Raw genomic sequence first — 55,866 nt, forward strand, 5'->3', positions numbered from 1 at the left:
ACCTTCGGCGAGGAGACGCTGCGCCTGGACAGCAAGGCGTTCGCCACATTGATGGCGCACCTGCGCGCGAAGGACAGGCAGCAGATCGTGCTGATGGTGCAGGTGGAGAACGAAGTGGGCGTGCTCGGTGAGCGTCGCGATCGTTCGGAGCCGGCCAACCGCGCATTCAACGCCGACGTGCCCGCGAGCCTGGTACAGGCCCTGCAGGCCCGCCGCCATGCGATGACGCCCGAGCTGGCCGCCCACTTCAATCCACAAGGACGCAGCTGGAAAGACGTCTTCGGTGACGCCGCGGACGAGATCTTCATGGCATGGCGCTATGCCACCTGCATCGACGCGGTGGCGGCGGCGGGCAAAGAGCAGTACGCCTTGCCGATGTATCTCAACGCGCAATTGCCCGCGCCGCAGGAGCGCGCCGGCGAATATCCCAGTGGTGGCCCGCATCCCGGTTTCCAGCAGGTCTACCAGGCCGTTGCCGGCCACATCGATTTCTATTCGCCGGATATCTACTGGCCGGAGTTTGCGTACTGGGTGCAGCGTTACCAGGCGCTGGACAATCCGGTGTTCGTGCCCGAGGCGCGGCTGGAGGCGGGGCCGTACAACGCGCTGTACCTGTACGGCGAAGCGCGTGGCTTCGGCTTCAGCCCGTTCGATGTCGACAGCCTGCCGGCGCCCGGCGACGGCGCCGCGTCTTCGCCGCTGCTGATGCAGGTCTACGGCGCATTGCGCGACCTGGGCGACATGCTGCCCACGGCGCAGGCCGACGGTCGCACGCGCGGCCTGGTGCTGCATGCGGGCAGTCCGCGACCGACGCAGACGGTAGCGCTGGGTGGTTATCTGTTCGAGGGCACGCTGTCGCGCTCCTGGCCGGCGAGGACGCTGGAGACCCAGGACGGCGCGATGCTGGTGCTGCAATCGTCGCCGGACGAGTTCTACATCGTCGGCACCGGGCTTACCGTCAACCTTCGCCGCGATCCCGACATGGATGCACGCATGGCGGGCATCGACAGCATCGAAGAGCTGTCCCGCCATGGCGACACGTGGCAGACGGTGCGCCGGTTGAACGGTGACCAGAGCAACCAGGGGCGCCAGCTGATGATGGATCCGCACAATGCGCACGTGTATCGCGTGCGCGTACACGCGATCGAGCGCTGAGGCCCGGGTGTCCCATCCGGCCTGGATGGGACGCCGCGCAGGTACAGATCAGCCGAGCTTGTAGGCCTTCTTGGGCAGGCGGTAGGCGAGATCGACGGCCACCTCGACCGCTTCGTCTTCGTCCATGCGGTGCTCGGCCACCAGCCTGGCGAGGATCGCGCAGTCGATGCGGCGGGCCACGTCGTGCCGCGCCGGAATCGACAGGAAGGCGCGCGTGTCGTCGTTGAAGCCGACGGTGTTGTAGAAACCACCGCTGGCCAGGGTCTGCTCGCGGAAGCGCCACATGCCTTCCGGCGCATCGTGAAACCACCAGGCCGGGCCGAGCAGCAGCGACGGATAGTGGCCGGCCAGCGGCGCCAGCTCGCGGCTGTAGGTGCTCTCGTCCAGCGTGAACAGGATGAGCCGGAAGTTCGGCTCGTTGCCGAAGCGGTCGAGCAGCGGCTTCAGCGCGTGGACGTACTCGGTGCGCAGCGGGATATCCGCGCCCTTGTCGCGCCCGTAACGCTCGAACAGGCCGAGGTTGTGGTTGCGGAAGCAGCCGGGATGCAGCTGCATCACCAGGCCGTCTTCCACGCTCATCGCCGCCATCTCGGTGAGCATCTGCGCGCGGAACAGCTCGGCCTCCGCAGCGGATGCCTTGCCGCGCACCACCGTATCGAACAGGCGGGCGGCCTCGGCGGGCGGGAGGTTGGCCGTGGCCGCGCTGGGATGCCCATGGTCGGTGGAGGCGGCGCCCATGCCCGCGAAATATGCGCGGCGCTGGCGGTGCGCACGCAGGTAGCCACGCCAGTCGTACACGTCTTCGCCGGTGAGTTCGCCGAACTGCTGCAAGGCGGAGGGAAACTGCTCGTGCTCGGGGTCGATCACGGCGTCGGGCCGATATGCCGTGATCACGCGGCCCCGCCAGCCGCTGTCGCGGATGGCCGCATGGTGCTCCAGCGGATCCAGCGGCGATTCGGTGGTGGCGATCAGCTCGATGCGGAAGCGTTCGAACAAGGCGCGCGGCAGGAAGCCGGGCTGGCGCAGCGCGTCGTTGATATGGTCGAAGTACAGGTCGGCCGATGCCGCATCCAGCCGCACGCGGAGGCCGAACACCTCATGGAACACATGGTTCAGCCACATCGACGAAGGCGTGCCGCGGAACAGCTGAAAGCGTTCCGCGAACACGCGCCACGCCTGGCGCGGGTCAACCTCGGCACGCGAGCCGTCGGCACGTGGAATGCCCAGCGCATCCAGCGGCACGCCCTGGCTGTAGAGCATGCGAAACACGTAATGGTCCGGCACCAGCAGCAGTTCCGTCGCGTTGGCGAACGGCGCGTTGAGCGCGAACCACGCGGGATCGGTATGGCCGTGCGGGCTGACGATCGGCAGCGTCGCCACCTGCGCATACAGGCGCCGCGCGATCGCGCGCTGCAAGGGATCGGAGGAGAACAGGCGATCTTCGTGCAGCGCCAGTGGTTGGGGTCCGGTGGTCATGGCAGGGCTTCGATGGCGTGAAGGAAACGGCGCGGTTCAGCGGGCGGGAACGACGGGCGAGCGGTGCACATACTCGCGCAACCAGGTCAGCGCGGGACGCTCGCCGCCGTTCTTGTCGATCAAATAGGCACCCTGCCGGTCGCGCCAGAGACCGGGGCGAAAGCCCCACAGCGTGATGCCGCGTACGTCGGGATGTTCCCAGAACACCGGAAACACCCGCTGGTAGTCCTTGAGCTGCTGCGCATCGCTGCGCCCGTCGATGTCCAGCTCGGTGATGTAGATCGGCAGCCCGGTGGCTGCCAGGCGGTCGAGGTTGGCGCGATGCATCGTCATGGGTACGTCCGGCGTCGTCTCGAAGGCATGCTCCTGCAGGCCGATGCCGTCGAGCAGGTGTTCCTTCTGCAACAGCGCGATGATCGCCAGATACTGGCCGGTGCTCTTCGCGCTGCGCGTGATGCTGTAGTCGTTGATCAGCAGCCTGGCATGGGGAAAGCGCTGGCGGGCCATCCGGAAGGCAGTGAGTATCCAGTCCCATCCCGTGCCGCCATTGCCGCCGAGCGCGCGGGCATAGTTGCCGCTGTCCTTGCGCCTGCCGGAGGGCGGATGGTGCAGCGCCTCGTTCACCACTTCGACGAAATCGGCGTCGGGGTAACGCTCGGCGAGCGCGTCGAACCAATGGTCGACCGCCCTGCGCTGCTCGTCAGGCGGCAGCGTGCGCACCCATGCGGGCTGCTGCTGGCCCCACACCAGCACGTGCAGGTGGAACGGGAAGCCGTGGTCCTTGGCGAAGCGATAGGCTTCGTCCAGCGCCGACCAGTTCATCGTGCCGCGCACGGCTTCCACGCTGGCCCATTTGCCGGCGTTCTCGGGCGTCACCTTGTTCCAGTAGCCGGCGAAGCCTTCGGTTTGCAACGCACTGTAGGCGCTGCCGAGGAATTTCTGCTGCCCCGCGGCCAGCGGCGTGCCCTCCGCCCGCGATGCAAGCACCGCCAGCGCCAACGTCAACCATCCTGCAAGCCCTGCTTTCACGGCGTCACTCCCCCTGAAGTTTCGTTTGGACGTCCAGATGTACCGGCTCAAGCGTAGGGGCCAGACCATGCACGATGGCCAGCGCGACCAGGTAGGCGCCGCCGGCCAGCATGAATACCGGCACGTAGCTGCCGGTCAGTTGCAGCAGCAGTCCGATGACGGTGGAGATGAGCATGCCGCCCACCGCACCGGCAAACCCGCCGATGCCGACGACCGAGGCCACGGCGCGGCGAGGAAACAGGTCCGAGGCGAGCGTGTAGACATTGGCCGACCAGCCCTGGTGCCCCGCCGTGGCGAGGCCGACCAGGGCGACGGCAAGCCATACATTGTCCGCCTTCGCCGCGAACACGATCGGCACCACCAGCAACGCGCACAGCAGCATGGCGCCCTTGCGCGCACGGTTGATGCTCCAGCCACGCCTGATCAGCCGCCCGGCCAGCCAGCCGCCCGCGATGCTGCCCACGTCGGCGAGCAGGAACACCGTGATCAGGGGCGGCCCCAGTTCCAGCAGGCTCAGTCCGTACTGGGCGTGCAGGAACTTGGGCAGCCAGAACAGGAAGAACCACCAGATGGGATCGGTGATGAACTTCGCGGCCGCCACCACCCATGCCTGCCGGTGCCGCAACAATTGGGACCACGACAGGCGCGCGGCGGAAACCCCCGGCTCACCGCCGATGTGGGCGCGTTCTGCCGCTGAAAGCCCCGGCTGCTGGTCGGGCGTGCGATAGGTGAGCAGCCACGCCACCAGCCAGGTGGCGCTCAGTGCGCCCGTGCACAGGAAGGCTGCCTGCCAGCCCCAGCGGGCCGCCACCAGCGGCGCCATGATCGGCGCCACGATCGCACCGATGTTCGAGCCCGAATTGAAAATGCCGGCAGCCAGGGCGCGCTCGCGTTGGGGAAACCATTCCGCCACGGCCTTGATCGCCGCGGGAAAATTCCCCGATTCGCCCAAGCCCAGCGCGAAGCGCGCCGCCGCGAAACTCAGCACGCCGGTGGCCAGCGCATGGCTCATGGCGGCCAGGCTCCAGATGCCGATCGCCAGCGCATAGCCGATGCGCGTGCCGAAGCGATCGATCACCGCGCCCGCGCACAGCAGGCCCAAGGCATAGGCTGCCTGGAACGCGGTGATGATGCTGCTGTACTCGAGCTCGCTCCAGCCGATCTTTTCCTGCAGGAACGGTGCGAGCACGCCCAGCACCTGGCGATCGATGTAGCTGATCGTGGTCGCCGCCAGCAGCATGGCGCAAACGCGCCAGCGGTAACGGCTGACCGGCGCCGCGACCGCATCGCCGTGCGTGGACACTGCACCGACAGGTGGCACGTGCGCGTGTTCGGAGCCGGTGCTGCATGGACTGCCTTGCATCGTGATGTCTCCCCTCGTCACCGTGACTGCGGATGGGTCGCACGGTGATAGCGCTACCATTATTGGCGTGGCAAATCGCGAAAGTCACGAGCGTCCGCAGCATCTCTCCGTTCAGCAAGAAAACCGCCTAAAACAGGCTTTTTTATCGTGTCTCGCGCAGCGCACGCGTTGATTGCTGCCCTGCAGCGTGCACCACCAAATTGTTAGCGCTACCTTTTCGGCGCATTCGCGGGGGAGGACGCAAGACCGCGTAGCTGTTTCAAGCAAAAGCCGATCACCCGCAGGTGCCCGCCATGGCGCCTCGGGGAGGATTACGCGACCAGAATCGAGAGGGGAGTATGGTGCAGACCCAATTCGCAAAAACGCTGTTGTCGAGCGCTCTGAGTCTTGCCTTGTTTGGCGCGGTGGGGGCCGCACAGGCACAGGAGCAAGCCCAGGCACAGCCCGCGGCAACACCGGCACAGTCCAACGCGCAGAGCAGCGACCAGACGCAAGGCAACGCCAGCCAGGCCGGCCCGGCCAAGACGCTGGGCGCCGTGAACGTCAGCGGCAGCTACCGCAGCAGCATCCAGTTCTCCACCGACGCCAAGCGTGACGCCACCAACGTCACCGACTCGGTGTTCGCCGAAGACATCGGCAAGTTTCCCGATACCAATATCGCCGAGTCGCTCACCCGCGTGCCGGGCGTGCAGCTGACCCGCGACGTGGACGGCGAGGGCGTGAACATCCAGATCCGCGGCCTCGGCACCGACTTCACCAAGATCATGCTCAATGGCGACCAGCTCGCCGTGGCTTCCGCGGGCGGCTTGAATTCGCAGAACCAGAATCGCGAAGTCGACCTCGACCTGCTGCCGACCGAGTTCTTCACGCAGCTCACCGTCAACAAGACACCGACGCCGGGCATGACCGAAGGCGGCATCGCCGGCGTGGTGGACATGCGCACCACGCGTCCGTTCGACAACCCGGGCACGCATCTCACCTATTCGGCGCAGGGTTCGTACAACTCGATCGGCAGCGACATCAAGCCGCGCGGCTCGCTGATCGGCAGCTGGACCAATGCCTCCAACACCTTCGGCGCGGTGGTTGGCATCACTGGTGCGCGCAACGACTACGATGTGCGCGGCTTCGAAACCATCGGCTGGACGACGCCGCAGCTCAACGCCGCGCAGTGCGGCACGGCCTCGGGCGGCTGCAGCCCGGCCGGTGGCAGCTGGATCATCCCCAAGACGGTGCCCGCGGGCGCGGGCCTGGGCCTTGCCGCCGGGCAGACCATCGACAACGCATGGCTGCTCGCGCACAACCCGGGGTTGACCACCTCGCAGATCGCCAACGCGCTGATCCCACGCCTGGGTCGCGATGCCTATGTGGACGGCACCAACGACCACCAGTCGGCGATGGCCTCGCTGGAGTGGCGTCCGAGCGACGCGGCGCACTTCTACCTCGACACGCTGTTCTCGCAGAAAGAGCGCCACTTCGATCGCCTGGACATGAACCTGATCGGTCGCAGTGGTCAGATGATCCCGACCAACATGCAGGTCGACCAGAACAACGTGGTCACCCAGGCCGACTTTGCCAACGCGCAGTACTTCCTCGAATCGCGTCCGTACGACCAGCACACCAAGTTCTACAACATCAACCCCGGTGGCGAGTTCCTGTTCGGCTCCAACCAGAACATGAAGCTGGACTTCCAGGGCTATGTGCAGCGCAGCTGGTATCGCCAGTACGCGCCGTCGATCGACGTGCAGTCGCCGCTGGGCCAGAACATCACGGTCAACTACGCCAATACCGGCGGCAACTACCCGACCATCTCGCCCAGCGCGAACCTCAACGATCCCAACCTGGGCTGGGGCTACTACCGGGTCAACATCCAGAACGAAACGCGCACCACCGAGAACAAGGGCACGCGCGAGGATTTCCAGTGGGGTGACGACAGCAACAACCTGCGCGTCGGCGTCGCGTACGACGACATCTCGCGCGAGATCAAGGCTTACGACAACAGCTCCGCCTGGGCCAATGTGGTGCAGGCCACCGTGCCGGCCAATGGCTGGCCGCAGTACGTGAAGCCCGGTCCGGACGGTTTCATCGCGGTGGACTATGCCGCGCTGATGGCCGCCACCAACTACGACTACCTCAACGCCACGGCGCCGCTGACCACCGCGGCGGCCAGCGGCGCCAATGCCGGCAACATCGAGGAAAAGACCTGGGCGTGGTACCTGGAAGGCAACGGCAAGTTCGACCTGGGCGGCCACGAGCTGCGCGTGAACGGCGGCGTGCGCCATGCCTCCACCGACCAGACCATCGCGGGCCCGTCGACCATCGGCACGCAGCTCGAATACATCACGCTGAAGAACTCCTACGACTACTACCTGCCGTCGTTGAACCTGGCATTCAACGCCGCCGATGACGTCGTGTTGCGCCTGGCCGCGTCGCGTTCGTTGACGCGTCCCGACCCCAGCGCGATGGTGCCCAACACCAACTTCAGCGACCCCTCGGCGGAAACCGCCACGCAGGGCAATCCGAAGCTGGCGCCGTACCTTTCCACCAACCTGGACCTCGGTGGCGAGTGGTACACCGGCCACGAGGGCTATGTTGCGCTGGACCTGTTCGGCAAGCGCATCAAGGGCTTCACGGTCAGCGGCACCAACCTGATCCCGTTCTCGCAGCTGGGTATTCCCTACAGTGCGCTCACCGCGACGCAGCAGCAGGCGATCGACCTGCGCGGCGGCCCGTCGGCGGCGCAGGTGCAGGTACAGCAGCAGGTGAATGCCGACGGCACGCTGCTCATCAAGGGCGCGGAGGCGAACTGGGTGCAGCCGCTGGACTTCATCGTGAAGGGCCTGGGCGTGCAGGCCAACTACACCGTGACCTCGCAGAAGAGCGTGGGCAGCGGCGTGGCGGCGCAGGCCATCGGCATCTCGCCCCACACCTATAACCTGACCGGTTACTGGGAGGGCTACAACACGATGGTCCGCCTGTCCTATACGTGGAACTCGGCGCAGATCAGCTCCACCGCCAACCAGAACGGCCTGCCGTTCGCGCAGATCAAGACGGATGCGCGTGGCCAGCTCGACCTGTCGGCCAGCTACCAGTTCGTGGACGTCATGTCGAAGCCGATGATCACCTTGAACGTGATCAACATGACCAAGCAGAACTTCCGGCAGACGCTCACCTACGACAACGCGGCGTATACCTATTACACCCCGGGCTATACGATCATGCTGGGCGTGCGCGGAACGTTCTGACCGGTTTCGCGTGTGCAGTATCCGCGGCCCGGCCGGCGCTCACCGGCCGGGCCGCGACGTGTGGCGGGCCGGCCTTCGGGCGGCTCGTCACGTTGGTCTCGGCCTGCAGCGGTATCCAATGGCGCGCATGAACAACACCTCGCAGACCCTGCCGGTCATCGAAAAAATCGGCTACAGCCTTGGCGATCTCGCGGCGAACCTGATCTTCCAGACGCTGGTGACCTTCCTGGCGTTCTTCTACACCGACGTGTTCCGCATCCCCGCGGGCACGGCGGCGACCCTCATCTTCGTCGTCGGCCTGCTTGGCGCGTTCGTGTTCACGCCGGTCATGGGCCTGGTGGCCGACCGCACGCGCACGCGTTGGGGCAAGTTCCGTCCCTGGGTGCTGTGGACGGCCATTCCGTTCGGCGCCTTGTCCCTGCTCGCCTTCAGCACGCCTTCGCTGGGCGAGGAGGGCAAGGTCGTGTACGCGATGGCGACGTACACGGCGCTGGTCTTCATCTATGTCGCCAACAACCTGCCCTATTCGGCCCTGAGCGGCGTGCTCACCGGCAGCATGGCCGAGCGCAACAGCCTGTCGGCCTATCGCTTCGTGGCGGTGATGGTGGCGCAGTTCATCATCCAGGTGCTGCTGCTGCCGCTGGTGTTGATCCTGGGCGATGGCGACAAGGCGCGCGGCTTCCACAACACGATGACCATCTTCGCCATCGTGGGCACGGTGTTCTTCCTCATCACCTTCTTCACCACCCGCGAACGCATCGTACCGGTGAACACGCAGTCATCGAGCGTGCGCGACGATCTCGCCGACCTGCTGCGCAACCGCCCCTGGCAGATCATGCTGGCGGTGACGGTGCTGCTGTTCATCAACCTCGCGTTGAAGGGCGGCATGTACATCTACTACTTCAAGTATTACCTCGACGAGGCGCAGCTCTCGGCCTTCCTCGATCGCGTGGGCTTCAACGGATTCATTGTGGCGCTCAACAGTGGCCTCACCCATGTGGGGCTGACCGAATTCCGCTGGCCGAAGGACGCGCCCACCTCGGCCTTCAGCCTGTTCAACGCGCTGGGGATCATCTTCATGATCGTCGGCATCGGTTTTTCCAAGCGCCTTGCCGACCGGTTCGGCAAGCGCGACGTGTTCGGCGGCGCCTTGCTCGCCTCCACGGTGTTCCTGCTGGCGTTCTACGTGTACACGCCGGCCTCGATCGGGCTGGTGGTGGGTTCGTACATCCTGCACGGCTTCTTCTACGGCATCACCATCCCGTTGCTGTGGGCGATGATCGCCGACGTGGCCGATTATTCGGAGTGGAAGAACCAGCGTCGCGCCACCGCCATCATCTTCTCGGCCATGCTGTGCGGGCTGAAGGTCGGCTTGAGCGTCGGCGGCGCGATGGTCGCCGGCATCCTCGCCCACTACGGCTACGTCGCCGAGGCGGCCTCGCAGTCGCCGGGCGTGGTCAACGGCATCCGGCTCACCGTCAGCCTGTTCTGCTCGCTGCCTTTCCTGCTCGCGGTAGGGTTGCTGTTCTGCTATCGCATCAACAAGTCGATGGAGCTGCGCATCGAGCAGGAGCTCGGCGCCCGCCGCCTTGCCGCCGGCCACGCGGCCTGAGCGGACATCGATGACAGCCACCAGGGTCTACCATGTCGGACGACACGCCATCCCCCGATCTCGCCGCGCTGGCGGCGCGCGCCATCTCGCCGCCGCTGGTGACGCACATCTACACGGCCGATCCCTCCGCGCACGTCTTCGACGGGAAGATCTACATCTATCCGTCGCACGACATCGAGGGCGGCGTGCCGTTCAACGACAACGGTGACCACTTCTGCATGGAGGACTATCACGTCTTCCGCATGGATTCGCCCGAGAGCGAGGCCGTCGACTGCGGCGTCGCGCTGCACGTGAAGGACGTGCCCTGGGCCGAGCGCCAGATGTGGGCGCCGGACGCGGCGCGCAAGGACGGCCGCTACTACCTCTATTTTCCCGCCAAGCGCAGCAATGGCCGGTTCCAGATCGGGGTGGCCGTGTCCGACCGCCCGGAGGGGCCGTTCGCGCCCGAGCCCGAGGCCATCGTGGGCAGCTACTCCATCGACCCGGCCGTGTTCGAAGACCGCGACGGCGCCTTCTATATGTACTTCGGCGGCATCTGGGGCGGACAGCTGCAGAAGTACCGCGACAACGTCTACGCCCCCGGGCACGAGGAACCGCAGGCGCATGAGCGGGCCCTGGGGCCGCGCGTCGCGAAGCTTTCGGAGGACATGAAGTCGTTTGCGGAGGCGCCGCGCGAAATCACCATCGTGGATGAACACGGCCAGCCGTTGCTCGCCGGCGATCACGACCGACGCTATTTCGAAGGGCCGTGGATGCATGCGTACCGCGGCAAGTACTACCTGTCGTATTCGACCGGCGATACGCATTTCCTGTGCTATGCGACCAGCGACAGTCCGTACGGCCCGTTCACCTATCGCGGAAAGATCCTCACCCCGGTGGTCGGTTGGACCACGCATCATTCGATCTGCGCGGTGGGCGATCGCTGGTATCTCTTCTATCACGACGCCATCTTGTCGGGCGGCGTGACGCATCTGCGCTCGATCAAGATGGTGGAGCTGGCGTACGACGCCCATGGCGACATCCTCTGCCTGCATCCCTATGGCGAGTGAGCCCGGCATGGCGACCAGCGATGCCGCGCTGGCGCCGATGGCGCCGGGTCCCCTGGTAGGACTCGCCCATGGGGTGCTGGAAGTGGTGGTGGCGCCAGCCGCGGGCGGTCGCATAGCCCAGATCCGATACGACGGGTTCGACTGGCTGGTGGGCCACGACGAACACACGCAGGCGATGATCGCCTGGGGCAGTTACCCGATGCTGCCATGGGCCGGTCGCGTGCGTGGCGGCCGCTTCGACTGGCAGGGGCGGCCCCATACGCTGCCCGCCACCCTCGGCGGGCACGCCATCCATGGCGTGGGCTTCGCGCTGCCATGGCGGATCGAGGCGCATTCGGACAGCGGCGTCGAACTGGCGCTCGAGCTCCCCATGGACGAACGCTGGCCTTTCGGCGGCCATGCGCGCCAGCGCATCGAGGTCGGCGAGCGGGCGCTGCGCATGGAGCTGTCGCTCACGGCCGGCGCAGCGGCCATGCCGGCGGTCATCGGCTGGCATCCCTGGTTCCGCAAGCCCGATCACCTGGAGTTCGAGCCGAGCCGCTGCTATCCACGCGACGCGGAGGGCATCGCGCATCTCCCTCTGATCGATCCGCCGCCGCCGCCCTGGGACGACTGCTTCCTCAATGACCGGCCGGTGATCCTGCATCGCGGTGGGCAACGCCTGCGGCTGACGTCCGACAGCGAGCATTGGGTGGTCTATGACGAAACCCGCCACGCCACCTGCGTCGAGCCGCAGACCGGGCCGCCCGATGCATTCAATCTCGGGATGGCCGCCACGCTGGCGCCGGGCGCCATGCTCCGCGCCTGGTTCCGCCTCGAATGGCTGTAGCTCGCGCGGGCGGGCAAGGTGCGGCCGCGATCGCTTGACGAAGGCTTGATGGGCCAGCTGTCAGGCTTGCAGGCATCGAGGTCCGCATGTCGACCGTGCGGGCCGGCGGGGCGCCGCCGCACAAACGGCGGCGCTGTCGTGCGTGTCGTCCAATGGGGTGTTACCGAAGTCGTTGCAGATGATCTCTCACCGCGGGAGGTGCAATGCCATGGCAAAGGGCAAGAAGGCGCCGGAAACGGCCGCATCGGCCGAGGACACCAGGCTGACGGGCAAGGCATACGACAACGAGCTGGCCAAGCTCCATGTCGAGCTGGTCAAGCTGCAACTGTGGGTGCAGAAGAGTGGCACGAAAATCTGCATCGTCTTCGAAGGCCGCGACGGCGCGGGCAAGGGCGGCACCATCAAGGCGATCACCGAGCGCGTGAGTCCGCGCGTATTCCGCGTCATCGCGTTGCCGGCGCCCACCGAGCGCGAGAAGAGCCAGATGTATATCCAGCGCTACCTGCCGCATCTGCCGGCTGCGGGCGAGATCGTGATCTTCGACCGCAGCTGGTACAACCGCGCGGGCGTCGAGCGGGTGATGGGCTTCTGCAGCGAGGAGCAGGTCGAGAGCTTCTTGCGCGTCGCGCCGCTGGTGGAGCGCGGCATCGTGCAGTCGGGGATCATCCTGCTGAAGTACTGGCTGGAGGTCAGCGAGGAAGAGCAGACGCGCCGGCTCAAGGGCCGCATCCACGACGGACGCAAGATCTGGAAACTCTCGCCGATGGACCTGAAGTCGTACAGCCGCTGGTACGACTACTCGCGTGCCCGCGACGACATGTTCACGGCCACCGACACGCAGTTCGCGCCATGGCTCGTGGTGGATTCCAACGACAAGCGACGCGCGCGCCTCAACATCATCGCAGACCTGCTCAGCCGCATTCCCTACGAGGAAGTGGATCGGCCCAGGATCGAGCTGCCCAAGCGCCAGAAGCGCGGCGACTACCGCGAACCCGACTACCCCTTCCGCTTCATTCCGCAGAAGTACTGACTTTCGCCAGCGGCGGCGAGGCTGGCCATTGGCAGGAGGAACGACCATGTTGCGTCTATTGCTGGGCAACATCGCACCCGGGACCTCGGACGAAGAGCTCGGCGCGTTCCTGGCCAAGTATGGTTTCCCGGCATGGGACGACATCGAGCATGTACCCGGTGACGGTTCACGGCCCGCGGTGATGCTCGCCTTTGGCGACATCAGCGAAAAGTCGCTGGAGAAACTGAGTCACCGGATCCATCACATGTTCTGGAAAGGGCGCGAGCTCAACGCCATGATCATCGGGCAGTACATGCCCTGACAATGGCGCATGCGGGGGTTTCAGCGGGCGCAGCATGCACGCCTCGCGGCTGGCTGCATCAGGTCGACGTCGCCGTTCTTGCGCATCGACGGGCGCGTCCTCCCGTCGGCGGCGGAACCGCGGTCCGGCGCAGGCGGTAGAATGCCGCCATGCATATCTTCAAAGTCTTCCATATCGAAGCCGCGCACCGGCTCCCCAACGTGCCGCCCGGCCACAAGTGCGCGCGCCTGCACGGGCACTCCTTCAAGATCGAGATCCACGTGGCCGGCGAGCCCGATCCCGCGATGGGCTGGGTGATGGACTTCGCCGACGTGAAGGCCGCCTTCGCGCCGCTGTTCGACCAGTTGGACCACCACTACCTCAACGACATCGAGGGCCTGGAGAATCCGACCAGCGAAATGCTTTCGCGCTGGATCTTCCGCCATCTGGAGCCGGCCCTGCCGGGCTTGGACAAGGTGGTCGTGCACGAGACCTGTACCTCGGGCGCCAGTTGTAGCCGCGACAGTTTTTGACGCATCGCAAAATTTCTTGATGCTGACGTAATTGACAGTTTCAATTGAAATTTTTGTGACAAGGCGGCTCGTTCAGGAAAAATATATTGCACCGCACAAAATGACTTGGTAGGCTCTCTGCCACTACCCCCATTCCCTTCGAGGGACCAAGTCATGACGCAGCAACTCAACACCCAGGTTTTTGCCTACGCCAAGCAGCTGGCTGACAGCGCCTTCAAGGCACAGTCGGTGGCGCTCAAGGGTCTGGAAAAGGTCGCCGAGCTGCAGATCAAGGCGCTTGAAAAGCAGGCCGAAGCCGCTTCCAGCTTCATCAGCGATGCCCTCGAAACCCGTGACATCGATGGTCTGCGCGCCCTGTGGGAAAAGGCCACTGCCGCCAGCCGCGAGAACGCCGAGCGCGCCGTCGCCGTCACGCAGGAAATCATCGCCGTGACGCAGAAGACCGCCGAGTCGCTCACCGCGCTGGCGCAGGAACAGCAGCAGGCCGCCAACGACGCCGTCGCCGCGCCGGTCAAGAAGGCCGCGGCTGCCGCCAAGTAATACCGCTTTATCGGCGCAACGCCTCTTCCCCCCAGTTGCGTCGCGGGGCCGGACGACTGTCCGGCCCTTTTTCTTTGCCCGGTTCGCAGGATCTCGCGAAGGATTCGTGAACGGGTGAGCGCTTGGACAAGTTGTCGCATCAAGCGCGGCTTGTCGCTGTAAATGCCCCGCTGATATACTTTTTCAGATTGGACCGTGGCCCGCAGATGGTTCGGTGCCGCCTAGGGCGAAACCGCGCGGGAGCGTCACGTGCTCAATAGTCTTGCTTCCGGTCGTCGTCTGGCGCTGCGCATTATCTTGCTGCAGCTTGCCGTGGCGGCGATCGTGGGTCTCACCTTCCTGATGCAGGGGCGCCGCGAGGCATTGGCGGCCGCTGCCGGCGCCACCGTCGTGGCGCTGGGTACCGCGCTTCTGGCGTGGCGTACCTTCGCCGGGTTGGGTGGTGGCGGCATGACGATGTGGCGCGTGATGTCAGGCATGGTCCTGAAGTGGATCGTGATCTTCGGAGGGCTGATCGCGATCCTGGGTCAATGGAAATTACCGCCACTAGCTGCCATCACGGGGCTGGTGGCTGCTTACGCAATAAATTTGCTGGCGTTCAGATTCAAGGGCTAACACATGGCAAGCGAGCCGCAGGGCGGACTAACTGAATACATCCAGCATCACCTGCACCACAACACGGTGAGCCTGGGTGACAGCCCGTTCATGAAGATCCACCTGGACTCGATCCTGGTGGCCTTCCTGCTGGGCGCCCTGTTCTGCCTGTGGTTCTGGCTCAAGGCCCGCAAGGCCACTTCGGGCGTGCCCTCCAAGGGCCAGGCCTTCGTCGAGATCATCGTCGAGTTCGTCGACACCCAGGTGAAGGACACCTTCCACGGCGACCGTCGTACGGTCACGCCGCTGGCGCTGTCCATCTTCATGTGGGTGACCTTCCTCAATGCGATGGACCTGCTGCCGCTGGACGCCCCGAGCTGGGCGGTGAAGACCGCCGCGGGCACTGAAACCGCGCACCACACGTTCTTCCGCTGGGTGCCGACCGCCGACATCAACACCACCGTGGGCCTGGCGCTCGCCGTGTTCTTCATCGTGCTGGGCCACGGCATGAAGGCCAAGGGCGCGCTCGGTTTCGGCAAGGAGCTGATGACCGCGCCGTTCCATGCGCACAACCCGGTCGTCGTCGCCATCCTGGTGCCGTTCAATTTCCTGCTCAACGTCGTGGAATACCTGTCCAAGCCGGTGTCGCTCGCCATGCGACTGTTCGGCAACATGTACGGCGGCGAGCTGGTCTTCATGCTGATCGCCGGCCTGTTCGCGGGCTGGATCAGCTTCCTGCCGGGTGTGATCTTCAACACCGCATGGGCGATCTTCCATATCCTGATCATCCTGCTGCAGGCCTTCATCTTCATGATGCTGACCATCGTGTACATCGCCACGGCGCGTGAGCATCACTGAGTTCTTGTTCCATCCGGTTTCGCTTTAAATCCGCTTCGCTTTAACCACTCTTTAGAAAGATTCATCAGGAGATTTCCATGAACCTCGTCGAACTCGTCGCTCACGTCCAGGGCCTCACCGCCATCGCCATCGGCGTCATCATCGGCCTCGGCGCTCTGGGCGCTTGCTTGGGTATCGCCATCATGGGTTCCAAGTTCCTCGAGTCCGCTGCCCGCCAGCCGGAACTGGTCCCGCTGCTGCAGGGCCGCATGTTCCTGCTCGCCGGCCTGATCGACGCGGCGTTCATCATCGGCCTGGCCGTGGCGCTGCTGTTCGCGTTCTCGAACCCGCTCATCGCCGCCCTCAAGACCGCCGTCGGCGGCTAATCGGCGAGAAGTGTCGCCGCAGCGTGACCGCGCTGCGGCGATCGGCGGTTTAACGCGTTACCGGAGTTAATTGGAAAGCTCATGGATATCAATCTGACTTTCCTGGGCCAGATGGTCTCTTTCGCCATCCTGGTCTGGTTCACCACCAAGTTCATCTGGCCGCAGCTCAATCACGCGATTGAAGAGCGCCAGAAGAAGGTTGCCGACGGTCTGGCTGCCGCCGAAAAGGCGCGCGCCGAGCTGAAGGACGCCGATGCCAAGGTCGCCAACGAGATCAAGCTGGCCCGTCAGCAGGCCAACGAGATCATCGAGCGCGCCCAGAGCCAAGCCAACCAGATCGTGGACAAGGCCCGTGCCGAAGCCATCACCGAGGCCAACCGCCTGAAGGCCAACGCCGCGGAAGAAATCGTCAGCATGCAGCAGCGTGCGCGCGAAGAACTGCGTGGCTGGGTCGGTCGTCTGGCCGTCCAGGGGGCGGAGAAGATCGTGCAGCGCGAAGTCGACGCGTCGGCCCACAAGGCCATGCTCGACCAGCTCGTCGCCGAGATCTAAGCCATGGCCCAGGCAATCACCCTCGCCCGTCCGTATGCACGTGCAGCCTTCGAGCTGGCCCATGGGGCCGGCTCGCTTGGCGCATGGTCGCAGGCGCTGGCGTTCGCCGCCGAAGTGGCGAAGGACGCGCGCGTTGCCAATCTCGGCAACGATCCGCGCGTCCAGCCCGAGCAGCTGGTGGCCATCCACCTGCCGCAGGGCATGGCCGCCGATGCGCCGTTTGCCCGTTTCCTGGGTGAGCTGGCCGAGCACCGCCGCATGGCCCTGCTGCCGGAAATCGCCGCACTGTACGAAGAGTACAAGCGCGAATCCGAGTCGCAGCTGCTGGTGAAGGTGACCAGCGCGTTCGCGCTGGATGCCGCGCAGGCCGAGCAGCTGAAGGCGTCGCTCAAGCGTCGCTTCAAGCGCGAGATCGAGCTGGAGACCAGCGTCGATGCCTCGCTGCTTGGCGGCGTGGTGATCGACACGGGCAGCGAAGTGATCGACGGCTCCGCACGCGGGCGCCTGTCGCGCCTGACCAGCGCGCTGACGCACTGAGTTTCACGCGAAGTCCGTTTCGCGAAGAGCAGAATCCGGTCATCCGTGGCCGGACGACACAAAGATTTAAGCGAAGTCCATTTCGCGAAGAGAAAAACCGGCCATCCCTGGCCGGACAATCCAAGTTTCATGCGAAATCCTTTTCGCAAAAGAGCAAAAACCGGCCATCCATGGCCGGACGACACAAAGATTTAAGCGAAGTCCATTTCGCGAAGAGAAAAACCGGCCATCCCTGGCCGGACTCTTCAAAAAAGACTCAAATTTCAGGATATCGACCCATGTCCAGCTCCACCTTGAACCCGTCTGAGATCAGCGAACTGATCAAGAGCCGCATCGAGCAGTTCAAGCTCGGCGCGGAAGCACGCAACGAAGGCACGATCATCAGCGTGTCCGACGGCATCGTGCGCATCCACGGCCTGGCCGACGTGATGCAGGGCGAAATGATCGAACTGCCGGGCAATGCCTATGCGCTGACGCTGAACCTCGAGCGTGACTCGGTCGGCGCCGTGGTGCTGGGCGAATACCAGCACCTGCGCGAAGGCGACACCGCCAAGACCACCGGCCGCATCCTCGAAGTGCCGACCGGTCCGGAACTGCTCGGCCGCGTGGTCGACGCGCTGGGTAACCCGATCGACGGCAAGGGCCCGATCAACGCCAAGACCAGCTCGCCGATCGAGAAGGTCGCGCCGGGCGTGATCTGGCGTAAGTCGGTCGACCAGCCGGTGCAGACGGGTTACAAGTCCGTCGACTCGATGATCCCGATCGGCCGTGGCCAGCGCGAGCTGATCATCGGCGACCGCCAGACCGGCAAGACCGCGCTGGCCATCGACGCGATCATCAACCAGAAAGATTCCGGCATTAAGTGCATCTACGTCGCGATCGGCCAGAAGCGGTCGTCGATCGCCAACGTCGTGCGCAAGCTCGAAGAGAACGGCGCGCTGGCCAACACCATCGTGGTCGTGGCCTCGGCGTCCGAGTCGGCCGCCCTGCAGTACATCGCGCCGTACTCCGGCTGCGCCATGGGCGAATACTTCCGTGACCGCGGCGAAGACGCGCTGATCATCTATGACGACCTGTCCAAGCAGGCCGTGGCCTACCGCCAGATCTCGCTGCTGCTGAAGCGTCCGCCGGGCCGCGAAGCCTACCCGGGCGACGTGTTCTACCTGCACTCGCGCCTGCTCGAGCGCGCGGCTCGCGTCTCCGAGGAGTACGTCGAGAAGTTCACCAACGGCGAAGTGAAGGGCAAGACCGGTTCGCTGACCGCGCTGCCGATCATCGAAACTCAGGCCGGTGACGTGTCCGCGTTCGTGCCGACCAACGTGATCTCGATCACCGACGGCCAGATCTTCCTGGAAACCGACCTGTTCAACGCCGGCATCCGTCCGGCCGTGAACGCCGGTATCTCGGTGTCGCGCGTGGGCGGTGCCGCCCAGACCAAGATCGTGAAGAAGCTGTCCGGCGGCGTGAAGCTCGCCCTGGCGCAGTACCGCGAGCTGGCTGCGTTCGCGCAGTTCGCCTCGGACCTCGATCCGGCGACCCGCGCCCAGCTGGACCGCGGCGTGCGCGTGACCGAGCTGATGAAGCAGTCGCAGTACGCGCCGCTCTCGATAGCCGAACTGGCGCTGTCGGTGTACGCCGCCGAGAAGGGCTACCTGGACGACCTGCCGGTCAACAAGGTGCTGGCCTTCGAGAAGGGCCTGCACGCCTTCATGCACCAGAACCACGGCGACCTGATGAAGAAGATCGTCGCCACCGGTGACTGGAACGGCGAGATCGAAGGCGTCTTCAAGTCCTCGCTCGACGAGTACAAGAAGACCGGTAGCTGGTAAGCGGTAAACGGTAAGTGGTGAATGGTAAACAGTAAGAGCAAGAGCGTTTCGCGCTTCGACTTTCACTGTTGAGCTTGCGCAGCAAGCGCTCCGTTCACCGCTTACAGCGCCGAAGGCGCGACTTCACAAGCGAGCAATAGCGAGCAAAAAGAGATGGCAAGCGGACGCGAAATCAAAACCAAGATCAAGAGCACGCAGAACATGCGCAAGGTGACGCGCGCGCTCGAGATGGTCTCGGCCTCGAAGATCCGCAAGGCGCAGGATCTGATGAAGGCCTCGCGTCCCTATGCGCGCGCGATGCGCAAGGTGATCTCGCACATCGCCCAGGCCAGCACGGACTTCAACCATCCGTTCCTGGTGGAGCGCGAGGGCGTGGCCCGCGTGGGCTACATCGTCATCAGCACCGATCGCGGCCTGTGCGGCGGCCTCAACGCCAACCTGTTCCGCCGCCTGCTGCCGGCCATTCGCGAATGGCAGGACAAGGGCGTGCAGGTCGACGTGGTGGCGGTGGGCCAGAAGGCCATCCAGTTCTTCCGCCGCCTCAAGGGCATCAACCTGGTCGCCACCGCCAGCAACCTCGGCGAGCGTCCCAAGCTGGAGGCCCTGATCGGCGTGATGAAGATCGCGCTGGACGCCTACATGGGCGGCAAGCTCGACCGCGTGTTCCTCGCGCACAACGAGTTCATCAACACCATGACGCAGAAGCCGGCGGTCCATGCGCTGCTTCCGCTGCCCGTGGCGGCCGGTGAAATGGCCGAGGGCCAGACGGGCTCGCCGGATTACCCGGTGGCCGGCCTCAAGCTCGAGCAGAAGCACGACTGGGACTACATCTACGAACCCGATCCGGCCACCGTGCTCGAACACGTGCTCGGCCGCTACATCGAGTCCGTGGTGTACCAGGGCGTGCTGGAGAACCTCGCCAGTGAACACGCCGCGCGCATGGTCGCGATGAAGAGCGCGTCGGACAACGCGAGCAAGGTGATCGGCGAACTGACGCTCATCTACAACAAGGCGCGCCAGGCCGCGATTACCCAGGAAATCTCGGAAATCGTGGGCGGCGCGGCGGCGGTTTAACAGCGGTCAACGGTAAACGGTCAATGGTAAACAGGAAAAGCCGGCACGACGCGGCGCTCTGCTGACCATTTACTGTTCACCATTTACGAATCAAAGCCTAGGCGCGTATATCCCGCGGCCAGGCACAAAGAATCGAATACATCCGGAGTTCCGAAATGAGCCAGGGCAAAGTTGTACAGATCATCGGCGCGGTCATCGACGTGGAATTCCCGCGCGATCAGGTGCCGCAGGTTTACGACGCGCTGAAGATCGACGGCACCGACATCACGCTGGAAGTCCAGCAGGTGCTCGGCGACGGCATCGTCCGTACCATCGCCCTCGGTTCCACCGACGGCCTGAAGCGCGGCCTCGTGGCCCGCAACACCGGCGAAGGCATCAAGGTGCCGGTCGGCAAGGCCACCCTCGGCCGCATCATGGACGTGCTGGGCAACCCCATCGACGAAGCCGGCCCGATCGGCAACGAAGACAGCTGGGTCATCCACCGCGAAGCCCCGAGCTATGACGACCAGGCCGCCGCGAACGACCTGCTCGAAACCGGCATCAAGGTCATCGACCTAGTGTGCCCGTTCGCCAAGGGCGGCAAGGTCGGCCTGTTCGGCGGCGCCGGCGTGGGCAAGACCGTGAACATGATGGAGCTCATCAACAACATCGCGAAGGCGCACTCGGGTCTGTCCGTGTTCGCCGGCGTGGGCGAGCGTACCCGCGAGGGCAACGACTTCTACCACGAGATGAAGGACTCCAACGTGCTCGACAAGGTGGCCATGGTGTACGGCCAGATGAACGAGCCGCCGGGCAACCGCCTGCGCGTGGCGCTGACCGGCCTGACCATGGCCGAGTACTTCCGCGACGAGAAGGACGAGACCGGCAAGGGCAAGGACGTGCTGCTCTTCGTGGACAACATCTACCGCTACACGCTGGCCGGTACCGAAGTGTCCGCGCTGCTCGGCCGCATGCCGTCGGCGGTGGGTTACCAGCCGACGCTGGCCGAGGAAATGGGCGTGCTGCAGGAGCGCATCACCTCGACCAAGACCGGTTCGATCACCTCGATCCAGGCCGTGTACGTGCCCGCGGACGACCTGACCGACCCGTCGCCGGCCACCACCTTCGCCCACCTGGACGCGACCGTGGTGCTCTCGCGCAACATCGCCGCGCTGGGTATCTACCCGGCCGTGGACCCGCTGGATTCCACCAGCCGCCAGCTGGACCCGAACGTGATCGGCGCCGAGCACTACGACGTGGCCCGCCGCGTGCAGGGCACCCTGCAGCGTTACAAGGAGCTCAAGGACATCATCGCGATCCTGGGCATGGACGAGCTGTCGGAAGACGACAAGCTGGCCGTGGCCCGCGCGCGCAAGATCGAGCGCTTCTTCTCGCAGCCGTTCCACGTGGCCGAAGTGTTCACCGGCTCGCCGGGCAAGTACGTGCCGCTGAAGGAAACCATCCGCGGCTTCAAGATGATCGTGGACGGCGACGTGGACCACCTGCCGGAGCAGGCGTTCTACATGGTCGGCGGCATCGACGAGGCCATCAAGAAGGCCGAGGAAATGGGCGCCAAGAAGGCGGCGTAAGCCGCTTCTTCAGGGAATCGAGAATGGGGAATAGGGAATAGTTAAAGCGCCGCACGCTGCCACATCCTGCTTCCGATTCCCTCAATCCCTATTCCCCGCGAGCAAAGCGAGAACACCAATGAGTCATACCCTTCGTGTCGACATCGTCAGCGCCGAAGCCGAGATCTTCTCGGGCGAAGCGCAGCTCGTGGTCGCCACCGGCGAGATGGGCGAACTGGGCATCGCGCCCCGCCATGCGCCGCTGATCACCCGCCTGAAGGCCGGCCACGTCGACGTGGTGCTGGGCAACGGCGAGCGTCAGCAGTTCTGGGTGTCGGGCGGCATCCTGGAAGTGCAGCCGCAGGTCGTCACCGTGCTGGCCGACACCGCCGCGCGCGCTTCCGACCTGGATGAGGCCGCGGCCCAGCGTGCCAAGCAGGAAGCCGAAGACGCGCTGGCCAATCGCACCGACGCGGTGGAAATCGCCGAAGCGCAGGCCAAGCTTGCCGAGGCGATCACCCAGCTGCAGGCGCTTGAGCGCCTGCGCAAGACGCTCAAGCACTGAGTCCACGGCAACGTGGCATGGAAACGCCGGCCTCGTGCCGGCGTTTTTGTTTAGTCTGGCTGGCAACGCGAGAATGCCCCCAGCCATGCCTTACATCGGACTGCGCCTTCGCCATCTGTGCCTGGCTGCCGCCACGGTCGTGCTCGCGTGCTGCGCCAGCGCATCGCCCCGGCATGCGGGGGCAGGCTCGGCATCCGCCCTGGCCGTGCGCCACATCCCACTCGCACTGGGCCAGACGTCCACCGGCGCGACGCCGCGGGAGCAACCCCTGCCGGGCTATCCACCCGCCTTGCGGATGCTGCATCTGCCGCCGCAGGACGTCGAGGTTCGGCTCGCGGTGGACGCCCGAGGCAAGGTGAGTGAGGTGCACGTGCCGAACGAAGCACAGGCCGATCCGCCTCACCGCCTGTTCATCGATGCCGTGCGCGAGGCGGCCATGCGCTGGACCTTCGTGCCATGGCGGACGCGGCAATGGGCGGCCGACGCCAACGGCGAAGCGCATTCAGTCGGCGATCACGCCCAGCCATTCGAAGTGGGTTATGTATTTCGCTTCGCGATGAACGGCGACGTGCCCGTGGTCGACGTGCACGCGGCAACGCCATGAGCCGCCCCGCTTACGCCATACGGACGACTGAAGCCGTTCGGGTAGCGGCTGTTATGCTCCTTCGCCACTTACACCGGACCCGCCCATGATCAAGAACGCCCCGCTGCACGTGATCGTCCTCGCCGCCGGCGAAGGCAAGCGCATGAAGTCGAAGAAGGCGAAGGTGCTCATGCCGCTGGCCGGGCGTCCGCTGCTTGCCCATGTGCTGGAGGCCGCGCGCGCATTGAAGCCGGCGGCCATCCACCTGGTCTATGGCCACTGCGGCGAGCAGGTGCGCGCCGCGTTCGAGCACGACGCCGACCTGCGCTGGGTGCTGCAGTCGCAACGCCTGGGCACCGGCCACGCGGTGCGCGAAGCCCTGCTGGACGTGCCCGACGAGGCCACCGTACTGGTGCTCTACGGCGACGTGCCGTTGACCCGTCCGCAGACGCTGGAGCTGTTGGTGCGCGCCGAGGGCACGGTAAGCCTGCTCGCCACCCGCGTGGCCGATCCGTCCGGCTATGGCCGCGTGCTGCGTGACGGCAACGGCCATGTGCGCGCCGTGGTGGAAGAGAAGGACGCCGATGACGCGCAGCGCGCGAACAACCTGATCAACACCGGCATCGTGGCGGCCGAGGCGGCCGCGCTCAAGCGCTGGACGTCGAAGCTCGATCGCAACAACGTCCAGGGCGAGTACTACCTCACCGACATCTTCGCGATGGCCGCCGGCGAAAACCGCGCCGCCAGTTGCGTGGAATGCGTGGACGAATACGAGGCGGCCGGCGCCAACAACCCCTGGCAGCTGGCCGAGCTGGAAGCCCAGTATCGCGAGCGCGCCGCCAAGGCGCTGGCGCTCGAGGGCGTGCGCATCGTCGACCCCGCGCGTATCGATGTGCGTGGCACGGTGAGCGCGGGCATGGACGTGGAGATCGACGCCAACGTGATCTTCGAGGGCGACGTCGTGCTGGGCGATGACGTGCGCATCGGACCCTTCACGCGTCTCAAGGACGTGAACCTTGCCGCCGGCACCGTGGTGCTGGCGCATGGCGACCTGGAAGGCGTGGTGACGCACGGGCCGTGCATCATCGGTCCCTTCGCGCGCCTGCGCCCGGGCACCGAACTGGCCGCGGGCGTGCACATCGGCAACTTCGTCGAGACCAAGAAGGCGCGGATCGGCGAAGGCAGCAAGGCCAACCACCTGAGCTATCTCGGTGACACGGTGATCGGCAGCGGCGTGAACATCGGCGCGGGCACCATCACCTGCAATTACGACGGCGCCAACAAGCACCTGACCACCATCGGCGACGGCGCCTTCATCGGTTCCAACAGCGCGCTGGTGGCGCCGGTCACGATCGGCGCGCAGGCCACCATCGGCGCCGGCTCGGTGATCGGCAAGGATGCGCCGGCGGGTGAACTGACGATCGCCCGCGCGCGCCAGACGACGCTCAACGGCTGGCATCGCCCGGTCAAGCAGAAAGGACCGGCATAGTCCGAATGGTCTGATGCCAGGGCGGCCAGCCGCGGCGTATAAATCGCGCCGCGTTCGCCAAGGGAGGGGGCCATGCGCTATCCGGGCATGTTCAAGCTGATCATCGTCATGGTGCTCTGCCCGCTGTGCCTGTCGGCGCTGCACGCGACCACCGGCGTGCGCGAGCTTCGGTCCACCCCCGACATGCGTTCGGCACCGGATGCCGACTACGCGCTGCATGCGGCGAACGACGGCGGCGCTTCCGTCACCTTGATCGATGTCCATGGCGGCGGCGGCGACTGGCTGCGTGCCGATCCGGCCAGGCTGCCACCCCTCCCCGGCGACGCCCCCGTCGCAGGCAAATCCGCGTTGCAATGGTTCTACGGCGCCGTCGTGGGCTGGATGCCGGTGCCGGCCGGCTGGCGCCTGCAGCGCGCCGAGATCGGCATGGACGGCGGCACCGTCTACACCTATGCGTCGCCCGATGGCGCCTCGGCGGGATGGATCACCTATACGGTGATTCCGGCCTGCCTGGGCTGCATGCTGGATGAAACCAACGGCCTGCTGCCCGGCGCGGGCGAACGCCTGGCCACGCTGACCGGCTCACCGGAGTCCAACCTCGGCCAGACCCAACCGGTGATGAGCTGGCAGTCGCGTCCCGACGAATGCACCGCGCTGTTCCGCTATCGATCCGGTGCGCTCACGGTGCATGCCGCCGTGCTGAGCAGCGTGCCGATCTCGGCGCTGGACAGCCGGAAGGGGGACCTCGCCGTGGCGGATGTCTATGCCGCGCTGCCGGCCGGCAAGTCAGGTGCGGCCGACTACCTGCTCGGCCATTTCAGGCAGGCGTTTCCAGCCTGCCATTCGCCGAACGGCTGGCCGGGCTGAGGTTCAGGCGTAACGCCAGCCGTCGATCTCCACCAGCAGCTCCTGGCGACAGATGTCGCCGTGCAGCAGCAGCACCGGCACGCCAGGCAGGCGTTGCTGCAGGAAGTCGTGCACCAGCGGTGCATCGGTCGGCTGGCGCACATAGGCTTTCAGTGGCGACTGCGTGTCGAATCCGGCGGCCATGCCTGCGCTCTGCAGCAGCGTTTCCAGGTTGGTCAGCGTTTCTTCCAGCTGGGCCAGCAGGTCGTCCTCGTGCGCGGAGGCGTGGCCGACCACGGCCGCGGTGCCGGAGATGGCCAGCGCATCGCCCGCCGGCAGCATCATGGCGCGGGCGAAGCTGGGCGGCGTACGGCCGTATTGGCGCGGATAGCGCCAGGCGCTCACCTGGCGGGGATTTTCCACGCGCTGGCCGGCCTCGTCGCAGGCCAGCAGGTAGACCTGCAGCCTCGGCGCGGCCGCGTGATGTCCGATGGCCGTCGCCGCGGGAAACCCCTCGACGAAGAACCCGCCCATGCCCGTAGCGCGGCCGTCGCAAAACAGCTTGTAGCGCTCGATATCGCCATCGCCACGGTTGATGTCGCCCAGGTAATTCCAGATCCGCTGCACGTGCCGTTCGCGGCGCGTGGCCAGGAACCGGCACAGCTGGCCATAGGCTTCGTGCGCGGTGTCGCGCGGACCGCCGTGGGCCCGTTCGTCCAGCGTGATCGCGGCGAACAGCCAGCCGTCGCCGGCCGACCACTGCACGTCGTCCTCGCGGCCGTGGTTAACCGCGCCGGCCACCTGCCAGATCTCCATCGGGACCGGCGCGTCGAGGCCTTCCAGGTCGACGCCCAGCCAGCGCGGGTCCTCGCTTTGCGCGGCACCGGCGCCAAAGCCGAAGACGGCGAGGGTGCCCGGTTCGCGCAAGACCGTCTCCGGGGCGGCGTGGCGGTAGGACACCTGGGGCGCGCGGCGTAGCGCGATCCTTGCGTTTTCACAACCCTGAACCATGGGAAACAAGCCGGGCAATCGGGGTCGCTATGTTACACTCGCCGGTCGCCGCCTCCGGGGGAGAGGCGCTTGAAAGGGTACGGAATCGGGCATGGCCGAGCAGAGCACCGCACAACACGAACTGGCCACTTTGATCGTGGAAAGCCTCAATCTGGAAACCGTGTCAGCCGACCAGATCGACCCTGATGCCCCCTTGTTCGGCGGCGATCTGGGCCTCGACTCCATCGATGCACTGGAAATCGCGCTGGCCGTGTCCAAGCGCTACGGCTTCCAGCTGCGCTCGGACAACCCGGAAAACCGCCAGATCTTTTCCAGCCTGCGCGCGCTGTCCGAGCATGTCGAACGGCACCGTGCCGTTTGAGGCGACACTGACCAAGTATCACCGTCGTCATGATGTCGGGATGGCTGGCAAGGTGTGTCGCGTGGCGCCGGCCAGACTGGCTGTCTTACCAGGACGCGCGGCGCGGCTTGCCAGCCATCCAGACATCACCCCATCATTCGACACTCAAAGGGGCCCACCCTGTCTGTCCGCAGCCCTTCGGTCCGTTGACTCAACAGCCAGCCAGTCTGCCTTCGCCAATGGCCCTGTGGCCTGCGAACAGACAGGGTGGTTGACGACGGAGATACTTGGTCAGTGTCGCCTCAACCGACGTCCGGCATGATGTCATCGGCGCGCGGCACACTGGTGCCGTCGCCGCGACTCAGCGAGCAGGCCCAGCCACGCATGTCCTCTGTTCCCGCCCTTCCATCGACATCCCCGTCACGGCGCTGGCTGCCGTTGATGCTCGGCTACCCGGTGCTGGCGATGGCCGGTGTGCTGACGCACCGCCAGGGCTTTTCCCTGGCCGCGTGCGCCCTGCTGCTCACCTTGTTGATGGCGCCGGCCCTGGCCGCGCGCCGTATCGGTGCGTGGACTCTCTGGACGCTGGCCCTCGGCGCGATGGGCTGGCTGTGGATGCGCGGCTACGTTGGCCTGCTGCTGGAATGCGTGCCCATCGCCATCAACCTGCTGGTGGCCTCGCTGTTCGGGCGCAGTCTTCGACACGGTTCGACGCCATTGATCGCCCGCTTCATCGAGGCGGTGGAAGGACCCGAGCGTCTGCAGGCGCCGGGCCTGATGCGTTACGCGCGCCGGCTGACCTGGTTCTGGGCGCTGCTGGCGTCGGTGCAGGCAACCGTGCTCGCCGCCTTGCTGCTGTGCGCCGAGCCCGGCGGCCTGTTCGTCTCGCTGGGCCTCGCCTCGCCGTTGCCGGTACCGGCCGGCTGGGCGCAGTCCTACGTGCATGTCGGCGGCTACGTGGTGATCGCCGCCGCGTTCCTGCTCGAACACGTCTATCGCCGCTGGCGCCTGCGCCATCTCACCCATCCGCGCCTGCACGAACTGGCGCTGGGCATTGCGGCGCGCTGGCCGCAGCTGGTGCGTGGGCAGGATCCGGCAGCGCCATGAGCCATGCCATGTTCCATCGCGAATTCTCCGTGGCGCATGATCATCCGAGCTTGCCCGGGCACTTTCCCGGCTCGCCCCTGGTGCCGGGCGTGATGCTGCTGGAGCAGGTCGCGCTGGCCTTGCGTGCGTGGCGCGGCGAACGCATGGCGCGCGTGCAGGACGCGAAGTTCGTGGCGCCGCTGCTGCCGGAGCAGCAAGCGCAGGTGGTGCTGACCGAGGTGAATGGGCGCGTGCGCTTCGAAATCCGCCGCGACGACGAACTGCTCGCGCGCGGAACGGTCGAGGGCGCGCCATGAGCGAGCACTGGCAGAGCCGTCCCGAAGGTGGCGGACGCTTCGCCCTGTGGCTGATCCGCACGGTGGCGCTGCATGGCGGGCGGCCGCTCGGCCGCGCGTTCCTGTATCCGATCACGCTGTACTTCTACTGCCGCCGCCGGCCCGAGCGCGAAGCGTCACGCCGCTTCCTCGAACGGGTGCTGGGCAAACCGGTGGGCGCGTGGCAGGTGATGAAGCACCTTCACGCATTCGCCGCGATCACGCTCGATCGCATCTTCCTGCTCGCGCGCGGGGAGAAGGGTTTCGATATCGCGGTGGAAGGCCTGGATGAACTCGAATCCGCGCTGGCGCAAGGCCGCGGCATGCTGCTGATGGGTTCGCACCAGGGCAGCTTCGAGGCGCTTCGCGCACTCAGCCTGCGTCGCCCCGATATCCCGCTGCGCGTGGTGCTGGACAAGCAGAAGACGCCGGACATGACGGAACTGCTGGAGGCGCTCGCGCCGGATATCGGCGCCAATGTGATCGACGCGTCGCTGGGCGGCGCCTCGATCACGCTGGCCATGGCCGAGGCCTGCGGGAAGGGCGCGATGGTCGCGCTGCTGGCCGATCGCGGACGCGAGCACGAAGTGCTGCGCCGCACGCCCTTTCTCGGCGAGCCGGCGCCGTTTCCCGTCGGCCCGTGGCTGCTGGCGCACTCGCTGCGCGTGCCGGTGATGCTGTGCTTCGGCTTGTACGAAGGCGGCAATCGCTATCGCCTGATCTTCGAACGTTTCGCGGACCCCGTGGACATTCCCCGGCAGGACCGCACCCGGGCGCTGGATGCCTGGATAGCCCGCTACGCCGCGCGCGTGGAACACTACGTGCACGTGGCTCCCTACAATTGGTTCAACTTCTATGATTTCTGGCAGCAAGACATGGCTACTGCTGTGCGGCCTGACGCTGTCGCTGTGCGCGAACGCGTCGGCGCCTGAGGAAGCCGCCACGGCGCGCGCGCTGGTGGCTTCGCTGGGCCGTCCGGCGCCGGCGCGCACGCCGTTCGCGGAGGCGCGCTTCATGAAGATGCTGGACCAGCCGCTGGTGGTGTCCGGCGAGTTGTCGTGGCTGGGCGGCGATCGGCTGGAGCGCCGTGTCGAACACCCGAACCGCGAGGTATCGACCATCGCCGACGGCGAGGTGAGCCAGGAGCGCGAGGGACGCGAGCCGCGTCGCTTCTCGCTCAAGCGCGCCCCCCAGCTGCAGATCCTGCTCGACAGTTTCGTGGCCATGCTCGGTGGCGATGCCACGCGCCTGGAGCAGGCATTCACCATCCAGTACAGCGGCGACGATGCGCGGCGCTGGACGCTTGCGCTCACGCCGCGCGATCCCAAGCTGGTGCGCACGGTCAGTCGCATCGAGATCGACGGCGCCGGCAACGAGCCGCATTGCATGCGCATGCAGGAGGCCGATGGTGATCTCGCCGTCGACCTGCTCGGCCCTCTTGCCGCCAAGATGCCAGCGACGCCGACGCGCGATGCGCTCGCGGCGCTTTGCCGGGGCGGCTAGGCATGCGGCCAGGCGGTCGGTGGATCCTGCTGGCGGTGTGGGTGGTGGCGCTTGCCGCCATCGGCGCGTTCGTCGCGCAGCGCTTGCGCGTCAGCACCGACCTGCGCAGCTTCATGCCCGCGCCGACCACGCCGGACCAGCGCCTGCTGATGGAGCAGGTGGGCGAGGGGCCGGGTTCGCGCCTGCTGCTGCTCGCCATCGCCGGCAAGTCCGACGAACAGCTGGCGGCGTTGAGCCAGCAACTGGCGACGTCGCTGCGCAAGGATGAACGTTACAGCCAGGTGCTCAATGGCAGCTTCGACATCGGCTCGCTCGATGAGCAACTGTTGCCGTATCGCTACCTGTTGTCGCCGACGTTCGACGCGCAGCCGATGGATGCGCCGTTCCTGCGCGATCAACTCGAACAGCGGCTGGAAGACCTGTCCTCGCCCGCAGCCGGTTTGCTCAAGGGCCTGCTGCCGCGCGATCCGACCCTGGAAGTGCTGAAGCTGGCCGAGCGCTGGACGCCGCCGAAGTCGCCGGACGTGCGCGAAGGCGTGTGGTTCTCCCCGCAGAACGAAGCCCTGCTGCTGGTGCAGACGCGCGCCGCGGGCTTCGACCCGGACGCGCAGGGTGTCGCGATCGATGGCATTCGCAAGGCCTTCGCCGCATTGCCGGAGCACGAAGGCGCGACACTCAAGCTCAGTGGGCCGGGGTACTTCAGCGTGGTGGCCAATGCGCAGACGCGCGGACAGGCCGAATGGATCGGCCGCATTTCCACGGTGGGCTTCATCGTATTGCTGCTCCTGGCCTACCGCAGCATCGGTTCGCTGCTGTTGTCGGCGCTGCCCATCGCCAGCGCGGCGCTCGCGGGCATCGCGGCGTTGATCGTGCTGTTTCCGCAGGTGCACGGCATCACGCTCGCGTTTGGCTTCACCTTGCTCGGCGTCGCGCAGGAATACCCGATCCGTGTGCTCAGCCATCGGCGCGCCGGTGAAAACGCGCTGCAAAGCGTGCGCGACCTGTGGCCGTTGTTGCTCACCGCGATCGCTTCGGCCTGCATCGCCTATCTCGCCTTCTACGCGTCAGGGGTAAACGGCCTCAAGCAGCTGGCGGTGTTCACCATCACGGGCCTGCTGGTGGCGGGGTTCAGCACGCGCTACCTGCTGGCGCACCTGTTGCCTGGGCGCGTGCACGATGTGGCCGGCATGGGCTGGCTGGTGCGCGCGCGACGCGGGGTCGATGCCTTGCCGCGCCCGCGCTGGATTCCCGTGCTGGTGGCGGTCGTCACGGTGTTGATGCTGGTCTTCGCCCGAGGCGCGTTCTGGCAGAACGACCTGTCGGCGTTGACGCCCCTGCCGCAGGATCTGCTGCGGGAGGACGCGCGGCTCCGCGAAGCCCTGGGCGCGCCGGACGTGCGCTATCTGCTGGTGATGGAGGCGCACGACGAACAAGGCGTGCTCGCCCTGTCCGAACGCCTGCAGCCCACCGTCGACGCGTTGGTCGCCAGGCATGCCGTCGACGCCGTCGAGTTGCCTTCCCGCTATGTGCCCAGCGAGGCCGTGCAGCGCATGCGCCAGCAGCGTCTGCCTGATCGCGCGGCGCTGGAGCGAGCACTGTCGGAAGCCGGGCAGGGTATGCCGTTCCAGGCAGGTCTGTTCGCGCCGTTCATCGACGACGTGCAGAAGGCGCGCGCGTTGCCACCGCTGACGGAAGAGCGCTTCGCCATGTCGCCACTGGGTCAGCGCGTCTCGGCGATGCTGATGCCGCGCGGTGATCATTGGGTCGGCCTGGGCACGCTCAGCGGCGTGCACGACGTGGCAGCCTTGCAGGCGCTTGCCCAAGGCGGCAACGGCGCGGTACGCCTGCTCGACCTGAAGGAGACCGCGGAGTCGATGGTGGTGGACTACCGCACGCGCATCCTGCATGCGCTGCTCGCCGCCACCCTGCTGCTGGTGGTGGCGATCACCGTGGCGTTGCGCAGCGTCCGGCGCGCCTGGCACGTGCTGGCGCCGATGACGCTGGCGACCTTCCTGGTGCTGGCGGCGGAGCGCGTGGCGGGCGTGGAGGTGTCGCTGTTCCACCTGGTGGCGCTGATCCTCGCGGCGGGCCTGGGCCTGCACTACGCCTTGTTCTTCGAGCGCGACACCGGCGACGCCGCCGAGCAACGGCGTACGCTGCACGCGACGCTGGTGTGCGTGCTTTCGGCCTTGCTGGTATTCGGCATGCTGGCCTGGAGCTCGATTCCGGTCCTTCGCGCCATCGGGCTTACCGTGAGTCTCGGCGTCGCCTTCCATTTCTGTCTTTCGATCCTGATGGCGCCGCATGCTCGCCAAGACTGACTGGGCGCATCTCATCCCTCACCAGGGCGCCATGTGCCTGCTCGACGCCGTGCTGGCGTGGGACGACGCCACCATCCGCGCGGTGAGCGACAGCCATGCGCGCGCCGATCATCCGTTGCGTGGCCAGCATGGCCTCCATGCCGTGCACCTGGCCGAATACGGTGCCCAGGCGATGGCCGTGCATGGCGCCCTGCTGGCGCGCCGACGCGGTATCGTCGAGGCGCGTCCAGGCCGGCTGGTGAGCCTGCGCGACGTGGCACTGGCGGTGGAATACGTCGATCCCGGCGATGGCCATCTGGACGTCCATGCCCAATGCCTGTACGCCGATGAGGCAGGGGCGCAGTATGCGTTTCGCGTGGAGCAGCGCGGCCGCCTGCTGGCATCCGGGCGCGCGGCGGTCATCCATCCCGTTTCCTGATTGCGAGGTCAGCCATGCCGCACGCCCACGCTTCCCGACGCGCCCTGGTTACCGGTGGCAGTGGCGACCTTGGCGGCGCGATCTGCAACGCGCTGGCGCAGGGCGGTTATCACGTGATCGTCCATGCGAATGCGTCGCTGGCACGCGCCGATGACGTGGCGGCAGCCATTCGCGATGCGGGCGGCAGCGCGCAGTCCGTCGCGTTCGACGTCACCGATGCCCCCGCCACGCGGCAGGCGATCGATGCCTTGCTGGCCGACGGCACCATCCACGCGGTGATCAACAACGCGGGCGTGCATGCCGATGGCCCCCTGGCCGGTCTCTCCGGGGAAGCATGGCACCGGGTCATCGACGTCTCGCTGCATGGCTTCTTCCATGTCACCCAGCCGCTGCTGTTGCCGATGGCGCGGGCGCGCTTCGGGCGCATCGTGTCGGTGAGTTCGGTGGCCGCGCAGCTGGGCAATCGGGGGCAGGCGAATTACGCCGCCGCGAAATCGGCCCTGCATGGCGCCACGCGTTCGCTTGCGCGCGAGATGGCGTCGCGCGGGATTACCGCCAACGTGGTGGCGCCGGGCGTGATCGAGGGACGCATGATCGGCGAGGAGTTTCCGCCCGAGCGCATCCGCGAGATCGTGCCGGCCCAGCGCGCCGGCAAGCCGGAAGAAGTGGCGGCGCTGGTGGCGTTCCTCTGTTCGGAGGCGGCCGGCTACATCAACGGCCAGGTCATCGGCGTCAACGGCGGCATGGCGTGACACGATCGCCGGAGCCGCCCCCGGGATCCGCCGGCTAGCCTGTTACCGCCGCATCGAACACGATCGGCTGCGAAGCGCGTGAACGGCGATAGCTCGCCGTGACGTCGCCGTGCCGGATCACCTGGCCGATCGTATAGAACGTGATGCGCGTGACGTCGCGCACCGGGCTGAAGTGGCTGATGCGGAATTCGCCCTGGTAGCGCGAGGCGATCGGTACCGACACCACGTCCAGCCCGCGTTCGCGCGTGGCGGCGATGAGGATGGCCGCTTCGAACACGAAGTTTTCCGCCGGCAGGTCGACCAGGTCGAGCGCGGCACGCGGATACCAGCGCTGCCCGCTCTGCGTATCGGCCACGGGTTGCGCGCAGGCCCAGGAGATGCCCCAGTCGGCTACCGCATTGGCGCGACGGCGCCCCTTGGGCTGTTGCTCGCGATCGAGAAGGCGCGCGCCGATCACGATGTGGTTCGGGTATCGCTTCGCCGCGGCCACGATGCGCGGGATGTCGCTGGCCAGATGCTGTCCGTCGCCATCCATGGTGAGCACCGCGTCATAGCCCTGGCGCAGCGCTTCGCGAAAGCCCGTACGCAAGGCCTCTCCCTTGCCGCTGCGTTGCTGGTGGCGCAGCAGGGTCACCGGCAAGGCGCCCACGATGTCGGGCGTGCGGTCGTCGGAGCCGTCGTCCACCACGATGACCGGCGCGCCCAGGTTCAACACCGATTGCACGACCTGGCCGATCGCAGCCTCTTCATTGAGGCATGGAATCAGCACGCACCAACGGACATCGGAGGTATTCAAGCAGCGGTCTCCATGACAATGCGCAAGGCCAGTGTTTCGGCGGCGGCCAGCGTGCACTCGCCGTCTCCACGCGCCAGATTCTGCATCAATGGCCACGCCGCCGAAGCGGCCGGGTTGGCTTCCTGCCAGGCGCCCGTGCGCGGCGCGGGGTGCAACATCGGGCCGGCATGCGGCTCAAGCGTCAGCTCCAGCCGACAGAGGCTGCGTTCGCCCGGCTGCGGCGACAGTACCAGCGCGCAACCGAACGAAGCCTGCGAGCCGGTCATCTCGCCCAGTGGGCCGTGGCCGGCGATGTCGCTGCACACCAGCAGCACGGGCTGTTGCTCGGTGGCGCACAGCGTGGCTGCTTCGAGCAGGCCCGCGCCGAAGCTCGCGTGGCCGGCGGTGATCGCGCTCGAGGGCGCATGGCAGCCGGTGGCGATGGTCCAGTAGCCGGCCGGCGCGTTGTGCACCGAGTTGTGGAAGCGCGTCGGCGAGAGCTCGGTAGGCGCCTGTGCCAGGGTCGTGCACATGTAGTCGGAAATCAGCTGGTCGCCGTAGACCGAGCTGAAGACGCATGGCAGGTCAGCCGCCGCGCGCCCGCTCATCGCCACGGCCTGTCCGGCGACTTCCACCGCGAGCAGCACGCTTTCCGGTGCGCGTCGGCGCTCGTTGGCGGGCAACGTGGCGGCGGCCGGCTTGGCGGGTGTCGGGGCCACGCTTTCGCCACGCTCCTGCGCTTTCAGCGCCTCGAAGTCCGCCAGCGCCGCGGACCACAGGCCGATGCCTTCCACGTACACCTGTAGCGCACTCATGCGGGTGCTCTCCCGAAGGCCAGGCAGGCATTGTTGCCGCCGAAGCCGAACGAGTTGCTGACGGCCACGTCAACGCCGCGTTGCTCCACGTCCCAGGCGAACTGAGGTCCGCAGGCCGCGTCGGGCATGGTGCAGCCCAGGTTGGCCGGCACCAGCCCGTGCTCGATCGCCTGCAGCGCGAACGCTGCCTCGAGGATGCCGGCGGCGCCAAGCGTATGGCCGGTGAAGCCCTTGGTGGAGCTTGCCCGCGTGGTGGTCGGAAACGCGCGGGTCACCAGCGCCGCCTCCACCTCGTCGTTCTTCAGGCTGGCCGTGCCATGCAGGTTGATGTAGTCGACCTGGTCAGCGTGCAGGCCGGCGCGGGCCAGTGCATCGCGCAGCGCCAGTTCCGCACCGAGACCTTCCGGGTGTGGCGTGGACATGTGGTGGGCGTCGCTGGATTCGCCATAGCCCAGCAGGCGGGGCGCGTGTGGCGCCATGCCGGTGCGTTCGAGCAAGGCGAAGCCGGCGGCCTCGCCGATGGAAATGCCACGCCGCGCCTGGTCGAACGGCCGGCAGGGTTCGGGCGACACCAGCTCCAGCGCGTTGAAGCCGAACAGCACGCTGTCGCACAGCGTATCCACGCCGCCGACCACCGCCGCGTCCGCCAGGCCCAGCCGGATCAGGCGCTCGGCGCTGGCAAACACTTTCGCGCTGGACGAACAGGCCGTGGAGACGGTAAGGCAGGGGCCTTCCAGCCCCAGCGCCTCGGCGACGAAGCCGGCCAGCGAGTGCGGCGCATGGATCAGCGGGCGTCGCAGGTCCGGTGGCATGTGTCCCTCGTCATCGAGGCGACGGTAGGCCTCCTCGGTGGCGCCGATGCTGGCGGTGGAGGTGCCGAGCACCAGTGCGACACGCGCGGCGCCGTAGCGCTGGCGTACGTCGAGGGCACGCTCGAGGAAACGGTCCTGGCGCAGGCCCAGCCAGGCCAGGCGGTTGTTGCGGCATTCCCATACGGCATGGGCAGCGGGCAGCGCGGCGTCTTCGACGCCTTCGACACGGCCTATCCAGCACGCCAGCGGCGCGCTGCTGAAATCGTTGGGGCGCAGGCCGCCGCGCGTGGCGGACAGGGCGGCGACATGGCTTTCGAGGCCGTGGCCGAGCGCCGAAGTGACCGTGTAGGCGCTGACGGCCAGGGGTTGAATCGGTACTGGCATCACGCCAGCCTAACCAGCGCCCGGCGCATTGCCTAGTCCGCGCCGGGAACGGTCGAAGCGGCGTTCATCTTGCCCATGAACCGGATTGCGCAGGAAGAGCCCGCTGCGCACACTTCCCCACCGGCCTGCCCTCACCTGCCCTGCCCTGTCGTGTCTTCCGTCGCTCCACTCAAACGCGGTCCCTGGCGCTATCTGAGCGATCGCGACGTGCTGCATGCCGCCGTGGTCACCCTGGTCGCCCTCGTGCTGAGCCTGGGCCTGGTCTGGCTCGGTTACCTCGTGCACGTGTGGCATGTGGCGGCGCGCAGCCCCCTGACCCTCTCGCGGCCGATGACCGTGCTCGTGTTCGGCCGTCGCCTGGTGCGCGACCAGCCCGAGACGGACTACCAGCTGCGCCTCGGGCGGGCGCTGGCGCTGATGCGCGCCGACATGACCGACCACGTGCTGCTGCTGGGCGGCCGCAGCGGCGGCAGCATCAGCGAGGCGGCAGCGGGCAGGGCGTGGCTGGCCGATCACGAACTGCCGCCCGGCGTCGTCCTGCAGCTGGAGCAGGCCTCCATCGACTCGCTGGAAAACCTCCGCCACGCACGTTCCCTGCTGCAGGAAGACGGCCCGGTGCTGCGCGTGCTGCCGCCGGTCGCACTGGTAAGCAGCCGCTATCACCTGGCGCGCTGCCAGCTGCTGGCGCGGCGACTGGGTTTCGACAGCGTCGTGGTGGCGGCCGAGCCGGCGTTCGAACTCAATCGTCGTTATCTGGTGCGCCTGCTGACCGAGTCCGGCTACCTGATGTGGATCGACATCGGCGTGCGCTGGGCACGATTGATCGGCCACCAGCGCATGGCACGCCGCATCAGCTGACGCGTCACGCCGCATCCTTACCTTGTAGGAGCGCACCCGGTGCGCGACCGCGCAATGCAACGAACCCCGCCGCCGCGGGCTCGGCGCGCACGGCATCGCCATAAGTCAGGGCGCCGGCGGAACGAAAACCTCTTCCCTCCTGTGGGAGCGCACCCAGTGCGCGACCGCCGCATCCGCCCGGCCTCGCCGGCTCGTCGCACACGGGCGCGCCTCAAAGGAAAAAATAGCTCCTGCGCGCGAATCGCCATGGACAGAACACCAGCGCGACTCCTCGCCGCACAGTCATGCGCTCCATGCTTGCTAAGCTTGCAGCTCTCGATCGAGTACGAGTGACGTGATGAGCCAGCAAGCCGACCAAGCCGAAACCTTCCTGCGCGAACTGCAGGATCGCATCTGCAACGCCATCGAACAGCTCGACGGCAAGGCTCGTTTCGAAGAAGACGCCTGGACGCGCCCCGCCGGCGGCGGCGGGCGTACGCGCGTACTGCGCGACGGCGCGATCTTCGAGCAGGCCGGCGTGAATTTCTCGCGCGTCCACGGTCATCAGTTGCCGCCCAGCGCCACGGCGCATCGCCCCGACCTGGCCGGCGGCAGCTTCATCGCCACCGGCGTGTCGCTGGTGCTGCATCCGCGCAACCCGAACGTGCCGACCACGCACGCCAACGTGCGCTACTTCGAAGCAAGCAAGGAAGGCGTCGACCCGGTGTGGTGGTTCGGCGGCGGGTTCGATCTCACGCCGTTCTATCCGCACGACGAAGATGTCGTGCACTGGCATACCGTCGCGCGCGACCTGTGCAAGCCCTATGGCGATGCGGTGTATCCGCGCTACAAGCAATGGTGCGACGAGTATTTCTACCTCAAGCACCGTGGCGAAACGCGTGGCGTCGGCGGCCTGTTCTACGACGATCTCAACGAAGGCGGCTTTGAGCGCTGCTTCGCCTTCACGCGTGACGTGGGCCAGGGTTTCCTCGACGCCTACCTGCCCATCGCCCAGCGACGCAAGGACACGCCCTACGGCGAGCGCGAACGCGAATTCCAGCTCTACCGCCGCGGGCGCTATGTGGAATTCAACCTGGTGTACGACCGCGGCACGCTGTTCGGCCTGCAGTCGGGCGGGCGCACCGAATCGATCCTGATGAGCCTGCCGCCGCGCGTGCGTTTCGAATACGCCTACCAGCCCGAAGCCGGATCGGCCGAAGCAAGGCTCAACGACTACCTAAAACCACGCGACTGGGTATGACGCCCATCGCGTGGCTCGCCTTCCCAGCGGAAACCGGAGCCAGGCGGCCCTGGGGGATGAAGCCGCAGGACGCCGGTCTTCGCTGGAAAGTCGAACCAGGCGCAAGACTTAGTTCGTCGGCACGTCGCCGCTGAACTTCGCCGGCGTCGCGCCCTTCACCGGGCCGATCTGCGCGGTATCGCTGACCTGCAGCACCACCTCGCGGCGAAACTCCAGCGTGCCCTGCACCACGGCGTGGGGGCCGATCACCACGTGCGGCAGGCGGCTGTTGTTGAAGTTGAACCAGCCGCCGGGCTTGTCGACCAGGATGCCGCCTTCCACGCGCGAATTGGCGCCGACGGTGATGTCGCCACTCACCGTGGAGATGCCGCCGCCCACGTGCGACGCATCGAGGTTGATGCCGCCGTTGACGGTGCCGGCCTTGCCGTTCACGTCCGTGCCTTTGCCGAGGTGGATCCCGCCATTGGTCGTGGTCACCGAACCGCTCACGCGGCTGGCGGCGCCGACGGTGATGGCGCCGTTGACGGTGTCCGCCGCGGTGGCCTGCACGTGCTCGCCCAGCTCGACCGAACCGTTCACGGTGCTGGCCTTCTGGATGACGGCGTTGTCGCCGACATGCACCGAACCATTCACCGTACTCACGTTGCCGGCGTGCTGGCCCGCTTCGACGCGGGCGGCGCCATTGACCTTGTCGATATCGTTGTCCGCGGCCTGCGCGACCAGGGGCAGCGCGAGGGCAAGGGCGAGGGCTAGCAGATGGCGATGCATGACGAACTCCATGAGGGTATTGACCCCACTAGGATGCGCCAGCACCGCCTGGGGTTTAGCATGACCTTCGACAGGGGCGGCCGATTTGACGAGCTCAAGGGGCGGCCTCACCATGCCAGGTTTCTCGCCGCGAATTCCCGCCATGTACAAGCTCGTACTCATCCGCCACGGCCAGTCCCAGTGGAACCTCGACAACCGCTTCAGCGGCTGGGCCGACGTGGACCTCACCGAACAGGGCATGGCTGAAGCCGCCGAGGCAGGCCGCCTGCTCAAGGCCGAAGGCTATGCCTTCGACATCGCCCACACCTCCGTGCTCAAGCGCGCCGTGCGCACGCTGTGGGGCGTGCTGGATGCGATGGACCAGATGTGGCTGCCCGTCGTCACCGACTGGCGCCTCAACGAGCGTCACTATGGCGGCCTCACGGGCCTCAACAAGGCCGAAACGGCCGCCAAGTACGGCGAGGACCAGGTGAAGGTCTGGCGCCGCAGCTACGACATCCCGCCCCCGCCGCTCGATCGCGCGAACAACGAGTCGGTGCACGACCCGCGTTACGCGAACCTCGACCCCTCGATGATTCCCGACACCGAGTGCCTGAAGGACACGGTCGAACGCGTGCTGCCCTACTGGCACGACGTGCTGGCGCCGGCGGTCCGCTCCGGCCAGCGCGTGGTCGTGGCCGCACACGGCAATTCGCTGCGCGCGCTGGTGAAGTACCTCGACAACATGTCCGACGAGGAAATCGTCGAGCTCAACATCCCCAACGGCGTGCCGCTGGTGTACGAGTTCGACGCCGACCTCAAGCCGATCCGCCATTACTACCTGGGCGACGCCGAGGCGATCGCCTCGAAGATGGCCGCGGTGGCCAACCAGGGCAAGGCGAAGTAAGCCGGAAGAGGCCGTCGCGGGTGACAGGCGTCATCCGCGATGGTTGCGCCGCGTCAGTCGTCGACGCGGGGGAGAGCCGATAAGCTCCCGGCATCCCAACGCGAGGTGCCGGCATGACCCCGAACATGATCTATGCGCTGATGATCCCGCTGATGGCCTTCGGCATCTGGCGCCGCGTGCGCGGAAGCTTTGGGCGGCAACCGGTCCGTCGCAAGCGGATGATCACGCGCATCGCATTCCTCAGCCTGATCGGTGGATTGATCGCGCTGGGCGGCCTGCACAATCCCCGTCTGCTGGAAGGCCTGCTCGGTGGCGCGCTGCTTGGCGTGGCACTGGGCGCGGTCGGCCTGCGGCTGACGCGTTTCGAGCGCGATGCCGGCGGCAACGATCTTTACATCCCGAACGCATGGATCGGCGGCATCCTCACCGTGCTGCTGGTGGGACGCCTGGCCTGGCGTTTCATCGTGGTCATGCCGCAGCTGCAAGACCCGGCGATGGCGCATTCGGCGCCGGCCATCGGCAACAGTCCGCTGACCCTGGCCATCTTCGGCCTCATCATCGGCTATTACCTGTGCTACTTCACCGGCCTGCTGGTGCACCACCGGCGTTTCGAGCGCGCCCAGGCCGCCGCCTGAGGCGGCTCAGAGCGCGTCGCTGTCCAGCTCGCCGGTACGGATGCGGATCACCTGTTCCAGCGGCGTCACGAAGATCTTGCCGTCGCCGATCTTACCGGTGCGTGCCGACTGCTGGATGGCTTCGACCACGCGATCGAGCTGCTCGTCGCCCACGGCGACCTCCAGCTTGATCTTGGGCAGGAAGTCGACCACGTATTCCGCGCCGCGGTACAGCTCGGTGTGACCCTTCTGCCGTCCGAAACCCTTCACCTCGGTCACGGTGATGCCCTGGACACCCACCTCGGCCAGCGCCTCGCGGACATCGTCCAGCTTGAACGGCTTGATGATCGCTACCACCAGCTTCATGGGTCTTCCTCGAATTCGTGGGTTATCCGGCATCGGGCCGTGATGTGGCATTTTGCCTGTCCACCCCCGCGGCTGTCGCCTGGGGTCGGTGCCGTGTAGGACAATGCCTACAGATTGAAGTGGAGCAGGCCGATGGTGGCGTTTAAAGACATGAATCTACACTTGGTTCCGACAAGTTCGAGGTGCTATCCATGATGGATAAGCAGGACATCGATCAACTTGCCCAGCGTCTAGTTTCGTTGGTTCCCACAGGATTGGCCCAGGCGCACCAGGATTTGCGCACCAACTTCGGCGATGTCCTGGCGCAGGGATTGCGCCGCCTCGACCTCGTCACCCGCGAGGAGTTTGAAGTCCAAGCCCAGCTTCTGGCGCGCACCCGCGCCAAGGTCGAGGCTCTGGAAAAGCGAATCGCAGAACTCGAGGCCAGCGCTGCCACCTGACGGGGCGTAGCGCGGCCCACGTCCCGGGAGCCGCCCCCGATCTGTCACCCTCACCCCGAGAACGGTCGGGGGCGGCTATTTTCACCGCTGGCTGCGCGAGGGAGTCGCTCCGTGTTTCAACCTGGCAGCCGCTCCGACACCCGTTCCGTATGAGCCTTGCCGTCACGCTCAGCCGTGCCCAGGAAGGTGTGGCTGCGCCCCAGGTGATGGTCGAGGTGCACCTGTCCGGCGGTCTGCCGGGCACGAATATCGTCGGCTTACCCGAAGCGGCCGTGCGCGAAGCACGTGACCGCGTGCGCGTGGCCATCCAGAACACGTCCTTCGAATACCCAAACCGCAAGGTCACCGTGAACCTGGCGCCCGCGGAGCTGCCCAAGGACGGTGGGCGCTTCGACCTGGCGATCGCGCTTGGAATCCTGGCCGCCGGCGGCCAGGTTCCGCGGGAGAAGCTGGACGACTGCGAATTCCTTGGCGAGCTGGCGCTGTCCGGTGCGCTGCGTGGCGTTTCGGGCGTATTGCCCGCCCTGCTGCGTGCGCGGGCCCGCGGCCGTCGCGTGGTGGTGCCTCGCGCCAATGCCGCAGAGGCTGCCCTGGTCTCCGATGCCGATGTACTGGTGGCCGACACCTTGGCCGAAGTGTGCGGCTGGCTGCGTGGCGCCCAGGATCTGGGCACGCCGACGGATCCACCGCCACCCGCCAGCGATGGCGGCGGGCCGGATCTGGCCGACGTGCGTGGTCAGCTGCAGGCGCGCCGCGCCCTGGAAATCGCCGCGACCGGCGGACATCACCTGCTGCTCAGCGGCCCGCCGGGAACCGGCAAGAGCATGCTGGCGGAGCGCCTGCCGGGCATTCTTCCGCCACTGACCGAGTCCGAGGCCCTGGAGACCTGTGCCGTGTTGTCGGTGGCCGGGCAAGCCGTGGATCCCCGGCATTGGCGGCGACGGCCGTTCCGCGCGCCGCACCATACGGCGTCCGCCGTGGCGCTGGTGGGTGGCGGTGCGATGCCCCGGCCAGGCGAAATCTCGCTGACGCACAATGGCGTGCTCTTTCTCGACGAGCTGCCGGAGTTCGGCCGGCACGTGCTCGATGTGCTGCGCGAACCCATGGAGTCCGGTCATATCGTGGTGTCACGCGCGGCGCGGCAATCCACCTTTCCGGCCCAGTTCCAGCTGGTCGCGGCGATGAACCCGTGTCCATGCGGGTATGCGGGCGACCCCCGGCACTCCTGCCAGTGCACGCCCGACCAGGTGCAGCGGTACCGTGCGCGTATCTCCGGACCTTTGCTGGATCGTATCGACCTGGGCGTGGAAGTGGCGCGCGTGCCGCTGGGCGAGTTGGGGGCTCCGCGTGGCGCGCAGGACGAGGATTCGGCAACCGTGCGCGCGCGGGTGATGAAGGCGCGGCAGCATGCCTTGATGCGTGCCGGGCGCCCGAACGCGGAAATCAGCACGCGCGAACTGGAGCGTGACTGCGCGTTGGGACCGGCCGAGCGCCGCTGGTTCGATGCGGCGCTGGAACGCCTGGGGCTGTCGGCGCGGGCTTATCACCGGACGTTGCGGGTGGCGCGGACGATCGCCGATCTGGATGGTGGCGCGGCCTTGCTGGACCGCGCGCATCTGGCGGAAGCGCTCACCTATCGCCGGTTTTGAGCGACGCCTTGGTTACCCGCCGCGGGCCGGCTGATCGCCCATCGGATGCGCTCCTGCCGGGCGTGCTGAGGGCGTTTGGGTAATTTTTGAACTGATGGGTATTGACTTGTCGGGGCTGGGGCGTATTATCTGTACCCGCTAGTTCTTTATTGAACTCAGCCTGCCACCCCGGTATCGGTACTCCCTCCCCCTCCCCCCGTCCGATACCGGGGTTCGGCCTTTCTCCCTACTTCTCCAGAACCGTCGTCAAACGATGGACGACACCACGGCGCGCATGCTCCGATAGCCGCGTCTGGGCGCTCGAGGGACCGTGCATGGCGGCTGACCTGGGACTGTTGCTGGTGGGCATGCTGGGCATCGGGTTTCTTGCCCAATGGCTGGCCTGGCGGGTGCGGCTGCCGGCGATCCTGTTCCTGCTGCTAGCCGGCATCCTGATGGGGCCGGTGGTCGGTGCGCTGCAGCCCGACCGGTTGCTGGGGCCGCTGCTGTTTCCCATCGTGTCGCTGGCGGTTTCGCTGATCCTGTTCGAGGGCAGCCTGACCCTGCGCTTCGGCGAGCTGCGCGAGATCGGCCGCGTGGTGCGAGGGCTGGTGACCTACGGTGCGGTGATCGCGGTGCTGCTGCTGGCGGTCGCGGCGCACTATCTCGCCGGCTTGAGCTGGGAAGTGGCGCTGCTGTTCGGTGCCCTCACCTGCGTGACCGGGCCCACCGTGATCGCGCCGATGCTGCGCACCGTGCGCCCCAACGCGCGCATCGCCAACACCTTGCGCTGGGAAGGCATCGTGATCGATCCGCTCGGCGCGTTGTTCGCGGTGCTGGTGTTCGAGGCGATCGCCTCCCATCAGGAAGGCCGCACCATCGGCGTGTTCCTGGCGGTGCTGGCGAGTGGCACCGTGGTCGGCTTGCTGGCGGCGTGGCTGCTGGCGTTCCTCCTGCGTCGGCAGATGATTCCCGAGTACCTGCAGAACTACGGTGCGCTGGTCACCGTGTTGCTGGCGTTCTCGTTGTCCAATGCCGTCACGCATGAGTCGGGCCTGTTGACGGTGACGGTCATGGGTATCGCGCTGGGCAACATGCGCGACGTCCATATCGACGACATTCTCGACTTCAAGGAAAACCTCACCACCCTGCTGGTCTCCAGCCTTTTCATCCTGCTTGCGGCGCGGCTGACGTGGCCCTTGCCCGGCGGCGTGCTGGGTTCCGGCGTAGCGATCTTCCTGGTGGCGCAGCTGGTGGTGCGTCCGGTCACCGTGGCCATCGCGACCGCCGGCAGTACCTTGAGCTGGCGCGAGCGCGCCTTGATTGGATGGGTGGCGCCGCGCGGCATCGTGGCCGCTGCCGTCTCCGCGGTATTTGCGTTGCGCCTGGATGAGCTGGGGTTGCCGGGTGCCAAACAGCTGGTGCCGCTGGTGTTTCTGCTGATCATCGGCACGGTGCTGCTGCAGAGCGCGACGGCGCGCCCGCTGGCGCGCTGGCTGAACGTGGCCGAGCCCGATCCGACCGGCGTGCTCATCTACGGTGCGGATACCGCGGCACGACAGGTGGCGCGCGCCCTGGTGGACGCCGGCTTTCGCGTGGTCGTTGCCGATGAGCAATGGCAAGGCATCCGCCTGGCGCGCATGGAAGGTTTGAATACCTTCTTCGGCCATCCGGCGACAACGTATGCCGAGCGTCATCTTGATCTGTCCGGTATCGGGCGACTGCTGGCGATGTCCGCCAATCGCGAGCGCAACGCTCTCGCCTGCGTGTACTACCGACAGGAATTCGGCCGTGGCCGCGTCTACCGGCTGCTGGTGGAAGACACGCAGCAGGCGCACGAACGCACGCAACTGGGTGGCCACCTGCTGGCGCCCGCGTTGTTCGACGCCACGATGACGCACGAGCGGTTCGAGGAGCGCCTGGTCGAAGGCTGGACGATCAAGTCGACGCGGCTGACGGCAACGTTCGACTGGCCGCATTTCATCGAGCAGTACGGCTCGAGCACGGTGCTGCTGTTCGGCGTCGAGGAAAAAGGCGCCTTGCGCATCGCGTCGGTGAAGCGCGAACTGGAGCCCAGGCCCGGCTGGCTGATCACCGCGCTGGTGCCGCCTCAACCGCTGCGTCCGGCCACCTGACGGCTGCGGCTTCCCTGCGCGGCGCGCGCAGGGAGCGCAGGACAGGGCCGCGCTCCCCGCGCACGCGCCAGCGTCCTTGCCGGCTCACGCGACGGGAATCCCAGGGCCTGTCAACGCTCCCGGCGCGAGCTACGCCCATAGCGTCAACAGACCCTGGATCACGCCGCACTGGCGTGACGGGAGGCGTGGAACTGCGCCTCCTCGGTGGAACCCTTGAGCGCGGTGGTGGACGACTGGCCCTGCTGGATGGCCTGGGTCACGGCGTCGAAGTAGCCCGTGCCGACTTCGCGCTGGTGCTTCACCGCGGTGAAGCCCCGCTCGGCGGCGGCAAACTCCTTCTCCTGCAGTTCCACGAAGGCGCTCATCTGGCGGCGAGCATAGCCGTAGGCGAGGTCGAACATGCCGTAGTTGAGGCTGTGGAAGCCAGCCAGGGTGATGAACTGGAACTTGTAACCCATCGCGCCCAGTTCCTTCTGGAAGGTCGCGATGGTGGCGTCGTCCAGGTTCTTCTTCCAGTTGAAGCTGGGCGAGCAGTTGTAGGCCAGCAGCTTGCCGGGATACTTCGCGTGGATCGCTTGGGCGAACTTGCGCGCCTCTTCCAGGTTGGGCTTGCTGGTCTCGCACCACACGAGATCGGCATACGGCGCATACGCCAGGCCGCGGCTGATGGCCTGGTCGATGCCGGGACGAACACGGAAGAAGCCTTCCACCGTGCGCTCTCCGGTGACGAACGGCTTGTCGTTGTCGTCGATGTCGGAGGTGAGCAGATCCGCGGCGTCCGCGTCGGTGCGCGCGACGATCAGCGTGGGCACGCCGAGCACGTCGGCGGCGAGGCGCGCGGCATTGAGCTTGTCCACCGCCTCGCGCGTCGGCACCAGCACCTTGCCGCCCATGTGGCCGCACTTCTTCACCGAGGCCAGCTGGTCTTCGAAGTGCACGCCGGCGGCGCCCGCCTCGATCATCGCCTTCATCAGTTCGAACGCGTTGAGCACGCCGCCGAAGCCCGCTTCCGCGTCGGCCACGATCGGCACCATCCAGTCGATCTCGTCGGTGCCTTCGGCATGATGCAGCTGGTCGGCGCGCAGCAGCGTGTTGTTGATGCGCTTCACCACCTGCGGCACGGAATTGGCCGGATACAGCGACTGGTCGGGATACATCTCGCCGGCGAGGTTCGCATCGGCGGCCACCTGCCAGCCGCTGAGATAGATCGCCTGCAGGCCGGCCTTCACCTGCTGCATGGCCTGGTTGCCGGTGAGTGCGCCGAGCGCGTTGACGAAATCCTCCTGGTGCAGCGACTTCCACAGGCGCTCGGCGCCACGGCGGGCCAGGGAATGCTCCACCGGCACGGTGCCGCGCAGGCGGGCGACATCGTCGGCGCCGTAGTTGCGCTGGATATCGTTCCAACGGGGGTTGTTCTTCCAGTCGAGCGCGATCTGTTCGGTGGTGGGCAGCGTGTTCTTCATGACATCACTCCGTTGCATAGGCGAATGCGTTGTGGGAGCGCACCCTGTGCGCGACCGCGGAGCAGTGGCGCATCGCTTCGTCAGGTTGTCGCGCACAGGGTGCGCTCCCACAGGGTTTGGCCTGGCGATCAGGCGAGCTGTTCGTAGGCGGCCAGGGTGAGGAAATCGCCGAGTTCGTCGGCGTGCGTGAGCTGCCTGAGCAAGGCGGCAGCCTGTTCCGCGCGATGCGCGCAAGGGCCGTTGCCTTCGAGCAGGCGATGCGTGTGCTTGGTCAGCGAGTGGTCGAACAACGCGAAGTCGATCGGCGCGTGGTCGGTGAATTCCAGCGGCCCCAGGTGCAGCCACTGCCACAGCTGGGCGCGTGCGATCTCGGCGGTGGCGGCGTCTTCCATCAGGTGATGGATCGGCACGCAGCCCTGCCCGTCCAGCCACGACGCGGTGTAGCGCAGCGCCACTTCCACGTTGTTGTCGAAGCCTTCGCGCGTGATCGTGCCGCTGCACGGCGCGATCAGCTGGCCACCTTGCACGTCGACGTCGGCGCGCACCACGTTGAGCTGGTTCGGCGAAGGCATGTACCTGTCGAACACCTCCTGCGCCACCGGCACCAGCGCGGGATGCGCAACCCAGGTGCCGTCATGGCCCGCCTGCACTTCGCGCAGCTTGTCGGCGCGCACCTTGGCCAGCGCGGCCTCGTTCGCGGCGTCGTCGCCCTTGATCGGTATCTGCGCGGCCATGCCGCCCATGGCGAAGGCGCCGCGGCGATGGCAGGTCTGGATCAGCAGTTCCGAATAGGCCTTCAGGAATGGCACCGTCATCTGCACCTGGCCACGATCGGGCAGCAGGCGGTCGCGGTGCGCGCGGAAGGTCTTCAGGTAGGAAAAGATGTAATCCCAGCGGCCACAGTTGAGGCCGACGATGCGGCCACGCAGTGCGTGCAGGATCTCGTGCATCTGGAACACCGCCGGCAGTGTTTCGATCAGCACGGTGACCTTCATGGACTCCGGCGGCAGGTCGAGCGCGGCTTCGGTCGCGGCCATCACTTCGTCCCACAGCGCCGCCTCTTCCATCGCCTGCAGTTTGGGCAGGTAGAAGTACGGGCCGCGGTCGCGCGCGTTGAGCTTGCGGGCGTTGTGGAAGGCGAACAGGCCAAAGTCCACCAGCGCGCCGGACATCGGCTCGCCGTCGACCGTGATGTGGCGCTCCGGCAGATGCCAGCCGCGCGGACGCACGATCAGCACGGCCGGGTTGTCGTTGACGCGGTAGTGCTTGCCTTCCGGCGAGGTGTACTCGATCGAACCGGCGACCGCGTCGCGCAGGTTGATCTGGCCGTCGATCTGGTTGGCGAAGCTGGGTGCCGAGGAATCCTCGAAGTCGGCCATGAACACCTTCGCGCCGGAATTCAGCGCGTTGATGATCATCTTGCGCTCGACCGGTCCGGTGATCTCCACGCGGCGATCGCGCAGGGCGGCCGGGATGGGGGCGACGGTCCAGTGGCCTTCGCGGATGGCCGCCGTGTCGGGGCGGAAGTCGGGCAGCTCGCCGGCATCGAAGCGGGCCTGCCGGGCATGGCGTGCGGCCAGCAGCACACGGCGGCAACCATCGAACTGGCGGTGCAGCTGCGCCAGGAAGGCGAGGGCCTCCGGGGTGAGGATGGCGCTGTGCTCGCGCCCGACCGAACCCTCGACCTGGGCCGGCGACAGGGTGATGCGTTCCTTGGGGACAGCCATGACCGATCTCCGCGATGACGATGGGATGACACTAGGTCACGGAAACTTGCTTTGACAAAGCAAATGTTTCAATTTTTGATATTGTTATTCTTAATACGTATCGCAACTTGTTGAGTTGAAAGGCATGAAGATCACCGAAAAGCGGCTGAACAGACCGAAAAAAGCGCGCGTCGGCCCTTCGGCGCGCCGAAAAGACGATCGCGAGGAAGGGGCAGGGGCGGGACGCTACTACTACAAGGGCAATCGCCAGAAGCAGATGCGCGCCTTCGTCTACACGGTGAAGCTGGGCACGCTGACCCGCGCCGCCGAGGCCCTGTACCTGTCTCAACCCACCGTGAGCCTCCAGCTGCAGGCGCTGGAGCGGGAGCTGGGTGTGAACCTGCTGGAGCGCCGGCGCCGCCGCATCAACCTCACCGACGCAGGTGAAGCGCTTTACGAGCTGGCGCGCCCGCTGGTCGAGGGTTGGGAGAACCTCGACCGCGACTTCCAGGCCAAGGTGAAGGGCTTGCAGGGCGGGCGACTGACCATCGCGGCGGGCACGTCGACCATCCAGTACCTGCTGCCCGACCTGGTGCGGCGCTATCGCGAGCAATTTCCCGACGTGCAGTTGCAGCTCGCCAACGTGACCGGCAAGGACGGCCTCGCGCTGCTGCGCGCCGACGAGGCGGATTTCGCGGTGGGTTCGATGCTGGACGTGCCCAATGACATCGCCTGGGCGCCGGTCTATCACTACGACCCCATGCTGATCACGCCACTCGACCACCCGCTGGCATCGAAGGACTCGCTGACATTGCAGGATCTCTCGCCTTACGGCCTGATCCTGCCACCACAACGTTTGTCCACCTACCGGCTGGTGGACCTGGTGTTCCAGCAGCGACAGGTGCCCTATCGCGTGGCGATCGAAGTGGGTGGCTGGGACGTGATCAAGGAATACGTGGCGATGGGGCTGGGCATTTCCATCGTGACCGGCATCTGCATCACCGAGTCGGACCGTTCGCGTTTGGCCGTCCGAAACATGAAGCAGTATTTCCCGCAGCGCAGCTACGGCGTGGTGATGCGCAAGGGCAAGTTCCTCAGCGCGGAGGCGAGGGCGTTCGTGGACCTGGTGCGGCCGGGCTTGCTGACCTATCGCGATTACGACGAGTCGGGCCATTCCGAGCGTTGATCGCGCAAAGCCCCTTTTGTGGGAGCGCACCCTGTGCGCGACGACCGACGGAGCGGTGAAGCGGCACCGTTGCGCGATCGCGACATCGGATGTTGCGATGAGGCGGAGCGCGGCGGTCGCGCACAGGGTGCGCTCCCACAAAAGGAGCGAGCCTCGCCGGGTTACGCCTGCCGCTGCAGCGCCAGCTTCACGCCGAAGCCCAGCAGCACGGTGCCGCACGCGCGATCCATCCACTGGCCCAAGCGCGGCCGCGTGGTGAGCAGGTGGTGGATGTGGCCTCCCAGCAGCGCGAGCACCATCGACCACAATGTGCCGGTGCCAATGAAACTCAGGCCGAGCACCAGCAGGCCGAGCTGCGGATGAGCCGCGTGCATCGACACGAACTGCGGCAGGAATGCAAGGAAGAACAGTGCCACCTTCGGGTTGAGCACATTGGTGAGCATGCCCTGCCGGAACGCGGCGCCCAGACCCTTGCCGCGCGTCACCGTGGGTTGCCGTGCGCTACCGCGTGCCAGCAGCATGCGCAGGCCGATCCACACGAGGTAGGCGGCGCCGAGATACTTCAGCACGCTGAAGGCGAGTGCGGAGGTCATGAGGATCGCCGAAATGCCCAGCACTGCAGCCAGCGTGTGCACGATGCAGCCGGCATTGATGCCAAGCGCCGCCATCGCCCCCACCACGCGGCCTTCGCGGCCGCTGCGGGTGAGGATGTAGAAGGTATCCAGCCCCGGCGTCAGGTTCAGCGCGATGCAGGCGAGCAGGAACGCGTCGAAATGCTGGATGCCTAGCGAAGTCACCGGGATTACCTGCTAAGTGAATGACTGCACTCCTCGAGAAGTGCAGCCATGGATGGCTGCTTCTTGGTCTTCGCGGTCACGGATGACCGCACCCTTGGGAAGTGCAGCCATGGATGGCTGCTTCTTGACCTTCGCGGTCACGGATGACCGCACAAATCAAGCGTTGCGGTGCTTGCCTCGATAGGGCGTGAACAGCGCGCGGATCCGCGTCATGTCCGCGTCGTGGTCACCGGTGGCGCGTACCACGGGGCCGAAGGTGAAGGTCTTGGTCGGGTAATCGAGGAAGAGCGTCTGGATGGGCACGTTGGCGTCGTGCGCGATGCGCAGAAAGCCTGACTTCCAGTGCTTCACCTTCTTGCGCGTGCCCTCGGGCGTGATGCCCAGCCACATGCGGTCCTTCTCGGCGAAGCGCTTCACCATCTGGCCGACCACGTTGAGCGCGGCGCTGCGGTTGATGCCGATCATGCCAATGGGGCGCAGGATGAGGCCCAGGGGGCCGTCGAGCACTTCACGCTTGATGATGATGTTGATGTCCACGCCCAGGCCGATTTTCATCAGCAGGCCGTAATAGCCGTCCCAATAGGACGAATGCGGCGCGCCGATGATGATGAGCTTGGGTTCGTTCGGCAATTCGCCGACCAGGCGCCAACCGCTCAGGCGCAGCAGCACGCGCGCCAGCCACGGCCAGAAACGGCTGTTGAGCTTCGGTGCTTCAGGCGGGGCGGATGGCAACATCCGGGTACTCATTCACGACTCCAGTCACGCGAACGCGTTTGCTTGATCTTGCCTCGCTGCTGCTTGCCGGCGAGGCGGCGCTCTTTCGAAGCGCGGGTGGGTTTGGTGGCGATGCGCGTCTTGGGAACCACCAGCGCGGCGCGGATGACTTCGACCAGGCGTTCGCGCGCGTCCTCGCGATTGCGGCCCTGGTCGCGGAAGCGTCGCGCCTGGATCACCAGCACGCCGTCGTCGGTGAGCCGGCGATCGCGGCGGGCAAGCAGGCGTTCGCGCACCGCGTCGGGCAGTGATGGCGAACGTGCCACGTCGAAGCGCAGTTCGACGGCGCTTTCGGTGCGATTGACGTGCTGCCCACCGGGACCGTCGGCACGCAGGAAGCGCTCGGTCAGCTCGGTCTCTGGCAGGACGATGGAACGGCTGACGGTGAGCATGATGCGAAGTTTAGCGGGCCCGCGTGACGTGCCGCCATGGCGCGCCGCCGCATTACCCGGGCAGCGACCAGCCGAAGCGTTCGAGAAGGGCGCGATAGGCGGCATCCAATGGCGCCTCGAGGCGCATGGGCGCGCCGCTGACCGGATGGGCGAAGCTCAGCCGCCATGCGTGCAGCAGCATGCGATGGCAGCCGAAGTACTGCTTGTACAGGCGGTTGTGGTCGCCGCGTCCGTGCTGGCAGTCGCCGATGATCGGATGGTGGATGTGCGCCATGTGCTTGCGGATCTGGCGGAACCGGCCAGTGTGCGGTTCGGCCCGCACGAGGGCATAGCGCTGCTGCGGGTAGCGGCCCAGCGCGATGGGCACCTCCACCGTCGCCAGGCGCTGGTACGAGGTGCGGGCCTCGCGGCGCGGGCCGGTTTCGCGCGAGCCGGGCAGGGGGTAGTCGATCTCCGCCGCTTCCGGCTCCGGCCAGCCACGCACGACGGCGAGGTACTGCTTGTGCACGTCGCGCCCCATGAACTGCTCGCCCAGCGCGGCGGCGATCTCGCTGGACCGCGCCACGAGCAGCACGCCGCTGGTCGCGCGATCCAATCGATGGGCGAGGTAGGTGACGCCGCCGACCTGTTCGCGCAACAGATCGATCAGGAACGCCTCCGCATTGCCGACCATCTTGGAGCGGTGCACGGCGAGGCCCGCGGGTTTGTTGACCGCGATGAGGGCGTCGTCTTGATAGAGGATGTCGAGCATGGAAGTGTTCGGATATGGCGCGATAGCTGCGTGGCTTTCGGAATTCCTCATCGTCATCCCGGCGAAAGCCGGGATCCAGTGCCTTTGATCGGGGTTGCCTGCGAGCGAAAGCGAAAGGCGCTGGATTCCGGCTTTCGCCGGAATGACGGTGAGGGTGGATCAGCGGCGTGGCCAGCCCACTGCGAAAGAAATGAGTCCGGCCACGCCCACCGCCGTGGCATGCCACGCGGCCTGTGCCGGCGCCTGCGTCCACAGCACCGCGCTGCCCACCAGCAGGCTGCTGCCGAGCAAGCCGAACGAGAGCGCACGACGCGTGCGCTGCGCTTCCTCGCGCTGTAGTTCAAGCTCGCGCGGGTCGCCGATCGTATGCCGCTCGCCTTTCGCCACCTGGCGCAGCGCATCGCGCATCAACTCGGGAAACTGCGGCGCCGCGTGGAACCATTCGGGCAGGCGGCGACGCATCTCGCGCAGCGTGCGGCGCGGGCTGTAGCGCTCGCGCAGGATGCGCTTGAGCACCGGATGTGCCACCGCCCAGATGTCGATCTGCGGATCGAGCATGCGGCCCACGCCTTCGATGTTGAGCAGGGTCTTCTGCAGCAGGATCAGTTGCGGTTGCAGCGTGAGTTCGTAGCGGCGCGCGGTCTGGAACAGCTTGACCACCAGTTCCGCCAGCGAGATCTGGGAGAGCGGCCGCGTGAAATACGGCTCGCATACGGTGCGCACCGCGGCAGTGAGTTCATCGAGGCGCACGGTGGAAGGCATCCAGCCGGCGTCGACGTGCAGCTGTGCGATGCGCGCGTAGTCGCGCTCGAACAGCGCGATGAAATTCTGCGCCAGCCAGTACTGGTCCTCTTCCGGCAGCGAACCCATGATGCCGAAATCCAGCGCGATGAAGCGCGGTTCGCCGGGGCGCGCGGTGTCCACCCAGATGTTGCCGGGGTGCGCGTCGGCGTGGAAGAAGTTGTCGCGGAACACCTGTTCGTAGAACAGGCGCACGCCTTTCACCGCGAGCGCCTTGCGGTCCACGCCCGCGGCGTCGAGCGCGGCGATGTCGTCGCAACTGACGCCGTAGACACGCTCCAGGGTCAGCACGCGCGCGGCGGTGAGATCCCAATGCACGGCCGGCACGTACATGTCCACGCCGCTTTCGAAGTTGCGCCGAAGCAGGCTGGCGCTGGCGCCTTCGCGCTGCAGGTCCAGCTCGTTTTCCAGCATCTTCTCGACTTCGGCCACCACGTCGAGCGGGCGGATCTTGTCGGCGTTGGGATGCCAGCGCTGGGCCAGTTCGCCCAGCGAGCGCAGCAACTTCACGTCACGCTCGATCTGCCGGTCGATGCCCGGGCGCAGCACCTTCACCACCACGGCGCTGCCGTCATGCAGCGTGGCGGCGTGCACCTGCGCGATGGAGGCGGAGGCGAGCGGCGTTTCGTCGAAGGCGGCGTACAGCGTGGCGACCGGCGCCTTCAACTCCTGCTCGACGATGGCGCGCGCCTCGGCGCCGGGGAACGGCGGCACCTGGTCCTGCAATTGCGCGAGTTCATCGGCGATGTCGGCGGGAACCAGGTCCCGTCGCGTGGACAGCACCTGGCCGGCCTTCACGAAGATGGGGCCGAGGTCGGTGAGCGCCAGCCGCAGGCGTGCACCGCGCGAGAGGCCGTCCACATTGACGCGCGGCTTCGCCACCAGCGGGCGCACCAGCTTGAGCGGGCGGAACAGGTGGGCGGCGTCGACCAGTTCGTCCAGTCGATAGGCGAGCAGCACGGAGGCGACGCGCATCACGCGCGGTACGACCTTCAGGGGTGTCGTCACGCGGCCGGTCCTTTCTTCAGGCGCTGCTCGAGGCGGGCAAGGCGTGCTTCCAACCGCTCGCTGCGCTCGCGCAGATCGTCCACGCCGTCGAGAAAGCTTTCCACTTCGCCTGGCGCGGCGGCGACGCGAATCTCGTCGCGCAGCCAGTCGGCGGTGTCGGTGCTGAGGTGGCTCGCCGTTTCCCTGGCATGCGCGAGGCCCGTGCGTACGGCCTTGGCGAGCGGCACACCGAGCACTTCCCCGAAGGTGCGCGCGAAGGCTTCTTCGAAATCCGGCGCGAACTTGCTGGCGAGTTTTTCCAGGCGGCGCGCAAGATCGGCATCGCCGGCGATGTCCACCTTGCCCGGCGCCACGCCTTCGTCGTCGCGCTTCACCAGCATGCCCAGCAGGCTGCCCGGCGTGGCGGCGACGCGCAGATGGCTGCCTTCCCTGGCCGGTCCGACCTTCAGCCGATCGCCTTCCACCGTCACCGACAGCGCGAGCTCGGGGCCGCGCAGATGCAGCTGCACGCTGCGGCCATCGAGCGTGGACAGGCGCGTGACCGTTTCAGGATCCAGCGACAGCGTATGATTGAGCGCGGTTTCCAGCGCGCGGCCGGCAAGGGCGCGCAGCGGACGGGGCAGCAGGGAGCTTGGAGAGGCGGTCATGTCGCGATTGTAGCGGGTGAGGCGGTTTGCCTCGCGATGATGGTCAGCAACGCCGGCCGTTGTGGGAGCGCACCCTGTGCGCGACAACCAACCGGAGCAGGGTGATGGGATGCCCCTGTCGCGCACAGGGTGCGCTCCCACACGACCGCTGGCGCTCAGGCGGCGCCGGTGAAACCCAGTTGCCGCCATGCCTCGTACACCGCCACGGCGACGGTGTTGGAGAGGTTCAGGCTGCGGCTGTCGGGGCGCATGGGCAGGCGCAGGCGTTGCGCCTCGGGAATGGCGTCGAGCACCGGGCCGGGCAGGCCGGCGGTTTCGCAGCCGAACAGCAAGGCATCGCCTGCGGCGAAGCGGGCATCGACATGGGCGACGCGGCCGCGCGTCGAGAACGCAAACACACGTGGCTGGCCGATGCCCTCGAGGCAACTGGCGAGGTCGTCGTGCACGGCCAGCTGCGCATATTCGTGGTAGTCCAGGCCTGCGCGGCGCAGGCGGGCATCGTCCAGCTCGAATCCCAGGGGCCGGATCAGGTGCAACGTGGCGCCGGTGTTGGCGCACAACCTGATCACATTGCCAGTATTCGGCGGTATTTCCGGTCGGTAAAGGATGACATGCAGCATCCAGCCATTATCGGGTCTCTCCCGTGACCCGCCAAACGGTGCTCAGCCGTTGTTGGCCCGGGGGCAAACCACGCCGTCGGGCGGCAGCGCGCAGGCGACCGGGGTGGCGATCAGCTGGCCGGCGCTACCGGCGGCGGCGAGACGGATGGCGTCGGGCGAAGCATTCACCATGGCACCCAGCACGAGTCCACACACCAGCAGGCAGGCAACGAACAGGCCGCGCAGCATCAAGGCTTCGAATTTCATGATCATGTCTCCGATGAAAGTGGGTAAGTCCTGCACGGTAGATATGGCAAGCCCCGTGCCAACCCCCTGTTCACCTTCAAGTGACTGTGTTTGTTGGAAATTGGATGAGGCGTCCGGTGCATGTTGGCTGTCCGCGGACAGCGACCGGGCGCGGCCGGACAGCCGGGCGGACAGTCGTCCGGGCAGGTGTTCGGGCAAGTGTTCGGGCACTAAACCCCCTGCCATTGGTCATTTGCCAAAGCCCCGGAGCCATGGCTAGCCTCCGGTGTTCACAAGTCGAAACAACAGGAGTGTCGTGATGGCAAGAAAGCCCCTCGCCCTGCTCGTCGCAGGACTGCTCAGCGTCTCGACCGGCCTGCCGGTGATCGCTGCGCCCAACGCCGCGGTGGAATCCGCCGCCACCGCCGTTCCCGACATCGCCTACACCCGTTTCACCCTGCCCAATGGCCTGACCGTGGTGGTGCATGAGGACCACAAGGCGCCGGTGGTGGCGGTGAGCATCTGGTATCACGTGGGCTCGGCCGACGAGCCCAAGGGCAAGACCGGCTTCGCGCACCTGTTCGAGCACCTCATGTTCTCGGGCTCGGAAAACCACAAGGGCACCTACTTCCAGCCGTTCGAGCTGGCCGGCGCCACCGACATGAACGGCACCACCTGGTTCGACCGCACCAATTACTTCGAAACGGTGCCGACCACCGCGCTCGACATGGCGCTGTGGATGGAATCGGATCGCATGGGCCACCTGCTGGGCGCCATCGGCCAGAAGGAACTCGATACCCAGCGCGGCGTGGTGCAGAACGAAAAGCGCCAGGGTGAGAACCGCCCCTACGGCCGCGTGGACCAGAACATCCTGTCCAACACCTATCCGGGCAACCACCCGTACCAGCACGACACCATCGGCTCGATGGCCGACCTCAACGCGGCCTCGCTGGCCGACGTGAAGCAGTGGTTCCACGACTACTACGGCGCCGCCAACACCACCCTGGTGCTGGCCGGCGACATCACCGTCGC

General features: G+C 66.6%; 57 protein-coding genes (2 of these 57 cut by a window edge). 38 read left to right on the forward strand and 19 right to left on the reverse strand.

Features of this window, described 5'->3' with window-relative positions:
* A protein-coding gene (locus tag JMF82_RS00485; protein WP_201312573.1) for a DUF5597 domain-containing protein crosses the window boundary here: on the forward strand, nt 1-1,155 show its 3' portion. The gene continues 468 nt to the left of window position 1, outside the view; 1,155 of the gene's 1,623 nt are visible here — the last part of the coding sequence; the start codon falls outside the window, past its left edge; its stop codon occupies nt 1,153-1,155.
* A 48-nt stretch (nt 1,156-1,203) separates the two neighbouring features.
* Here JMF82_RS00485 and uxaC read toward each other — a convergent pair whose 3' ends face one another.
* Genes uxaC through JMF82_RS00500 form a run of 3 tightly spaced genes read right to left on the reverse strand, consistent with a single transcriptional unit; the run spans nt 1,204 to nt 4,900 of the window.
* Nucleotides 1,204-2,631 (reverse strand): glucuronate isomerase, encoded by a 1,428-nt coding sequence (gene uxaC / locus JMF82_RS00490; RefSeq protein WP_201312574.1) that lies wholly within the window; start codon nt 2,629-2,631, stop codon nt 1,204-1,206.
* 36 nt (nt 2,632-2,667) lie between these two features.
* Complete coding sequence (locus tag JMF82_RS00495) at nt 2,668-3,660, reverse strand: endo-1,4-beta-xylanase (protein ID WP_236585217.1); 993 nt, start codon at nt 3,658-3,660, stop codon at nt 2,668-2,670.
* Nucleotides 3,661-3,664: 4 nt separating this feature from the next.
* A complete protein-coding gene (locus JMF82_RS00500) occupies nt 3,665-4,900 on the reverse strand; it encodes an MFS transporter (protein ID WP_236585228.1) in 1,236 nt (411 codons plus the stop codon).
* A gap of 464 nt (nt 4,901-5,364) precedes the next feature.
* Between JMF82_RS00500 and JMF82_RS00505 the strand changes: the two genes are divergently transcribed.
* From JMF82_RS00505 to JMF82_RS00600, 20 genes are all read left to right on the forward strand, one after another.
* Nucleotides 5,365-8,265 carry a TonB-dependent receptor gene (locus tag JMF82_RS00505; protein WP_201312633.1) on the forward strand — a complete coding sequence of 967 codons (2,901 nt, stop codon included), beginning with the start codon at nt 5,365-5,367 and terminating at the stop codon, nt 8,263-8,265.
* 127 nt (nt 8,266-8,392) lie between these two features.
* Nucleotides 8,393-9,877, forward strand: coding sequence for an MFS transporter (locus JMF82_RS00510; RefSeq protein ID WP_201312577.1), 1,485 nt, complete (start codon nt 8,393-8,395; stop codon nt 9,875-9,877).
* Nucleotides 9,878-9,909: 32 nt separating this feature from the next.
* A complete protein-coding gene (locus JMF82_RS00515) occupies nt 9,910-10,926 on the forward strand; it encodes a glycoside hydrolase family 43 protein (protein ID WP_201312578.1) in 1,017 nt (338 codons plus the stop codon).
* A gap of 7 nt (nt 10,927-10,933) precedes the next feature.
* Nucleotides 10,934-11,755: an aldose epimerase gene (locus JMF82_RS00520; RefSeq protein ID WP_201312579.1), complete on the forward strand. Its 822-nt coding sequence runs from the start codon at nt 10,934-10,936 to the stop codon at nt 11,753-11,755.
* Nucleotides 11,756-11,963: 208 nt separating this feature from the next.
* On the forward strand, nt 11,964-12,785 hold the full coding sequence (gene ppk2, locus JMF82_RS00525) for a polyphosphate kinase 2 (RefSeq protein WP_201312580.1): 822 nt from the start codon (nt 11,964-11,966) through the stop codon (nt 12,783-12,785).
* Nucleotides 12,786-12,831: 46 nt separating this feature from the next.
* Complete coding sequence (locus JMF82_RS00530; protein WP_201312581.1) at nt 12,832-13,086, forward strand: hypothetical protein; 255 nt, start codon at nt 12,832-12,834, stop codon at nt 13,084-13,086.
* A gap of 149 nt (nt 13,087-13,235) precedes the next feature.
* On the forward strand, nt 13,236-13,598 hold the full coding sequence (gene queD, locus JMF82_RS00535) for a 6-carboxytetrahydropterin synthase QueD (protein WP_201312582.1): 363 nt from the start codon (nt 13,236-13,238) through the stop codon (nt 13,596-13,598).
* 153 nt (nt 13,599-13,751) lie between these two features.
* Entirely contained in the window at nt 13,752-14,138 is a 387-nt protein-coding gene (locus JMF82_RS00540) for a phasin family protein (protein ID WP_201312583.1), read from the forward strand.
* 249 nt (nt 14,139-14,387) lie between these two features.
* Complete coding sequence (locus tag JMF82_RS00545; RefSeq protein WP_236585218.1) at nt 14,388-14,753, forward strand: hypothetical protein; 366 nt, start codon at nt 14,388-14,390, stop codon at nt 14,751-14,753.
* Between the two features lie 3 nt (nt 14,754-14,756).
* The gene (gene atpB / locus JMF82_RS00550) at nt 14,757-15,590 is read left to right on the forward strand and encodes a F0F1 ATP synthase subunit A (protein ID WP_201312584.1); all 834 of its coding nucleotides are present in this window, start codon (nt 14,757-14,759) and stop codon (nt 15,588-15,590) included.
* Between the two features lie 77 nt (nt 15,591-15,667).
* Nucleotides 15,668-15,955: a F0F1 ATP synthase subunit C gene (atpE, locus tag JMF82_RS00555; RefSeq protein ID WP_038622390.1), complete on the forward strand. Its 288-nt coding sequence runs from the start codon at nt 15,668-15,670 to the stop codon at nt 15,953-15,955.
* A gap of 81 nt (nt 15,956-16,036) precedes the next feature.
* On the forward strand, nt 16,037-16,507 hold the full coding sequence (locus JMF82_RS00560; RefSeq protein WP_201312585.1) for a F0F1 ATP synthase subunit B: 471 nt from the start codon (nt 16,037-16,039) through the stop codon (nt 16,505-16,507).
* Nucleotides 16,508-16,510: 3 nt separating this feature from the next.
* Entirely contained in the window at nt 16,511-17,044 is a 534-nt protein-coding gene (locus tag JMF82_RS00565) for a F0F1 ATP synthase subunit delta (protein WP_201312586.1), read from the forward strand.
* 278 nt (nt 17,045-17,322) lie between these two features.
* Nucleotides 17,323-18,873: a F0F1 ATP synthase subunit alpha gene (atpA, locus tag JMF82_RS00570; protein WP_201312587.1), complete on the forward strand. Its 1,551-nt coding sequence runs from the start codon at nt 17,323-17,325 to the stop codon at nt 18,871-18,873.
* Nucleotides 18,874-19,026: 153 nt separating this feature from the next.
* Nucleotides 19,027-19,947, forward strand: a complete 921-nt coding sequence (atpG, locus tag JMF82_RS00575; RefSeq protein WP_201312588.1) for a F0F1 ATP synthase subunit gamma — start codon at nt 19,027-19,029, stop codon at nt 19,945-19,947.
* Nucleotides 19,948-20,102: 155 nt separating this feature from the next.
* Nucleotides 20,103-21,515, forward strand: coding sequence for a F0F1 ATP synthase subunit beta (atpD, locus tag JMF82_RS00580; RefSeq protein WP_201312589.1), 1,413 nt, complete (start codon nt 20,103-20,105; stop codon nt 21,513-21,515).
* A gap of 118 nt (nt 21,516-21,633) precedes the next feature.
* Complete coding sequence (locus JMF82_RS00585) at nt 21,634-22,059, forward strand: F0F1 ATP synthase subunit epsilon (RefSeq protein WP_201312590.1); 426 nt, start codon at nt 21,634-21,636, stop codon at nt 22,057-22,059.
* A gap of 85 nt (nt 22,060-22,144) precedes the next feature.
* Nucleotides 22,145-22,663: an energy transducer TonB gene (locus JMF82_RS00590; RefSeq protein WP_236585219.1), complete on the forward strand. Its 519-nt coding sequence runs from the start codon at nt 22,145-22,147 to the stop codon at nt 22,661-22,663.
* Nucleotides 22,664-22,751: 88 nt separating this feature from the next.
* Nucleotides 22,752-24,131 (forward strand): bifunctional UDP-N-acetylglucosamine diphosphorylase/glucosamine-1-phosphate N-acetyltransferase GlmU, encoded by a 1,380-nt coding sequence (glmU, locus tag JMF82_RS00595; RefSeq protein WP_201312636.1) that lies wholly within the window; start codon nt 22,752-22,754, stop codon nt 24,129-24,131.
* A 72-nt stretch (nt 24,132-24,203) separates the two neighbouring features.
* Complete coding sequence (locus JMF82_RS00600) at nt 24,204-24,998, forward strand: hypothetical protein (RefSeq protein WP_201312591.1); 795 nt, start codon at nt 24,204-24,206, stop codon at nt 24,996-24,998.
* Between the two features lie 3 nt (nt 24,999-25,001).
* Here the strand turns inward: JMF82_RS00600 and JMF82_RS00605 are convergent, their stop codons facing one another.
* The gene (locus JMF82_RS00605; RefSeq protein ID WP_201312592.1) at nt 25,002-25,988 is read right to left on the reverse strand and encodes a pteridine-dependent deoxygenase; all 987 of its coding nucleotides are present in this window, start codon (nt 25,986-25,988) and stop codon (nt 25,002-25,004) included.
* Between the two features lie 91 nt (nt 25,989-26,079).
* Here JMF82_RS00605 and JMF82_RS00610 point away from each other — a divergent pair, with 91 nt between their 5' ends.
* From JMF82_RS00610 to fabG, 8 genes are all read left to right on the forward strand, one after another.
* Nucleotides 26,080-26,349, forward strand: a complete 270-nt coding sequence (locus JMF82_RS00610) for a phosphopantetheine-binding protein (protein WP_201312593.1) — start codon at nt 26,080-26,082, stop codon at nt 26,347-26,349.
* A 297-nt stretch (nt 26,350-26,646) separates the two neighbouring features.
* Nucleotides 26,647-27,435: a xanthomonadin biosynthesis protein gene (locus JMF82_RS00615; RefSeq protein ID WP_236585220.1), complete on the forward strand. Its 789-nt coding sequence runs from the start codon at nt 26,647-26,649 to the stop codon at nt 27,433-27,435.
* Entirely contained in the window at nt 27,432-27,731 is a 300-nt protein-coding gene (locus JMF82_RS00620; protein ID WP_236585221.1) for a hydroxymyristoyl-ACP dehydratase, read from the forward strand. Before JMF82_RS00615 ends, JMF82_RS00620 begins: the two co-directional genes overlap by 4 nt.
* Complete coding sequence (locus JMF82_RS00625; RefSeq protein ID WP_201312594.1) at nt 27,728-28,681, forward strand: acyltransferase; 954 nt, start codon at nt 27,728-27,730, stop codon at nt 28,679-28,681. Before JMF82_RS00620 ends, JMF82_RS00625 begins: the two co-directional genes overlap by 4 nt.
* Nucleotides 28,605-29,252 carry a LolA-related protein gene (locus JMF82_RS00630; RefSeq protein WP_201312595.1) on the forward strand — a complete coding sequence of 216 codons (648 nt, stop codon included), beginning with the start codon at nt 28,605-28,607 and terminating at the stop codon, nt 29,250-29,252. The genes JMF82_RS00625 and JMF82_RS00630 overlap by 77 nt, the downstream gene beginning before the upstream one ends.
* Before the next feature lie 2 nt (nt 29,253-29,254).
* Complete coding sequence (locus JMF82_RS00635; RefSeq protein ID WP_201312596.1) at nt 29,255-31,573, forward strand: MMPL family transporter; 2,319 nt, start codon at nt 29,255-29,257, stop codon at nt 31,571-31,573.
* Nucleotides 31,557-31,991 carry a phosphotransferase gene (locus tag JMF82_RS00640; protein WP_201312597.1) on the forward strand — a complete coding sequence of 145 codons (435 nt, stop codon included), beginning with the start codon at nt 31,557-31,559 and terminating at the stop codon, nt 31,989-31,991. The genes JMF82_RS00635 and JMF82_RS00640 overlap by 17 nt, the downstream gene beginning before the upstream one ends.
* A 14-nt stretch (nt 31,992-32,005) precedes the next feature.
* Nucleotides 32,006-32,743, forward strand: a complete 738-nt coding sequence (fabG, locus tag JMF82_RS00645) for a 3-oxoacyl-ACP reductase FabG (RefSeq protein ID WP_201312598.1) — start codon at nt 32,006-32,008, stop codon at nt 32,741-32,743.
* A 34-nt stretch (nt 32,744-32,777) separates the two neighbouring features.
* Here fabG and JMF82_RS00650 read toward each other — a convergent pair whose 3' ends face one another.
* From JMF82_RS00650 to JMF82_RS00660, 3 genes are read right to left on the reverse strand one after another with little or no spacing between them, the layout of a single operon-like run.
* Entirely contained in the window at nt 32,778-33,539 is a 762-nt protein-coding gene (locus JMF82_RS00650; protein WP_201312599.1) for a glycosyltransferase family 2 protein, read from the reverse strand.
* Complete coding sequence (locus JMF82_RS00655; RefSeq protein ID WP_201312600.1) at nt 33,536-34,333, reverse strand: beta-ketoacyl synthase chain length factor; 798 nt, start codon at nt 34,331-34,333, stop codon at nt 33,536-33,538. The genes JMF82_RS00650 and JMF82_RS00655 overlap by 4 nt, the downstream gene beginning before the upstream one ends.
* Nucleotides 34,330-35,529: a beta-ketoacyl-[acyl-carrier-protein] synthase family protein gene (locus JMF82_RS00660; RefSeq protein WP_201312601.1), complete on the reverse strand. Its 1,200-nt coding sequence runs from the start codon at nt 35,527-35,529 to the stop codon at nt 34,330-34,332. Before JMF82_RS00660 ends, JMF82_RS00655 begins: the two co-directional genes overlap by 4 nt.
* 207 nt (nt 35,530-35,736) lie before the next feature.
* On the opposite strand from JMF82_RS00660, the gene JMF82_RS00665 reads away from it, so the two are divergent.
* Both JMF82_RS00665 and hemF read left to right on the forward strand, forming a co-directional pair.
* Nucleotides 35,737-36,387, forward strand: a complete 651-nt coding sequence (locus tag JMF82_RS00665; RefSeq protein ID WP_236585222.1) for a YdcF family protein — start codon at nt 35,737-35,739, stop codon at nt 36,385-36,387.
* Nucleotides 36,388-36,724: 337 nt separating this feature from the next.
* The gene (gene hemF, locus JMF82_RS00670; RefSeq protein ID WP_201312603.1) at nt 36,725-37,627 is read left to right on the forward strand and encodes an oxygen-dependent coproporphyrinogen oxidase; all 903 of its coding nucleotides are present in this window, start codon (nt 36,725-36,727) and stop codon (nt 37,625-37,627) included.
* 108 nt (nt 37,628-37,735) lie between these two features.
* Here the strand turns inward: hemF and JMF82_RS00675 are convergent, their stop codons facing one another.
* Complete coding sequence (locus JMF82_RS00675) at nt 37,736-38,395, reverse strand: hypothetical protein (protein WP_201312604.1); 660 nt, start codon at nt 38,393-38,395, stop codon at nt 37,736-37,738.
* Nucleotides 38,396-38,537: 142 nt separating this feature from the next.
* On the opposite strand from JMF82_RS00675, the gene gpmA reads away from it, so the two are divergent.
* Both gpmA and JMF82_RS00685 read left to right on the forward strand, forming a co-directional pair.
* Nucleotides 38,538-39,281 (forward strand): 2,3-diphosphoglycerate-dependent phosphoglycerate mutase, encoded by a 744-nt coding sequence (gene gpmA, locus JMF82_RS00680; protein ID WP_236585223.1) that lies wholly within the window; start codon nt 38,538-38,540, stop codon nt 39,279-39,281.
* Between the two features lie 113 nt (nt 39,282-39,394).
* Complete coding sequence (locus JMF82_RS00685; protein ID WP_201312606.1) at nt 39,395-39,916, forward strand: DUF1453 domain-containing protein; 522 nt, start codon at nt 39,395-39,397, stop codon at nt 39,914-39,916.
* A gap of 6 nt (nt 39,917-39,922) precedes the next feature.
* On the opposite strand, the gene glnK is transcribed toward JMF82_RS00685, so the two are convergent.
* Nucleotides 39,923-40,261, reverse strand: a complete 339-nt coding sequence (gene glnK, locus JMF82_RS00690; protein ID WP_111984784.1) for a P-II family nitrogen regulator — start codon at nt 40,259-40,261, stop codon at nt 39,923-39,925.
* Between the two features lie 191 nt (nt 40,262-40,452).
* On the opposite strand from glnK, the gene JMF82_RS00695 reads away from it, so the two are divergent.
* The 3 genes from JMF82_RS00695 (at nt 40,453) to JMF82_RS00705 (ending at nt 44,464) form a co-directional block, all read left to right on the forward strand.
* Nucleotides 40,453-40,701, forward strand: coding sequence for an accessory factor UbiK family protein (locus JMF82_RS00695; RefSeq protein WP_201312607.1), 249 nt, complete (start codon nt 40,453-40,455; stop codon nt 40,699-40,701).
* A gap of 149 nt (nt 40,702-40,850) precedes the next feature.
* Nucleotides 40,851-42,350: a YifB family Mg chelatase-like AAA ATPase gene (locus tag JMF82_RS00700; protein ID WP_201312608.1), complete on the forward strand. Its 1,500-nt coding sequence runs from the start codon at nt 40,851-40,853 to the stop codon at nt 42,348-42,350.
* A gap of 314 nt (nt 42,351-42,664) precedes the next feature.
* The gene (locus JMF82_RS00705; RefSeq protein ID WP_201312609.1) at nt 42,665-44,464 is read left to right on the forward strand and encodes a sodium:proton antiporter; all 1,800 of its coding nucleotides are present in this window, start codon (nt 42,665-42,667) and stop codon (nt 44,462-44,464) included.
* 158 nt (nt 44,465-44,622) lie between these two features.
* Here JMF82_RS00705 and aceA read toward each other — a convergent pair whose 3' ends face one another.
* On the reverse strand, nt 44,623-45,927 hold the full coding sequence (gene aceA, locus JMF82_RS00710; protein ID WP_201312610.1) for an isocitrate lyase: 1,305 nt from the start codon (nt 45,925-45,927) through the stop codon (nt 44,623-44,625).
* A gap of 128 nt (nt 45,928-46,055) precedes the next feature.
* A complete protein-coding gene (gene aceB / locus JMF82_RS00715; RefSeq protein ID WP_201312611.1) occupies nt 46,056-47,654 on the reverse strand; it encodes a malate synthase A in 1,599 nt (532 codons plus the stop codon).
* Nucleotides 47,655-47,778: 124 nt separating this feature from the next.
* On the opposite strand from aceB, the gene JMF82_RS00720 reads away from it, so the two are divergent.
* Nucleotides 47,779-48,819, forward strand: a complete 1,041-nt coding sequence (locus JMF82_RS00720; protein ID WP_201312612.1) for a LysR family transcriptional regulator — start codon at nt 47,779-47,781, stop codon at nt 48,817-48,819.
* 161 nt (nt 48,820-48,980) lie between these two features.
* On the opposite strand, the gene JMF82_RS00725 is transcribed toward JMF82_RS00720, so the two are convergent.
* The 8 genes from JMF82_RS00725 to JMF82_RS00760 all read right to left on the reverse strand — a co-directional run bounded on the left by JMF82_RS00725 (nt 48,981) and on the right by JMF82_RS00760 (nt 54,855).
* Nucleotides 48,981-49,616, reverse strand: coding sequence for a LysE family translocator (locus JMF82_RS00725; RefSeq protein WP_201312613.1), 636 nt, complete (start codon nt 49,614-49,616; stop codon nt 48,981-48,983).
* 156 nt (nt 49,617-49,772) lie between these two features.
* Nucleotides 49,773-50,351: a 1-acyl-sn-glycerol-3-phosphate acyltransferase gene (locus JMF82_RS00730; protein WP_236585224.1), complete on the reverse strand. Its 579-nt coding sequence runs from the start codon at nt 50,349-50,351 to the stop codon at nt 49,773-49,775.
* A gap of 8 nt (nt 50,352-50,359) precedes the next feature.
* On the reverse strand, nt 50,360-50,782 hold the full coding sequence (gene arfB, locus JMF82_RS00735; RefSeq protein ID WP_201312615.1) for an alternative ribosome rescue aminoacyl-tRNA hydrolase ArfB: 423 nt from the start codon (nt 50,780-50,782) through the stop codon (nt 50,360-50,362).
* Nucleotides 50,783-50,834: 52 nt separating this feature from the next.
* On the reverse strand, nt 50,835-51,533 hold the full coding sequence (locus tag JMF82_RS00740) for a pseudouridine synthase (protein ID WP_201312616.1): 699 nt from the start codon (nt 51,531-51,533) through the stop codon (nt 50,835-50,837).
* Nucleotides 51,534-51,692: 159 nt separating this feature from the next.
* Nucleotides 51,693-53,309: a ubiquinone biosynthesis regulatory protein kinase UbiB gene (gene ubiB / locus JMF82_RS00745; protein ID WP_201312639.1), complete on the reverse strand. Its 1,617-nt coding sequence runs from the start codon at nt 53,307-53,309 to the stop codon at nt 51,693-51,695.
* A 29-nt stretch (nt 53,310-53,338) separates the two neighbouring features.
* The gene (locus JMF82_RS00750; protein WP_201312617.1) at nt 53,339-53,989 is read right to left on the reverse strand and encodes an SCP2 sterol-binding domain-containing protein; all 651 of its coding nucleotides are present in this window, start codon (nt 53,987-53,989) and stop codon (nt 53,339-53,341) included.
* A 155-nt stretch (nt 53,990-54,144) separates the two neighbouring features.
* A complete protein-coding gene (trmL, locus tag JMF82_RS00755) occupies nt 54,145-54,609 on the reverse strand; it encodes a tRNA (uridine(34)/cytosine(34)/5-carboxymethylaminomethyluridine(34)-2'-O)-methyltransferase TrmL (RefSeq protein WP_201312618.1) in 465 nt (154 codons plus the stop codon).
* Between the two features lie 42 nt (nt 54,610-54,651).
* Nucleotides 54,652-54,855, reverse strand: coding sequence for a hypothetical protein (locus tag JMF82_RS00760; RefSeq protein WP_111984865.1), 204 nt, complete (start codon nt 54,853-54,855; stop codon nt 54,652-54,654).
* Nucleotides 54,856-55,153: 298 nt separating this feature from the next.
* Between JMF82_RS00760 and JMF82_RS00765 the strand changes: the two genes are divergently transcribed.
* Nucleotides 55,154-55,866, forward strand: the 5' portion of a protein-coding gene (locus tag JMF82_RS00765; RefSeq protein ID WP_201312619.1) for a pitrilysin family protein. 2,161 nt of this gene lie beyond the right edge of the window; the window shows 713 of its 2,874 coding nt (coding positions 1-713); the start codon lies at nt 55,154-55,156; the stop codon falls past the right edge of the window.

The organism is Dyella sp. EPa41 (genome assembly GCF_016586165.1).
In the GTDB taxonomy this organism is placed as follows: domain Bacteria; phylum Pseudomonadota; class Gammaproteobacteria; order Xanthomonadales; family Rhodanobacteraceae; genus Dyella.

Coding starts and splice junctions, on each gene's coding strand:
- uxaC (WP_201312574.1), bottom strand. CDS start 2,631: ATGACCACCGGACCCCAACCACTGGCGCTGCACGAAGATCGCCTGTTC.
- JMF82_RS00500 (WP_236585228.1), bottom strand. CDS start 4,900: ATGCTGCTGGCGGCGACCACGATCAGCTACATCGATCGCCAGGTGCTG.
- JMF82_RS00510 (WP_201312577.1), top strand. CDS start 8,393: ATGAACAACACCTCGCAGACCCTGCCGGTCATCGAAAAAATCGGCTAC.
- JMF82_RS00515 (WP_201312578.1), top strand. CDS start 9,910: ATGTCGGACGACACGCCATCCCCCGATCTCGCCGCGCTGGCGGCGCGC.
- JMF82_RS00520 (WP_201312579.1), top strand. CDS start 10,934: ATGGCGACCAGCGATGCCGCGCTGGCGCCGATGGCGCCGGGTCCCCTG.
- ppk2 (WP_201312580.1), top strand. CDS start 11,964: ATGGCAAAGGGCAAGAAGGCGCCGGAAACGGCCGCATCGGCCGAGGAC.
- JMF82_RS00530 (WP_201312581.1), top strand. CDS start 12,832: ATGTTGCGTCTATTGCTGGGCAACATCGCACCCGGGACCTCGGACGAA.
- queD (WP_201312582.1), top strand. CDS start 13,236: ATGCATATCTTCAAAGTCTTCCATATCGAAGCCGCGCACCGGCTCCCC.
- JMF82_RS00540 (WP_201312583.1), top strand. CDS start 13,752: ATGACGCAGCAACTCAACACCCAGGTTTTTGCCTACGCCAAGCAGCTG.
- atpB (WP_201312584.1), top strand. CDS start 14,757: ATGGCAAGCGAGCCGCAGGGCGGACTAACTGAATACATCCAGCATCAC.
- atpE (WP_038622390.1), top strand. CDS start 15,668: ATGAACCTCGTCGAACTCGTCGCTCACGTCCAGGGCCTCACCGCCATC.
- JMF82_RS00560 (WP_201312585.1), top strand. CDS start 16,037: ATGGATATCAATCTGACTTTCCTGGGCCAGATGGTCTCTTTCGCCATC.
- JMF82_RS00565 (WP_201312586.1), top strand. CDS start 16,511: ATGGCCCAGGCAATCACCCTCGCCCGTCCGTATGCACGTGCAGCCTTC.
- atpA (WP_201312587.1), top strand. CDS start 17,323: ATGTCCAGCTCCACCTTGAACCCGTCTGAGATCAGCGAACTGATCAAG.
- atpG (WP_201312588.1), top strand. CDS start 19,027: ATGGCAAGCGGACGCGAAATCAAAACCAAGATCAAGAGCACGCAGAAC.
- atpD (WP_201312589.1), top strand. CDS start 20,103: ATGAGCCAGGGCAAAGTTGTACAGATCATCGGCGCGGTCATCGACGTG.
- JMF82_RS00585 (WP_201312590.1), top strand. CDS start 21,634: ATGAGTCATACCCTTCGTGTCGACATCGTCAGCGCCGAAGCCGAGATC.
- JMF82_RS00590 (WP_236585219.1), top strand. CDS start 22,145: ATGCCTTACATCGGACTGCGCCTTCGCCATCTGTGCCTGGCTGCCGCC.
- JMF82_RS00600 (WP_201312591.1), top strand. CDS start 24,204: ATGCGCTATCCGGGCATGTTCAAGCTGATCATCGTCATGGTGCTCTGC.
- JMF82_RS00605 (WP_201312592.1), bottom strand. CDS start 25,988: ATGGTTCAGGGTTGTGAAAACGCAAGGATCGCGCTACGCCGCGCGCCC.
- JMF82_RS00610 (WP_201312593.1), top strand. CDS start 26,080: ATGGCCGAGCAGAGCACCGCACAACACGAACTGGCCACTTTGATCGTG.
- JMF82_RS00615 (WP_236585220.1), top strand. CDS start 26,647: ATGATGTCATCGGCGCGCGGCACACTGGTGCCGTCGCCGCGACTCAGC.
- JMF82_RS00620 (WP_236585221.1), top strand. CDS start 27,432: ATGAGCCATGCCATGTTCCATCGCGAATTCTCCGTGGCGCATGATCAT.
- JMF82_RS00625 (WP_201312594.1), top strand. CDS start 27,728: ATGAGCGAGCACTGGCAGAGCCGTCCCGAAGGTGGCGGACGCTTCGCC.
- JMF82_RS00630 (WP_201312595.1), top strand. CDS start 28,605: ATGATTTCTGGCAGCAAGACATGGCTACTGCTGTGCGGCCTGACGCTG.
- JMF82_RS00635 (WP_201312596.1), top strand. CDS start 29,255: ATGCGGCCAGGCGGTCGGTGGATCCTGCTGGCGGTGTGGGTGGTGGCG.
- JMF82_RS00640 (WP_201312597.1), top strand. CDS start 31,557: ATGCTCGCCAAGACTGACTGGGCGCATCTCATCCCTCACCAGGGCGCC.
- fabG (WP_201312598.1), top strand. CDS start 32,006: ATGCCGCACGCCCACGCTTCCCGACGCGCCCTGGTTACCGGTGGCAGT.
- JMF82_RS00655 (WP_201312600.1), bottom strand. CDS start 34,333: ATGAGTGCGCTACAGGTGTACGTGGAAGGCATCGGCCTGTGGTCCGCG.
- JMF82_RS00660 (WP_201312601.1), bottom strand. CDS start 35,529: ATGCCAGTACCGATTCAACCCCTGGCCGTCAGCGCCTACACGGTCACT.
- hemF (WP_201312603.1), top strand. CDS start 36,725: ATGAGCCAGCAAGCCGACCAAGCCGAAACCTTCCTGCGCGAACTGCAG.
- JMF82_RS00675 (WP_201312604.1), bottom strand. CDS start 38,395: ATGCATCGCCATCTGCTAGCCCTCGCCCTTGCCCTCGCGCTGCCCCTG.
- gpmA (WP_236585223.1), top strand. CDS start 38,538: ATGTACAAGCTCGTACTCATCCGCCACGGCCAGTCCCAGTGGAACCTC.
- JMF82_RS00685 (WP_201312606.1), top strand. CDS start 39,395: ATGACCCCGAACATGATCTATGCGCTGATGATCCCGCTGATGGCCTTC.
- glnK (WP_111984784.1), bottom strand. CDS start 40,261: ATGAAGCTGGTGGTAGCGATCATCAAGCCGTTCAAGCTGGACGATGTC.
- JMF82_RS00695 (WP_201312607.1), top strand. CDS start 40,453: ATGATGGATAAGCAGGACATCGATCAACTTGCCCAGCGTCTAGTTTCG.
- JMF82_RS00700 (WP_201312608.1), top strand. CDS start 40,851: ATGAGCCTTGCCGTCACGCTCAGCCGTGCCCAGGAAGGTGTGGCTGCG.
- JMF82_RS00705 (WP_201312609.1), top strand. CDS start 42,665: ATGGCGGCTGACCTGGGACTGTTGCTGGTGGGCATGCTGGGCATCGGG.
- aceA (WP_201312610.1), bottom strand. CDS start 45,927: ATGAAGAACACGCTGCCCACCACCGAACAGATCGCGCTCGACTGGAAG.
- aceB (WP_201312611.1), bottom strand. CDS start 47,654: ATGGCTGTCCCCAAGGAACGCATCACCCTGTCGCCGGCCCAGGTCGAG.
- JMF82_RS00720 (WP_201312612.1), top strand. CDS start 47,779: ATGAAGATCACCGAAAAGCGGCTGAACAGACCGAAAAAAGCGCGCGTC.
- JMF82_RS00730 (WP_236585224.1), bottom strand. CDS start 50,351: ATGTTGCCATCCGCCCCGCCTGAAGCACCGAAGCTCAACAGCCGTTTC.
- arfB (WP_201312615.1), bottom strand. CDS start 50,782: ATGCTCACCGTCAGCCGTTCCATCGTCCTGCCAGAGACCGAGCTGACC.
- JMF82_RS00740 (WP_201312616.1), bottom strand. CDS start 51,533: ATGCTCGACATCCTCTATCAAGACGACGCCCTCATCGCGGTCAACAAA.
- ubiB (WP_201312639.1), bottom strand. CDS start 53,309: ATGCGCGTCGCCTCCGTGCTGCTCGCCTATCGACTGGACGAACTGGTC.
- JMF82_RS00750 (WP_201312617.1), bottom strand. CDS start 53,989: ATGACCGCCTCTCCAAGCTCCCTGCTGCCCCGTCCGCTGCGCGCCCTT.
- trmL (WP_201312618.1), bottom strand. CDS start 54,609: ATGCTGCATGTCATCCTTTACCGACCGGAAATACCGCCGAATACTGGC.
- JMF82_RS00760 (WP_111984865.1), bottom strand. CDS start 54,855: ATGAAATTCGAAGCCTTGATGCTGCGCGGCCTGTTCGTTGCCTGCCTG.